Source organism: Shewanella aquimarina, assembly GCF_023349185.1.
Taxonomy (GTDB): Bacteria; Pseudomonadota; Gammaproteobacteria; order Enterobacterales; family Shewanellaceae; genus Shewanella; species Shewanella aquimarina.
Genome location: NZ_JAKIKY010000020.1, coordinates 1 through 56787, shown reverse-complemented (window position 1 = coordinate 56787; position 56787 = coordinate 1). Strand labels below are relative to the sequence as shown.

The 56787-nt window shown below is 53.7% G+C and carries 59 protein-coding genes and 1 riboswitch (1 of these 60 only partly in view); of the genes, 47 read left to right on the top strand and 12 right to left on the bottom strand.

From position 1 onward, the window contains the following. A protein-coding gene (locus L2731_RS19055; RefSeq protein ID WP_239850329.1) for a glycoside-pentoside-hexuronide (GPH):cation symporter crosses the window boundary here: on the bottom strand, positions 1 to 1211 show its 5' portion. It extends 124 nt beyond the left edge of the window; 1211 of the gene's 1335 nt are visible here — the first part of the coding sequence; its start codon is at positions 1209 to 1211; its stop codon lies beyond the left edge, outside the window. Between the two features lie 15 nt (positions 1212 to 1226). Then, on the bottom strand, positions 1227 to 2588 hold the full coding sequence (locus L2731_RS19050) for a GH1 family beta-glucosidase (RefSeq protein WP_249254862.1): 1362 nt from the start codon (positions 2586 to 2588) through the stop codon (positions 1227 to 1229). 213 nt (positions 2589 to 2801) lie between these two features. Between L2731_RS19050 and L2731_RS19045 the strand changes: the two genes are divergently transcribed. The 4 genes from L2731_RS19045 to L2731_RS19030 all read left to right on the top strand — a co-directional run bounded on the left by L2731_RS19045 (position 2802) and on the right by L2731_RS19030 (position 8684). After that, the gene (locus L2731_RS19045; protein WP_239850331.1) at positions 2802 to 4052 is read left to right on the top strand and encodes a sugar MFS transporter; all 1251 of its coding nucleotides are present in this window, start codon (positions 2802 to 2804) and stop codon (positions 4050 to 4052) included. Then, positions 4049 to 6622, top strand: coding sequence for a glycoside hydrolase family 3 protein (locus L2731_RS19040; protein WP_249254861.1), 2574 nt, complete (start codon positions 4049 to 4051; stop codon positions 6620 to 6622). The genes L2731_RS19045 and L2731_RS19040 overlap by 4 nt, the downstream gene beginning before the upstream one ends. Before the next feature lie 38 nt (positions 6623 to 6660). Then, on the top strand, positions 6661 to 7593 hold the full coding sequence (gene mak / locus L2731_RS19035; protein ID WP_249254860.1) for a fructokinase: 933 nt from the start codon (positions 6661 to 6663) through the stop codon (positions 7591 to 7593). A gap of 206 nt (positions 7594 to 7799) precedes the next feature. Further along, entirely contained in the window at positions 7800 to 8684 is an 885-nt protein-coding gene (locus L2731_RS19030; protein ID WP_249254868.1) for a DMT family transporter, read from the top strand. Positions 8685 to 8774: 90 nt separating this feature from the next. On the opposite strand, the gene L2731_RS19025 is transcribed toward L2731_RS19030, so the two are convergent. Continuing rightward, entirely contained in the window at positions 8775 to 9272 is a 498-nt protein-coding gene (locus L2731_RS19025) for a glycine cleavage system transcriptional repressor (protein ID WP_239850334.1), read from the bottom strand. Positions 9273 to 9552: 280 nt separating this feature from the next. On the opposite strand from L2731_RS19025, the gene L2731_RS19020 reads away from it, so the two are divergent. The 4 genes from L2731_RS19020 (at position 9553) to phoU (ending at position 15173) form a co-directional block, all read left to right on the top strand. Continuing rightward, a complete protein-coding gene (locus L2731_RS19020) occupies positions 9553 to 11811 on the top strand; it encodes an ABC transporter permease subunit (RefSeq protein WP_249254859.1) in 2259 nt (752 codons plus the stop codon). 60 nt (positions 11812 to 11871) lie between these two features. Then, positions 11872 to 13524 carry a phosphate ABC transporter permease PstA gene (pstA, locus tag L2731_RS19015; protein WP_249254858.1) on the top strand — a complete coding sequence of 551 codons (1653 nt, stop codon included), beginning with the start codon at positions 11872 to 11874 and terminating at the stop codon, positions 13522 to 13524. A gap of 77 nt (positions 13525 to 13601) precedes the next feature. After that, entirely contained in the window at positions 13602 to 14420 is an 819-nt protein-coding gene (gene pstB, locus L2731_RS19010) for a phosphate ABC transporter ATP-binding protein PstB (protein ID WP_220073711.1), read from the top strand. Between the two features lie 51 nt (positions 14421 to 14471). Beyond that, complete coding sequence (gene phoU, locus L2731_RS19005) at positions 14472 to 15173, top strand: phosphate signaling complex protein PhoU (protein WP_041511503.1); 702 nt, start codon at positions 14472 to 14474, stop codon at positions 15171 to 15173. A gap of 91 nt (positions 15174 to 15264) precedes the next feature. Here the strand turns inward: phoU and L2731_RS19000 are convergent, their stop codons facing one another. The 3 genes from L2731_RS19000 to L2731_RS18990 form a co-directional block, all read right to left on the bottom strand. After that, a complete protein-coding gene (locus tag L2731_RS19000; protein ID WP_249254857.1) occupies positions 15265 to 15579 on the bottom strand; it encodes a hypothetical protein in 315 nt (104 codons plus the stop codon). A gap of 270 nt (positions 15580 to 15849) precedes the next feature. Continuing rightward, positions 15850 to 16626, bottom strand: coding sequence for a nuclear transport factor 2 family protein (locus L2731_RS18995; RefSeq protein ID WP_415837087.1), 777 nt, complete (start codon positions 16624 to 16626; stop codon positions 15850 to 15852). Between the two features lie 181 nt (positions 16627 to 16807). Beyond that, a complete protein-coding gene (locus L2731_RS18990; RefSeq protein WP_249254855.1) occupies positions 16808 to 17689 on the bottom strand; it encodes an AraC family transcriptional regulator in 882 nt (293 codons plus the stop codon). Between the two features lie 291 nt (positions 17690 to 17980). On the opposite strand from L2731_RS18990, the gene L2731_RS18985 reads away from it, so the two are divergent. From L2731_RS18985 to L2731_RS18960, 6 genes are all read left to right on the top strand, one after another. Further along, positions 17981 to 18433, top strand: a complete 453-nt coding sequence (locus L2731_RS18985; protein ID WP_249254854.1) for a hypothetical protein — start codon at positions 17981 to 17983, stop codon at positions 18431 to 18433. Between the two features lie 12 nt (positions 18434 to 18445). Further along, positions 18446 to 18811 carry a hypothetical protein gene (locus tag L2731_RS18980; protein WP_249254853.1) on the top strand — a complete coding sequence of 122 codons (366 nt, stop codon included), beginning with the start codon at positions 18446 to 18448 and terminating at the stop codon, positions 18809 to 18811. Positions 18812 to 18903: 92 nt separating this feature from the next. Further along, positions 18904 to 19296, top strand: coding sequence for a GFA family protein (locus L2731_RS18975; protein WP_249254852.1), 393 nt, complete (start codon positions 18904 to 18906; stop codon positions 19294 to 19296). A 331-nt stretch (positions 19297 to 19627) separates the two neighbouring features. Continuing rightward, positions 19628 to 20590, top strand: coding sequence for a hypothetical protein (locus L2731_RS18970; RefSeq protein WP_249254851.1), 963 nt, complete (start codon positions 19628 to 19630; stop codon positions 20588 to 20590). Positions 20591 to 20703: 113 nt separating this feature from the next. Continuing rightward, positions 20704 to 21297 (top strand): GrpB family protein, encoded by a 594-nt coding sequence (locus tag L2731_RS18965; protein WP_249254850.1) that lies wholly within the window; start codon positions 20704 to 20706, stop codon positions 21295 to 21297. Positions 21298 to 21462: 165 nt separating this feature from the next. After that, positions 21463 to 21828, top strand: a complete 366-nt coding sequence (locus L2731_RS18960) for a YajD family HNH nuclease (protein ID WP_249254849.1) — start codon at positions 21463 to 21465, stop codon at positions 21826 to 21828. A gap of 13 nt (positions 21829 to 21841) precedes the next feature. Here the strand turns inward: L2731_RS18960 and L2731_RS18955 are convergent, their stop codons facing one another. Next, entirely contained in the window at positions 21842 to 22084 is a 243-nt protein-coding gene (locus L2731_RS18955; RefSeq protein ID WP_239850343.1) for a DUF1289 domain-containing protein, read from the bottom strand. Between the two features lie 161 nt (positions 22085 to 22245). Between L2731_RS18955 and L2731_RS18950 the strand changes: the two genes are divergently transcribed. The 6 genes from L2731_RS18950 (at position 22246) to oleD (ending at position 29964) form a co-directional block, all read left to right on the top strand. After that, the gene (locus L2731_RS18950) at positions 22246 to 23409 is read left to right on the top strand and encodes a chemotaxis protein (protein ID WP_249254848.1); all 1164 of its coding nucleotides are present in this window, start codon (positions 22246 to 22248) and stop codon (positions 23407 to 23409) included. A 133-nt stretch (positions 23410 to 23542) separates the two neighbouring features. Further along, positions 23543 to 24790 (top strand): methyltransferase, encoded by a 1248-nt coding sequence (locus L2731_RS18945; RefSeq protein ID WP_249254847.1) that lies wholly within the window; start codon positions 23543 to 23545, stop codon positions 24788 to 24790. A 276-nt stretch (positions 24791 to 25066) separates the two neighbouring features. Further along, positions 25067 to 26116, top strand: coding sequence for a 3-oxoacyl-ACP synthase III (locus tag L2731_RS18940; protein WP_041511492.1), 1050 nt, complete (start codon positions 25067 to 25069; stop codon positions 26114 to 26116). Between the two features lie 90 nt (positions 26117 to 26206). Beyond that, entirely contained in the window at positions 26207 to 27079 is an 873-nt protein-coding gene (locus L2731_RS18935; RefSeq protein ID WP_249254846.1) for an alpha/beta fold hydrolase, read from the top strand. Between the two features lie 59 nt (positions 27080 to 27138). Next, positions 27139 to 28830, top strand: coding sequence for an olefin beta-lactone synthetase (gene oleC / locus L2731_RS18930; RefSeq protein ID WP_249254845.1), 1692 nt, complete (start codon positions 27139 to 27141; stop codon positions 28828 to 28830). 6 nt (positions 28831 to 28836) lie between these two features. Continuing rightward, positions 28837 to 29964 carry a 2-alkyl-3-oxoalkanoate reductase gene (gene oleD, locus L2731_RS18925; RefSeq protein WP_249254844.1) on the top strand — a complete coding sequence of 376 codons (1128 nt, stop codon included), beginning with the start codon at positions 28837 to 28839 and terminating at the stop codon, positions 29962 to 29964. A 102-nt stretch (positions 29965 to 30066) separates the two neighbouring features. Here oleD and L2731_RS18920 read toward each other — a convergent pair whose 3' ends face one another. Beyond that, entirely contained in the window at positions 30067 to 30492 is a 426-nt protein-coding gene (locus L2731_RS18920) for a globin domain-containing protein (RefSeq protein WP_239850348.1), read from the bottom strand. A 177-nt stretch (positions 30493 to 30669) separates the two neighbouring features. Continuing rightward, positions 30670 to 32010 (bottom strand): adenosylmethionine--8-amino-7-oxononanoate transaminase, encoded by a 1341-nt coding sequence (gene bioA / locus L2731_RS18915; protein WP_249254843.1) that lies wholly within the window; start codon positions 32008 to 32010, stop codon positions 30670 to 30672. A 149-nt stretch (positions 32011 to 32159) separates the two neighbouring features. Between bioA and bioB the strand changes: the two genes are divergently transcribed. The 22 genes from bioB (at position 32160) to L2731_RS18805 (ending at position 50145) form a co-directional block, all read left to right on the top strand. Continuing rightward, complete coding sequence (bioB, locus tag L2731_RS18910; protein WP_249254842.1) at positions 32160 to 33212, top strand: biotin synthase BioB; 1053 nt, start codon at positions 32160 to 32162, stop codon at positions 33210 to 33212. 18 nt (positions 33213 to 33230) lie between these two features. Continuing rightward, positions 33231 to 34394, top strand: coding sequence for an 8-amino-7-oxononanoate synthase (locus L2731_RS18905; RefSeq protein WP_249254841.1), 1164 nt, complete (start codon positions 33231 to 33233; stop codon positions 34392 to 34394). 42 nt (positions 34395 to 34436) lie between these two features. After that, a complete protein-coding gene (locus L2731_RS18900; RefSeq protein ID WP_249254840.1) occupies positions 34437 to 35288 on the top strand; it encodes a methyltransferase domain-containing protein in 852 nt (283 codons plus the stop codon). An 11-nt stretch (positions 35289 to 35299) separates the two neighbouring features. Beyond that, positions 35300 to 36013, top strand: a complete 714-nt coding sequence (gene bioD / locus L2731_RS18895) for a dethiobiotin synthase (protein ID WP_249254839.1) — start codon at positions 35300 to 35302, stop codon at positions 36011 to 36013. Between the two features lie 317 nt (positions 36014 to 36330). Next, positions 36331 to 37194, top strand: coding sequence for a protease HtpX (gene htpX / locus L2731_RS18890; protein ID WP_239850353.1), 864 nt, complete (start codon positions 36331 to 36333; stop codon positions 37192 to 37194). 337 nt (positions 37195 to 37531) lie between these two features. Further along, positions 37532 to 37882 (top strand): tetraheme c-type cytochrome CctA, encoded by a 351-nt coding sequence (gene cctA, locus L2731_RS18885; protein WP_041511609.1) that lies wholly within the window; start codon positions 37532 to 37534, stop codon positions 37880 to 37882. 284 nt (positions 37883 to 38166) lie between these two features. Beyond that, positions 38167 to 38697: a curlin gene (locus L2731_RS18880; protein ID WP_249254838.1), complete on the top strand. Its 531-nt coding sequence runs from the start codon at positions 38167 to 38169 to the stop codon at positions 38695 to 38697. A 436-nt stretch (positions 38698 to 39133) separates the two neighbouring features. Continuing rightward, the gene (locus L2731_RS18875) at positions 39134 to 39760 is read left to right on the top strand and encodes a LuxR C-terminal-related transcriptional regulator (protein ID WP_249254837.1); all 627 of its coding nucleotides are present in this window, start codon (positions 39134 to 39136) and stop codon (positions 39758 to 39760) included. Next, on the top strand, positions 39757 to 40224 hold the full coding sequence (locus tag L2731_RS18870; protein ID WP_249254836.1) for a curli production assembly/transport protein CsgE: 468 nt from the start codon (positions 39757 to 39759) through the stop codon (positions 40222 to 40224). Before L2731_RS18875 ends, L2731_RS18870 begins: the two co-directional genes overlap by 4 nt. Positions 40225 to 40239: 15 nt before the next feature. Continuing rightward, entirely contained in the window at positions 40240 to 40659 is a 420-nt protein-coding gene (locus L2731_RS18865; RefSeq protein ID WP_415837085.1) for a curli assembly protein CsgF, read from the top strand. Between the two features lie 2 nt (positions 40660 to 40661). Continuing rightward, the gene (locus L2731_RS18860) at positions 40662 to 41510 is read left to right on the top strand and encodes a CsgG/HfaB family protein (RefSeq protein ID WP_041511482.1); all 849 of its coding nucleotides are present in this window, start codon (positions 40662 to 40664) and stop codon (positions 41508 to 41510) included. A gap of 214 nt (positions 41511 to 41724) precedes the next feature. Next, the gene (locus L2731_RS18855; protein WP_249254835.1) at positions 41725 to 42288 is read left to right on the top strand and encodes a hypothetical protein; all 564 of its coding nucleotides are present in this window, start codon (positions 41725 to 41727) and stop codon (positions 42286 to 42288) included. A 200-nt stretch (positions 42289 to 42488) separates the two neighbouring features. Next, entirely contained in the window at positions 42489 to 42839 is a 351-nt protein-coding gene (gene hinT / locus L2731_RS18850; RefSeq protein ID WP_041511480.1) for a purine nucleoside phosphoramidase, read from the top strand. Between the two features lie 30 nt (positions 42840 to 42869). Further along, positions 42870 to 43367, top strand: a complete 498-nt coding sequence (locus tag L2731_RS18845) for a PaaI family thioesterase (RefSeq protein WP_239850359.1) — start codon at positions 42870 to 42872, stop codon at positions 43365 to 43367. Then, positions 43364 to 43828 (top strand): PaaI family thioesterase, encoded by a 465-nt coding sequence (locus L2731_RS18840; RefSeq protein ID WP_041511478.1) that lies wholly within the window; start codon positions 43364 to 43366, stop codon positions 43826 to 43828. The genes L2731_RS18845 and L2731_RS18840 overlap by 4 nt, the downstream gene beginning before the upstream one ends. 32 nt (positions 43829 to 43860) lie before the next feature. Then, a complete protein-coding gene (locus L2731_RS18835) occupies positions 43861 to 44250 on the top strand; it encodes a YcfL family putative periplasmic lipoprotein (RefSeq protein WP_041511477.1) in 390 nt (129 codons plus the stop codon). A gap of 128 nt (positions 44251 to 44378) precedes the next feature. Further along, a riboswitch (TPP riboswitch) is annotated at positions 44379 to 44500 on the top strand. A gap of 72 nt (positions 44501 to 44572) precedes the next feature. Continuing rightward, entirely contained in the window at positions 44573 to 46714 is a 2142-nt protein-coding gene (locus L2731_RS18830; RefSeq protein ID WP_249254834.1) for a TonB-dependent receptor, read from the top strand. A 62-nt stretch (positions 46715 to 46776) separates the two neighbouring features. Then, positions 46777 to 47037 (top strand): hypothetical protein, encoded by a 261-nt coding sequence (locus L2731_RS18825; RefSeq protein ID WP_041511475.1) that lies wholly within the window; start codon positions 46777 to 46779, stop codon positions 47035 to 47037. A 41-nt stretch (positions 47038 to 47078) separates the two neighbouring features. Continuing rightward, a complete protein-coding gene (pnuC, locus tag L2731_RS18820) occupies positions 47079 to 47726 on the top strand; it encodes a nicotinamide riboside transporter PnuC (RefSeq protein WP_249254833.1) in 648 nt (215 codons plus the stop codon). A 39-nt stretch (positions 47727 to 47765) separates the two neighbouring features. Then, a complete protein-coding gene (locus L2731_RS18815) occupies positions 47766 to 48782 on the top strand; it encodes a phosphotransferase (RefSeq protein WP_249254832.1) in 1017 nt (338 codons plus the stop codon). Positions 48783 to 48910: 128 nt separating this feature from the next. Then, complete coding sequence (locus L2731_RS18810) at positions 48911 to 49501, top strand: HvfX family Cu-binding RiPP maturation protein (protein ID WP_249254831.1); 591 nt, start codon at positions 48911 to 48913, stop codon at positions 49499 to 49501. 95 nt (positions 49502 to 49596) lie between these two features. Next, entirely contained in the window at positions 49597 to 50145 is a 549-nt protein-coding gene (locus tag L2731_RS18805) for an NAD(P)H nitroreductase (protein WP_249254830.1), read from the top strand. 238 nt (positions 50146 to 50383) lie between these two features. On the opposite strand, the gene L2731_RS18800 is transcribed toward L2731_RS18805, so the two are convergent. Then, a complete protein-coding gene (locus L2731_RS18800; protein WP_239850366.1) occupies positions 50384 to 51115 on the bottom strand; it encodes an oxygen-binding di-iron domain-containing protein in 732 nt (243 codons plus the stop codon). A gap of 41 nt (positions 51116 to 51156) precedes the next feature. Continuing rightward, positions 51157 to 51774, bottom strand: a complete 618-nt coding sequence (locus tag L2731_RS18795; protein WP_249254829.1) for a chemotaxis protein — start codon at positions 51772 to 51774, stop codon at positions 51157 to 51159. A gap of 76 nt (positions 51775 to 51850) precedes the next feature. Here L2731_RS18795 and L2731_RS18790 point away from each other — a divergent pair, with 76 nt between their 5' ends. The 5 genes from L2731_RS18790 to L2731_RS18770 all read left to right on the top strand — a co-directional run bounded on the left by L2731_RS18790 (position 51851) and on the right by L2731_RS18770 (position 54793). Further along, complete coding sequence (locus tag L2731_RS18790) at positions 51851 to 52354, top strand: GNAT family N-acetyltransferase (RefSeq protein ID WP_249254828.1); 504 nt, start codon at positions 51851 to 51853, stop codon at positions 52352 to 52354. 217 nt (positions 52355 to 52571) lie between these two features. Then, entirely contained in the window at positions 52572 to 53177 is a 606-nt protein-coding gene (locus L2731_RS18785; protein ID WP_249254827.1) for a GNAT family N-acetyltransferase, read from the top strand. Between the two features lie 190 nt (positions 53178 to 53367). Continuing rightward, positions 53368 to 53820, top strand: coding sequence for a GNAT family N-acetyltransferase (locus L2731_RS18780; protein WP_249254826.1), 453 nt, complete (start codon positions 53368 to 53370; stop codon positions 53818 to 53820). 47 nt (positions 53821 to 53867) lie between these two features. Continuing rightward, on the top strand, positions 53868 to 54266 hold the full coding sequence (locus L2731_RS18775) for a hypothetical protein (protein WP_041511466.1): 399 nt from the start codon (positions 53868 to 53870) through the stop codon (positions 54264 to 54266). Between the two features lie 137 nt (positions 54267 to 54403). Continuing rightward, the gene (locus L2731_RS18770; protein WP_239850371.1) at positions 54404 to 54793 is read left to right on the top strand and encodes a hypothetical protein; all 390 of its coding nucleotides are present in this window, start codon (positions 54404 to 54406) and stop codon (positions 54791 to 54793) included. Between the two features lie 369 nt (positions 54794 to 55162). Here the strand turns inward: L2731_RS18770 and L2731_RS18765 are convergent, their stop codons facing one another. Next, positions 55163 to 55396, bottom strand: coding sequence for a hypothetical protein (locus L2731_RS18765; RefSeq protein ID WP_249254825.1), 234 nt, complete (start codon positions 55394 to 55396; stop codon positions 55163 to 55165). Positions 55397 to 56787: the final 1391 nt, after the last annotated feature.

Here is a 56787-nt window from a genome sequence, read left to right as displayed (position 1 = left end):
CAGAGCAAGATCCCATCCAGGGTCTTCTGGCTTTGCACCGTATCGGCCTCATAACCGTAGGCGGCCAGCAACCAGCCGGCGAGGGCGCCGCCGATGGCCAGTCCCAGCTTGATGAAGAAGATCACCGAGGAGTACACCAGGCCTGTGGTGCGAACGCCTGTCTTGAATTGGCCGTAATCGACCGTGTCGGCCATCTTGGCCCACAGCAGCGGAGTGCCCATGTTGATGGTGAAGTTCCAGGCGATATAGAGCACCAGGGCCAGCAGGTATTGTTCACCCGGGACAAACCAGGCCAGCAGGCACAGGACGGCGGCGATCAGCTGCAGGCCGATATAGGCCTTTACCTTGCAGATCTTGTCGGCGAGCTTCTTTGCCAGCGCCACCCCGACTATGTTGCCTATGACACCGCTGGTGACAAACAGGCTGATCATATCTTCGCGGCCGAGGAAGTATTTGACGTAGTAGATGGCCAGGGTGGACTTAAGCACCAGGCCGGTTAACAGGAAGATGGCCGCCAGCGACAGCACGCGCCACTGATCGTTCGCCCAAAGCGCCTTGGCGGCGGCTTTCATGTTGTCGCTGCCTTCGTCCTTGCTAAAATCCCGCTCCTTGGTGCCGGCAAAGCAGAGCAAGAACATGATGGTGCCCAGTATGCTCATGGCCAGTATGGTGAGTTGGTAACCCTTGGCCTTGTCACCATTGCCGAAAAAATCCACTAGGGGCAGGGTGAGCGAACTCACCATCAGGCCGCCTAACATGGCAAACACGAAGCGGTAGGACTGCACAGATACCCGCTCGGCCGGATTGGTGGTGAGCGCCGCGCCCAAGGCGCAGTAGGGGATGTTGATTGCCGTATAGGCCAGCATCAGCAGGGCATAGGTGACCAGGGCGTAGATCTCCTTGCCACTCTCGTTGAAATCAGGTGTGGTAAAGGCCAGTACGCTGATGGCGGCGAAGGGCAGGGCGCACCACAAGAGGTAGGGGCGATATCGCCCCCAACGGGTATGGGTGCGATCGGCCAGATAACCCATCAGCGGGTCGGTCACCGCATCCATGATACGCACCGCCAGAAACATGGTGCCGACGAAGGCGGCGGAGATACCGAAGATGTCGGTATAAAAAAACGTCAGAAACAGCATGACGGTTTGAAATACGATATTGCTGGCGGTATCGCCAAGCCCGTAGGCGACTTTCTCTCTAATGCTTAACATGGCGACCTCCTATTATTATTCTTGTTGGTCCAGTGTTTGCCTTTGTGCAAGCAGGCCTTGGTAGGCTTTGGCGCTTGATTTAAGGGTACGCTGCTGGGTGAGGTAGTCTACATATACCAGACCGAAGCGTTTACGGTAACCCTCCGCCCATTCGAAATTATCCATCAGGCTCCAGGCAAAATAGCCCTGAACATCCACACCGGCCTCGATGGCCTGGTGTACGGCCAGCAGGTGAGATTGCAGATAGGCCAGCCGCATGGGGTCGTGGACCTCGCCGTCTTGTATCACATCCTCTTCGGCGGCGCCGTTTTCCGTTATGTAGATGGGCGGTAAGGCGAATTCGCTCGACAGATCTTTGAGTAGCTCGGTAAAGGCGCCCGGGCAGATCTCCCAGTCCATGGCGGTGCGGGGCACGTTGTCGATGCGTACATCGTCAAAGCCTAGCTCACCACCGACGCGATAGACGTTGCGGGTGTAGTAGTTGATGCCCAGATAATCCATCTCGGCGGTGATGATATCCATGTCGCCGGGTTGGATCTCGGGTCTCTCCTGTGGGGCGAGCCGATCGATGATCTCTGGGTAACGGCCCTGCATCAGGGGCATCAGATACCAGAGGTTATGGTATTCGTGGGCCTGACGGGCAGCGTAGGCATCCTCTGCTGAATCGCTATGGGGATAGGCCGGGCTGAAGTTGAGCACTATGCCCGCCTTGGCATGGGGCGCGAAGCGTCTAAGCTCGGCCATGGCCAGGCCGTGGGCCAGCAGCAGGTGATGGGCCGCCGTGCGACCTTGGCTGCGGCTCTGGTGACCAGGTGCATGCACGCCGACCTCATATCCCAGGTAGGCGCTGCAGAATGGCTCGTTGAGGGTCGAGTAGGCGTAGACCCGGTTGCCCAGCTCCTGTGCCACCACGCGGCTGTAGTGGGCGAAGGCATGTGCCGTGTCTCGGTTGAGCCAGCCGCCGTTATCTTCCAGATGTTGGGGCAGATCCCAGTGATACAGGGTGACGAACACCTTGATGTTGCGCACCCGCAATGCGTCCAGCAGGGCGATGTAGAAGTCCATGCCTTGGCGGTTGATGCTGCCATCCTGATTGAGTACCCGTCCCCATGAGATCGACAGACGATAGACGTCGACCCCCAGTGAGGCGATCAGCTGTACATCCTCACGCCAGCGATTGATATGGTCGCAGGCGACCTTGCCATCGGAGCCATCGGCGATTTTGCCTGGCGTGGCACAGAAGGTGTCCCAGATATTGGGTAAACGATGCTGATAATTGCCCTCGATCTGAAATGAAGCGGTGGCGACACCAAACAGAAAGTCCTTGTTCATCAGGCGCGAATCTCTCGGCAGGGTAAAAGGTTTTACGTGTGTCATGGTGATCCCGTTCCCAAAATCGTTCCCTGTTGTCGGCCTGTTCTGCCGCGCTGTCGAGGTGCTGCTGCGGCCTCTTGTGGTCAAAACCGGTTGACAAAGGTTAACTCAGTGTTAAAAATGAAAGCGCTTACATTAATCTAGTGGCAGAAGTCACAAAGGTCAATCACTAATGCGAATTACCTTGTCGCAAGCTTAAAAATTAAAGGAGACAAGATGGCTACTGCACCCAGTCCGAGTGTCGTCACATCACAAGCCGGTAACAAAGACCACTTTGGCTTTGCCCTGGCATCGTTAACGACGCTGTTCTTCATGTGGGGCTTTATTACCTGCCTCAACGATATTCTGATCCCGCATCTCAAGGCGGTGTTTAACCTCAACTACGCTCAGGCGATGTTGATCCAGTTCTGTTTCTTCGGCGCCTACTTCCTGGTGTCGGTTCCTGCGGGGGGGCTGGTGAAGCGCCTGGGTTATCAAAAGGGCATAGTGGTGGGGCTGCTGACCGCCGCCCTAGGCTGTGGTCTCTTCTATCCCGCAGCCGTGTCGGCCACCTACGGCCTGTTCTTGGCGGCGCTGTTTGTGTTGGCGAGCGGTATTACCGTGTTGCAGGTGGCCGCCAACCCCTATGTGACGGCGCTAGGACCGGTGGAGACGGCGTCGAGTCGACTCACCCTGACTCAGGCCTTTAACTCCCTGGGCACCACCATAGCGCCGGCCTTCGGCTCCTTGCTCATACTTTCTGTGGCCGCCGGCGCCTCTGCCGAGGCAGAAGCCGAAGCGGTGAAGCTTCCTTACTTGCTGCTGTGCGCCATGTTGGTGGTCCTGGCCCTGGTATTTGCCCTGCTGAAGCTCCCCCATATCGACAGCCAGGAGGAGTCGCAACCGGGTGAAGAGGTCGTGAGTGCCCTAAGCCATCGTCATCTGGTGCTGGGGGCGGTGGGCATCTTTGTCTATGTGGGTGGTGAGGTTGCTATCGGCAGTTTTCTGGTTAACTTCCTTGGTCAGGCGAGTGTGGCGGCCATGGAGGAAGCCGAGGCGGCCCATTACATCGCCTTCTACTGGGGCGGCGCCATGGTCGGACGTTTCATCGGTGCGGCCGTGATGCAGAGAGTGCCTGCGGGTAAGGTCTTGGGCTTCAATGCGGCCATGGCGGCATTGCTGGTGGTGATCGCCATGATGAGCCAGGGCATGCTGGCCATGTGGGCGATTCTGGCCGTCGGCCTGTTTAACTCCATCATGTTCCCGACCATCTTCAGCCTGGCGCTGAAAAACTTAGGCCCGGCCACGGCTCAGGGCAGTGGCATCTTGTGTCTTGCCATCGTCGGTGGCGCCGTGGTGCCTCTGGCTCAGGGACTGATCGCCGACGCCGCCGGACTGTCGATCTCCTTCCTGCTGCCTGTGCTCTGTTATGCCTATATCCTCTTCTATGGCCTTAAGGGATCTGAGCCTGTGGAGGTGAAACAATGAAGCTGCCCGTTTTAGCCCAGCCGGTTTTAGACCTGCCAGTAAGAGGCTTGTCCTATGCGGCGCTGGCGTTGGCCTGGTTATCGGCGGGCGCCCAGGCGAGCGAACGAGAACTTGCTCGAGAAGTGACTCGCTGGCCAGCCAGTGTCTATAAGGTTAGTACCGATCCCGCGCTGGAGGCCAGGGTCGACAGTTTGCTTGCAGGGATGACCCTTGAGCAGAAGGTGGCGCAAGTTATTCAGCCCGAGATCCGCGACTTTAGCGTGGAAGATATGCGTCGTATCGGCTTTGGCTCCTACCTCAACGGTGGGGGCTCGTTTCCCGGCAATAACAGCCGGGCGAGCGCCAGCGACTGGGTGGCCCTGGCCGATGCCATGTATCAAGCGGCGATGGATACCAGCCAAGACGGCGTGGCCATTCCCCCCCTGTGGGGCACAGATGCCGTGCATGGTCACGGCAATGTCTTCGGCGCGACCCTGTTTCCCCACAACATGAGCCTGGGGGCGACTCGCAACCCAGAGCTGATTAAGGCCATAGCCGCCGCAACCGCCAAGGAGGTTCGCGCGACGGGCATAGATTGGGTGTTTGCACCGACTGTGGCCAATGTCGAGAACCTGCGTTGGGGGCGCAGCTATGAAGGCTATGCCAGAGATCCTGCCCTTATCGAGTCCTATGCCGAGGCTTTCGTTGAGGGGATGCAGGGACAGGGCGAGACCTGGCTCAAGGGCGCCCACACGATTGCCACCGCCAAGCATTTCATCGCCGATGGCGGTACCCAAGGGGGAGATGATCGCGGCGATGCCCAGCTCGATGAACAGGCCCTGATCGCCCGCCACGGACAGGGGTATGTTGGCGCGCAGGCCCAAGGGGTTCAGACTGTGATGGCTTCTTTTAACAGCTGGAACGGTGAAAAGCTGCACGGCAGCGAATACCTGCTCACCCAAGTACTAAAGAACCGCATGGGGTTTGACGGCGTGGTGGTCGGCGACTGGCTGGGGCACGCCTTCGTGCCAGGTTGCAGCGGCGAGCGCTGCGCCGCTGCCATCAATGCCGGGGTAGACATATTGATGGCACCGGGAGATAGCTGGCGTAGCCTGTATCCCAACACCATCGCCGATGTGCGCGAAGGCGCGCTGCCCATGGCACGTCTGGACGATGCCGTCAGGCGGATCTTGCGGGTGAAGCTGAGAGCCGGTCTGTTTGATGGCAAGGCGCCATCGGCAAGACCCTTTGCGGCGCAGCAGGCCCTGATCGGTCATCCAGAACACAGGGCACTGGCGCGCCGGGCCGTTGCCGAGTCTTTGGTGCTGCTGAAAAACAACAAGGTTGGCGAGTCGCCCATCTTGCCCATCTCATCAAAGGCTAAGGTGCTGGTGATAGGCGAGGGCGCCGACAACATTGGCCAGCAGGCCGGTGGCTGGAGCATGACCTGGCAGGGCACGGAAGTGACCAATGCCGACTTCCCCGGTGCGACCAGCATCTTTGCCGGCATCGACGCGGCCTTGCAGGCCGGGGGCGGTGAGGCACGCCTCAGTGTCGATGGCAGCATTCCCGATGGCTTCAAGCCGGATCTGGTGGTGGCCGTGTACGGCGAGACGCCTTACGCCGAGGGCAACGGCGATCTGGATAATCTCGAATTTCAACGCGGCGATAAGCAGGCGCTGGCCATGTTGGCCAGCATCAAGGCGCAAGGCTTACCTCTGGTGTCTGTGTTGCTGTCTGGCAGACCTTTATGGGTCAATCCCGAGCTTAATCTTTCAGACGCCTTCGTGGCCGCCTGGTTACCGGGTAGCGAGGGGGCAGGGGTGAGCGATGTGCTGATTGGCGATGCCCAGGGTATGCCAAGACAGGACTTTGTCGGTCGTCTGCCATTTCCTTGGCCGGCCAAGCCAGATGGTGATGGTTTGCCTGATCAAGCGCGCGACGCAACACTGTTCGCCCTGTGGCAGGGGTTCGATTATCGGCAGGATGCTCGTCTTGCGCAACTGGATGAGTCCAGCGGCGATAGCGGCTTAGCCACACGCCTGAGCATATTCGACAAGGCGGTGAAGGCCCCCTGGCATCTGGCCGTGGGTGATGATGGTGCCATGCACAGGGTAGGCGCAGGCATATGGCAGCATGAGGGCTGGGCGGTGAGAAGCATCAACCGGGAGGTGCAGGAAGATGCGCGCCAGTTCAGTTTCGGCGCCGCCGGTTATCTGGCCTTCAGAGACGATTTCCCCATGGATCTGAGGCGCTTCGCCAACCAAGACGCGGTACTGAGTTTCGACATGGCGCTGGAGCACAAGCCAAGCGTTGCCAAGCTTTCTATGGTCTGTGAGGGGCATTGTGGCCGCAGTCTGGATCTTAGCAAGGCGCTGCTGGCCGACGGAAAATGGCATAGCTATCGTGTGCCGCTGGCCTGCTTCGGCTTAGGGGTCAAGGAGCTGTCCAGGGTGTTTAGCCCCATGACGCTGGCGCTGGGTGCCGGAGACAGCATCAAGCTGGCGAATGTGGCGATTGACGAGCAGCAAGGTCTGATACAGCAAGAGGGCCAGCAGGAAAGCCGTGTTATCTCATGCCAGCGCGACTAGGCCTTTACGACAACAAATTAGAGATATTGGAGAGCAGTATGTTTCGCATCGGGATAGATTTGGGCGGCACCAAGATCGAGCTGGTCACCCTTAACAGTGCTGGTGAAGAGGTGTTTCGCCGCCGGGTACCGACCCCCAGAGGCTACAAGGAAACCCTGGATGCCATCGCCGAGTTAGTGCGCGACTCTGAGCGCCATACGGGTCAGGTCGCCAGCATAGGCATAGGTATTCCAGGCGTGGTGTCTTCTGTGAGTGGCCGGGTTAAAAATTCGAATGCCATCTGGCTCAACGGCCAGCCTATGGACAAGGATCTCTCGGCCATGCTGGATCGCGAGGTGCGCATCGCCAATGATGCCAACTGTTTCGCCCTGTCAGAGGCGGTCGATGGTGCGGCGGCGGGCAAGACCGTGGTGTTTGGGGCCATCCTGGGCACGGGCTGCGGCGCCGGAATCGCCATCGCCCAGAAGGTACATGGTGGCGGCAACGGCATCGGCGGCGAGTGGGGCCATAACCCCTTGCCCTGGATGACGGCCGAGGAATTTAATTCCACCCGCTGCTTCTGCGGTAATGCCGACTGCATCGAGACCTTTGTCTCTGGCACCGGGTTCGTGCGGGATTTTCGCGCCCACGGCGGCGAGGCGGCCAGCGGCATAGAGATAGTCCAGCTGATGGAGCGGGGAGATAATCTGGCCGAGGCGGCGTTCGGTCGCTTCATCGATCGTTTGGCCAGGGCGCTGGCCCATGTGATTAACCTACTGGATCCCGATGTGATTGTACTGGGCGGCGGCGTATCGAATATCGATCTGATTTACGAGTTTCTGCCGGCGCTTCTGCCTAGATATGTGCTTGGCGGCGAGTGTGCCACGGCCGTGGTCAAGAATCACCATGGCGCCTCATCGGGTGTGCGCGGTGCGGCCTGGCTCTGGGCGCCCGGCGAGCATGCTGCTCTGCCTGCGCTGACGGAGGTGTGATAGGTCCTATTTTTCTGTCTGTATTGCCTCATGGATGAGGCCCTTTTGTACTTGTGTTTTTGGCGCCCGATCGGTTCGATTGAGGCGTCTTTTTTTATTTTGCATGCCTTAAATGTGATTCAGACGTTGTAAGTTTTTCGGCCGCTGGGCAGAATGACGCTTTGCCTTTGGTGCATGATGATTTGGGGGAGTGAGTGGCCAATTTAATGTTACTGCTGGCGGCGGCCATTTGGGGTTTCGGCTTTGTGGCGCAGCGCCTGGGAATGGAGAGCCTGGAGCCCTTTGCCTTTAATGGCCTGCGCTTCGTGATTGGTGCCCTGAGTCTTTTACCGCTCATCTGGTACCTGCAGCGTCGGGGCAGGCTAAAGGGAGTGAAGGATAGCGGTTTTTTACCAAGGGCGCTGCTCGGTTCATCGGTATGTGGCGGCATCCTCTTCATCGCCGCCTCCTTTCAACAGGTGGGCCTGCTTTATACCACGGCGGCGAATGCCGGGTTTATCACCGGACTCTACATAGTGCTGGTGCCCGTGCTGGGCTTGCTGCTGAAGCACAGTACTGGCAGCAATACCTGGATTGGCTGCGCCGTGGCCGCGGTGGGCCTCTACTTCTTAAGTGTGGGCGAGAATTTTTCAGTCACCTATGGCGACGGTCTGCAACTCATCGGCGCGCTCTTCTGGGCCATGCATATTCTGGCGGTGGACCATTTTACCTCCCGGGTTGCCCCTGTGGTGTTGGCCTGCGGCCAGTTTTTGGTCTGTGCCTTGGCAAGCTTCCTGGTCTCGCTGGTGCTGGAAACCACCACTATGGCAGGCGTTCAGCAGGCTTGGGCGGCGCTGGCCTATGCCGGATTGGTGTCTGTGGGTGTGGCCTATACCCTGCAGGTGCTGGCGCAGAAGCATGCCCATCCCGCTCACGCGGCGATCATTCTGAGCCTGGAGACAGTATTTGCCGCCATCGGCGGTATCCTGTTTCTGGGGGAGAGCCTGTCGGGGAGGGCGCTGTTTGGCTGCGCTTTGATGTTGCTGGGGATGTTAATAAGTCAGTTGCCGCTGCGCTATCTGGTAAAGTCTCGCCACGAGAAGGCAGCATAAAAAAATCAGTATAAAAATCTGTATCAAAAAGTGGCATGAAAAAGCGGCATAAACTGCCGCTTATGATGCCGATCAAGTCTTGCCTAGAGGTTAATCGACAATATCGAGCACCACGTCGTCACCTATGGTGTAGAGGGCCTGAGTGAGGCGCTGCTCGGCGGCCTCATCTTTGACGCTCAGGCTAAAGTTGGCGCGAAACAGGGCGACACCCGTATGGCTGGCGGTCTCATAGTGGGTGGAGAGACGCTCGATATTGGCGCCCAGCTCATTGATCTTATTTGAGATATCATGCACCAGGCCGGGTCTGTCATAGGCGACCAGGGAGTAACGGCGAATGGTCTGCGGCGCCTGGGACTTGCGCGTCTTGGCGTAGGTGAGGGTGAGGCCTTCGATGCATTCCAGGTTTTCAAGCAGGGTGTCCCAGTTGGCGGCGGGGACTTCCAGCAGCAAGATGGCGGCGAAGATGCCGTCGATATGGCGCAGCTCAGAGTCGAGCCAGTTGCCGCCGTGGCGGCTGACGCTGTGGGCTATCTGTTCGACTAATCCCGGTTTATCGGCGACTTGCAGGGTAACTAAATATCGTAACATTTCGCATAGGCTCCATCAGTTGGTTTTGTGCGGTTTCGCCACGCGCCCAGCTCCAGGCACGCTTGATTCAATTTCCTGTAATAACAATAAGAAAAGCGGCTGAAAAAGTTAAACAAGCTCCTATAATGATGACATTTTCTGGTTGTAACATTAGTGTCATCTTTGCGTCATATAATCCCGACTGTCAGAAAAAGGGCTTGCCTCGATTCACTATAGTTAACATAGCAGAAACGACAATCCCAGCGAAAACTCTACTGAACAAAAATTAACGAGGTTCTTAATGGAAACTCAGGTCATTCAACCTGGTTCTACTGCAACAGATTTGTTGATGGGCAAGGGCTCCAGCAAGCGAGCATTTAAGGATAAGCTCACCCAGTTTGGGGTGACGATGGGCGGCACCATGGTCTTCGTGGCGCTCTTGCTGATCTTTTTCTACCTTCTCTATGTTGTAAAGCCGATTTTCGATGGGGCAGATATCACACCAGTGATAAATGTCGAATTGCAGGATGCTAAGGCGCCTGCGCTCATGGTGGGCAGTGACGAGCAGAACGAGATCCTCTATCGCGTGTCGCAAGATGGCGGGGTCAGCTTCTATAGCGCCCTGAGTGCCAACCAGGTCGAGCAGGCGCACATAAACGTGCCCCAGGACGCCGAGATCGTCAGCAGCGTCGCTTCGGTTCCGAGCGAGCAGCGCTTTGCCTTCGGCCTCTCTAACGGTCAGGTGATCATCGGCGGCGTTAACTTTGCCGTGACCTACCCAGATAACAAGCGTCTCATCACCCCAAGCCTGCGTTATCCGCTGGGCGAAACGCCGCTGCAGGTGTCTGAGTCGGGCACGCCGCTCTATCAACTGGCCTTCGCATCGGCCTCTGACAAGCTTAGCTTTGCCTACCATGACGCCAATGGTCGTTGGTTCCTGACCCGCCACAACGGTGAAGAGAACATGATGACCGAAGAGGTGGAGTGGGAAGCGACCACCAGTCAGATCAACGAGGCGCCTGCCCAGGTGGATCAACAGCTGATGACCCCTGACCAGCGCCAGCTACTGCTGCGCTCGGGCAATCGTCTGTATGTTTACGATATCCGCTATGTGGATGAGATCGCCCTGAGCCAGGTGCTCGAACTTGAGCGCGCCAAGACCAAGGTGACAGACGTTGCCCTGCTGGCCGGTGCCAGCTCACTCTTGGTGAGCTATGACAATGGTCAAATCTTCCAGTATTTCCAGGTTAACGGCGAGAAGGGCCGTCAGTACCAGGCGATCCGCGACTTTAAGAACAAGGCGGGCGTTAAGCGCATCGCCGGTGAGTTCTACCGTAAGAGCTTCGCCACCGTGAGCGAGTCTGGCGAGCTGGATCTGCTCTATACCACGAGTCAGCGTAAACTCTTCACCGAAACCTTCGATCTGGCCCACGCCACACAGATGGGCTTTAGCCCGCGCGCCAACGCCCTGGTGGTCGAGGCGGGCAACAAGCTGCATCTGTTTGCGGTGGAAAACAGCCACCCAGAGGTCTCTTGGAGCGCCATGTGGAGCAAGGTGTGGTACGAAGGTTACCCCGAGCCGCAATATGTATGGCAGTCAACCTCTGGCTCAGACGACTTCGAAGCCAAGCTCAGTCTGATGCCGCTGGCGTTCGGCACCATGAAGGCTGCGCTGTACGCCATGCTCTTTGCCACGCCGCTGGCGATTGCCGGCGCCGTCTATACCGCTTATTTCATGTCGCCGAAAGTGCGCGCCGTGGTTAAGCCGACCATTGAGATCATGGAAGCCCTGCCTACGGTTATTCTCGGCTTCCTGGCCGGTCTCTGGCTGGCACCGCTGATTGAGGATCACCTGCCGGGGATCATCATGCTGCTGGTGCTACTGCCTATCAGTATCTTGCTGACGGCACTGGCCTGGTACAAGCTGCCGGGTCGCTGGAAGCAGCGTCTGCCTGAAACTTACCAAGAGCTGATGCTGGTGCCGGTGATCTGTTTCGTGGGCTGGTTTGCCTTCTATATCAGCCCGAGTATCGAAGTGGCCTTCTTCGGCGGCGATACCCGTCTGTTTATCACCAATGAGCTGGGGATCACCTTCGACCAACGTAACGCGCTGGTGGTGGGTATTGCCATGGGCTTTGCGGTGATCCCAACCATCTTCTCTATCGCCGAAGACGCCGTGTTCTCTGTACCGCGTCACCTGTCTAACGGCAGCCTGGCGCTGGGTGCCACCAACTGGCAGACCCTGACCCGCGTGGTGCTGCTGACGGCGAGTCCGGGGATCTTCTCGGCGGTCATGATGGGCCTCGGCCGCGCCGTGGGTGAAACCATGATCGTGCTGATGGCCACGGGTAACACCGCCATTATGGAGTGGAGTGTATTCGAGGGGATGCGTACCCTGGCGGCCAACATCGCCGTGGAGATGCCTGAATCGGCTATCGGCAGCTCGCACTATCGCGTGTTGTTCCTGGCGGCCTTCGTACTGTTTATCTTCACCTTCCTGTTTAACACCATCGCCGAGGTGGTAAGACAGCGTCTGCGTGAACGCTACAGTTCACTCTAAGGGAGGCTGGCATGTTATCGATTTTTAATTTTTCGCCTGTGACGTTAAGAGGCCAATGTAATGGGTAAGTGGTTTAAGTCGGGCTCCCCCTGGATCTGGATGACAGGTGGCGCCGTGAGTATCAGTTTGATTGCCGTGTTGGGCTTGTTGCTGTTGATCGCCTGGCGAGGATTGAGCTACTTCTGGCCGGCGGATATCTACCAGTGGGAAGTGGTGGATCAGCAGAGCAAGCGCTCAACCATTATCGGTGAGATCTACGACAAGGAAGAGGTGCCTGCCGAGCGCCTGATCGCCGCCGGACACAAGTTTAGTGAAGATCCCGGTGAGCTGGTGACCCGCTATCTGATCAAGACGGGTAACCGCGAGTTTGTCGGCCTGGACTTTCGCTGGGTGCTGGAGACCGATATTGTGTCGCGCACCATGCCAAAAGATGTGGCAAAGCTAGAGCGTAGCAAGAACGGTGACTTCTTCGGTTATCCCATCGCCATCATAGAAGACGGTAAGCGCCTGGCGCTGGATGATGTGGAAGTCTCGTTTGAAGAGCATATCGAGCGTGCGGTCGCCCTGAGCGACAAAGCCACCACGCTGCAGAAACGTGAAATTGGCGCGGTTAACTATGCGCTGGAAAACCTGCGCCTTAAGGAGCGTCGCTATGAGCTGGATAACGCCCTGACCGACAGCCGCAAGCTGGAGCTGCAGGCCGAGCGTGACAAGCTGCAGGCCGATTACAAGATATTGGAGAAAGCCTTCTTCGACCTGCGAGCAGAGGCGGGCCGTGATGCGGTGATCGTCCGTGATATGCGCGGCGAAGAGGTGACCCTCAAGCTAGATAGCATTCTAGGTGTGACTTACTCTAATCGTCTGGGCGTCCTGGGTAAGCTGGGTCACTGGTTTAGCGGCGTGGGCAACTTCGTCAGCGCCGACCCCCGCGAAGCCAATACCGAGGGTGGTGTGTTCCCGGCTATTTTCGGTACCGTCTTCATGGTACTGCTGATGGCGGTGATTGTGACCCCGTTTGGCGTGGTCGCGGCTATCTATCTGCATGAATACGCCAAGAAAGGCCCAATCACTAAGATGATCCGCATCGCGGTGATCAACCTGGCGGGTGTCCCCTCGATCGTATACGGCGTATTTGGTCTGGGCTTCTTCGTCTACATGCTGGGTGGTTCTATCGACCAACTCTTCTACCCTGAAGCCCTGCCAGCACCTACCTATGGCTCGCCTGGGGTGATCTGGTCGGCGCTGACCCTGGCTATTTTGACCTTGCCTGTGGTGATCGTCTCGACCGAAGAGGGTCTGAGCCGTATTCCAAGCTCGGTACGTCAAGGCAGTCTGGCGCTGGGGGCGACTAAGGCCGAGACCCTGTGGCGCATCATCATCCCGATGGCGAGCCCGGCGATCATGACGGGGCTTATCCTGGCGGTGGCCCGTGCGGCCGGCGAGGTAGCACCGCTGATGTTGGTGGGTGTGGTGAAGCTGGCGCCGACCCTGCCGATCGATATGAACTTCCCCTTTGTGCACCTTGAGCGCAAGTTCATGCACCTTGGTTTCCATATTTATGATGTGGGCTTCCAGAGCCCCAACGTTGAGGCGGCGCGCCCCTTGGTTTACGCGACCTCCTTCCTGTTAGTGTCTGTGATTGTGAGTCTTAACCTGACCGCCATCGCGGTACGTAATCACCTGCGTGAGAAATATCGCTCGCTGGAACACTAACCTAAAACCCGAATTAATCGCGCCTGGGCTAGGCTAGGGCGCGAATAACCTTTATCCTGAAGTGATTAGGAACAGATATGATTTCGATAGATCAGTCGGTAATGAAAACAGAGACTTTAGACTTAAATAATTTAAGCAGCGAGCAGACCGCACTTGAGATCCGTAACTTAGATTTAAAATATGGCGACAAGCAGGCCCTGTTTGACGTGTCGATGAAGATCCCTAAGAAGAAGGTAACCGCCTTCATCGGCCCCAGTGGTTGTGGTAAGTCAACCTTGCTGCGCTGCATCAACCGCATGAATGATCTGGTGGATAACTGTAATATCGACGGCGAGATCCTGCTGCACGGCCAAAACATCTACGACAAGAAGGTAGATGTGGCATCCTTGCGCCGCAACGTCGGCATGGTGTTCCAGCGTCCAAACCCTTTCCCTAAGTCTATCTATGAGAACGTGGTCTATGGCCTGCGTCTGCAGGGGATCAACAACCGTCGTCAGCTGGATGAAGCCGCCGAGCGCTCGCTACGCGGCGCCGCGATTTGGGATGAAGTGAAAGATCGTCTGCACGACAACGCTTTCGGCCTGTCAGGTGGTCAGCAGCAGCGTCTGGTGATTGCCCGCGCCATCGCCATCGAACCCGAAGTCTTGCTGCTCGATGAGCCAACCTCGGCGCTGGATCCTATCTCGACCCTGACCATCGAAGAGCTGATCACTGAGCTAAAGTCTAAGTATACCGTGGTGATCGTGACCCACAACATGCAACAGGCGGCGCGTGTATCGGACCAGACCGCCTTCATGTACATGGGCGAGTTGGTGGAATATGCCGACACTAACACCATCTTCACCACGCCGAAGAAGAAAAAGACCGAAGATTACATCACGGGTCGTTACGGATAATTGGGCCTGCGCCAGATTTGAATTGCAAAGAATTGATAAGGTTGAATGTCAATGGAAAACATGAACTTAAATAAACATATCTCGGGTCAGTTCAATGCCGAGCTCGATGATATTCGTAACCGTGTACTGGCGATGGGTGGCCTGGTTGAGCGTCAGCTGGAACAGGCGCTGGATGCCCTGGGTAACTTAGATGCCGAGCTGGCGCAGAAGGTGATCGATGGCGACCACAGCGTGAATGGTATGGAGGTCTCTATCGATGAGGAGTGTACCCGTATCATCGCCAAGCGTCAGCCAGCAGCCAGCGACTTGCGTCTGATCATCGCCATCTCCAAGACGATTGCCGACCTTGAGCGTATTGGCGATGCCTGTGTAAAGATTGCTGCGGCGGCGCTGGATAAGCGCCTGAAGAATCAACAGCCATTGCTGGTGAGCATAGAGCACATGGGGCGTCACGCGACCCGTACCTTGCACTCGACCCTGGATGCGCTGGCGCGTATGGACGCCGAGGTGGCCGTCGAGCTGCACAAGGAAGACAGCAAGCTAGATAGCGAGTACGAGGGTATTATCCGTCAGCTGATGACTTACATGATGGAAGATCCCCGCTCTATCCCTGAGGTACTAGACGTACTCTGGGCGGCGCGCGCGGTCGAGCGTGTGGGCGACAGATGTCAGAACATCTGCGAATACATCATCTACTATGTTAAGGGTAAAGATGTGCGCCATACCTCTTATGAAGAGATGAAACAGATCTAAGCTCAGCATCGAGTCTTAATTAAAGAAAAGCAGCCTAAGGGCTGCTTTTTTGTGTCTGGTGATCACCTGTTTTTTTTATCAACTAATTGAGTTAATCGTCATTCAAGCTTACACCGCAGTGGGGGCATTTGCTCATTGGGGTGATTGGAATGGCACCATTACTTTGGCGAGGAATTTTGTTGCATGCAGGGCAACGACTCCAGTAATTGATCCCAAACAGTCCCACGATAAAACCGACAATACCCACCGCTAACACGACGAAGAACCAAGGTTTCACAATGGGTTCGGGGATGAGTGCTAATGAGGCTATTGAGATTATAAATATCAGCAGTCCTGAATAGCCATACTTACGCCTCAGTGTCAGTTGATGTTTATACTGCTGCTTCAGATCACGCTGTTTGTTCATTGTGTCTCACTCTAGACGTTATCTATTCGCTCGGTTTCGCGATAATTGCAGGCTCTCATCTTATCGCAGCTTATCACATAGTATTGATTCTACTATCAATTTAACCGATTTTGTCTAAGCACGTTTGGTCGTTGCTACATCGGGGGAGTGGTGTCGATGACTTACCTTTCGAATATCGCTTCACGGCTTATTCTTGCGGGGATTCATAAGAAGAATAAGGCAATGTCTCTAGATAAGACATTGCCTCGCACTTACTTAATGGTTACCAAATTAAAGGTTACCAAACTTGCCGTTGGTGTTCTTCCACCGAGCCTGTGGCAGAATGGTTTCCATGACATCCCAGTGCTCGACAATCTTGCCGTTCTCGACTCGGAATAAGTCGTAGTAGGAAGTCGGTTTATCGGCGAATGCTCCCTCGCTAACGGCTAATACGAAATTACCCTCACCAAGCACCTTGTGGTTTTTAAAATATTCCATAGTGATCCCTTGCTTGGCCATAGCTTCAATGGCTTGGCCAAGACCCGATAAGCCGTCGGCAATTGCCGTGTTGTGCTGCAGGTAATTATTATCATCGATAAACTGACTTAGCTTGTCATACTCGCCATTCACCAGGACTGTGTTGACAAAATCCGTGACTAGGGCCTTGTTTGCTTCTGTCTTATCTGTGTCTTTGATTTCGGTTGAACCATCAAGTTGGGTTCGATTACTTGGGTTAGGCTTATCGGCTTTAATGTCTAGGTTATCCCAGTGCTCAACTATTTTTCCCTCTTCAAATCTGAAGATGTCGAAGCCTACCTTGGGGCCAAAAAAGTTGTAGTCGGTTTGGGTGAAGACATAATCCCCGTCCTGAAACGCCCTGATGACATTTACTCTTGCACTGCCCTTGGGGAGAGCTTGTAAGAGTTCACCGAATCCCGCTAGACCGTCGGCAACGGCTAGGTTGTGCTGGGTATATTTCTGTGGGTTAACATAGCTAACGGCGTTTTGGTCTCCCGTTTCTATTGAGTTTAGTAATGTAACGGCTTTATCTCGATTCGATATGGTCATGTCAGACTCCACAGCTGATGATGGGATAGAAATAGCAGATAAGGTTAGGGCGCTTGCAAGCAGGCCTACGACGGTTTTACATTTCATTTTTTTACATCCACTCGGTTAGGTTGAGTGAATTCTAAAAAGATGAGGATAAATCGTTAGGTAAATGTGGGAGGGGAAATGGTAAATGTTGAACCTAATTGCTGTTTCTAAATTGGCTTGGGGTCATCAGGGTATGTTTTTTAAAGTATTTTACGAAGTTGCTTGGCTCGTCAAAGCCCAGTGACTCGGAGAGTTGTTGTATTTGATACTTCTCAACGATCAGACGCCGCTTAGCTTCCAAAATAGTATAAGCATCAATAAGTTGTTTGGCCGTTTTGTTGGTGACGAGTTTACATAGCTTATTAAGCGTTTTGTAAGTTGTGCCTAGCAGCTCAGCATAGTCATTTGCATCTCTTGTCTTTGAGTAGTTCTGCTCCAAGAGCGTGATAAAACGATTAAATAGTGCTACCTGATATTGCTTCATGCTCGAATGGTAAATGTCTGGCCTTCCTTCACTCGTCTTGATCAGTAAGGCAGCAAGTAGGGTCTGTAGGTATTTAATGTTGATATGGTAAGCGTGAAACTCACTCTCGATGAGCTGTATCAGATGAGCAAGTTGCTCACGGGTAACCTCATCGACTCGGAAACTGGGGAGCGCCGAAGAGATGAAGTGGGTGGGTGGCAATATCTGAATGCCAGCATTAGATGTGACTCGTTGAATATATTCTTCTGTAAATACAATAAGTTTACCTTGTGGTTTTTGCTTGGTGTCAAACTTGTGCACTTGCCCTTTATTGATAAATACTATGCTGCCTTTCGATACCGGGAATTGATGAAAGTCCACCAAATGTTCGCCCGTACCTTGGGTAATGAGTAACAAGTTGTGAAATGTGATTCGATGGGGGACATTGGCGAACGGCAAGTTACCCGATTCATGTCTACGATAGATGCTGGCAAGATCTATGACCTCAAATCCCACCTCAGGCAGGTGTGACTCTTTAAAGTGAACATCGGGGATCTGAGGCATAGTTAACATGCGGATCTCGCGTAAAAGCAGGTAATTCAACTAAGAAATTTAAACAGTTTTGATATTGCGTACAACTTAAATCTCTCAGCCATGAATGTGAAAGCCCTATCTCGAAGCGCAACAGAGTCTCGATTTCGGTGGCCTTATTAGTGTCTTGCTTTAAGCCTATTTAGTGGAAGTGATAGCGCCATTGTCGTAACTGCTTGATGCGTTTTACTATTTGCGTTAGTGTCCTTAGCCAGTACGGTTTCGAACGAGAGAAAGGCGCCGATGAATAGAGTGATAGGCGTTTAAACGGTTATGGCATGGACCTGTCCTAAATGCGGCTGGAAAGATAAACCTAGTCAGCACAAATATTATGCGTCGAAAGGCTTGGCTCGGCCCAGCTGTGAAATGTGTAATCCCTCATTTAAGCAGAGACTTTCAGGCCTAAGGCGAGACCTTATTATCGGCTCATTTTCAAATACCTATATGGGCTATGGCCCCTTGGCCACCTTGCCCTATATTCCCCTGGTGATGCTGCTACCCGTCGCCGTTCTCTTTTGGGTTCACGGGACTGCGGCCATAGTGTTAAGCCTGCTGCTATTCATCGTTGGCTGGCTTAGCAATGCTTATATCGCCACTAAGGTTGGAGAGCTGATTCGCCATCGCCTGCAGCGAGGTAGGTCGATTTATGACCTTGTGCTTGGCTATTACGCGCCTTTGTTGCTGGTGCTGGTAGCGGCGCTGATATTGGCGCCATTTCTTATTTAACAGGGAGACGTTATGGATATATACGATATTTTTCAAAACTTCAGAATCAACGATTTAGCAAGGGAAGCGGGGCAGGCTAAGTCTCACGCCAGAGCCAATGAGGTAAGCTTGCAGGGCCTTCAAGATCAGATAGATCACCTCTCAATGGTGTGTCTTGCCATGTCTGAGTTACTCGAAGAGATAGGCTTTAACAAGGAGATGCTGGTTGCCAAGATCCAGGAGATCGATCTGCGCGATGGCAAGCTCGATGGAAAATTTACCCCGGCCATTCATTGCGTCGGTTGTGGTAGAAAACTAGCGCCGCGCCATGTTACCTGTCTCTATTGTGGCGCCAAGGTGAAGAGTGACTCGGTGGTGCAATCACAACATGGTCGCTAATTTTTTATTGAGAACAAACGTCTTGGAAAGCTTAAACGATGCGCTAGCAACTTAAGCGCTATCAAGCTAAGCGTTAGCGAGGAGAGAGCACGATGAAACGAGTCGGTAACACCGAGATTTTGCCTGTGCACAAGGCGAGTTGTCATTGTGGGGCGGTGGAGTTGGCCTTGAGTCTACCCAATGGCATACAGAAGCCCAGGCGCTGTGATTGCTCTATCTGTCGCCGCAAGGGGGCTATCGTAGTCTCGGTGACGCTAGACGGATTAAGCGTCGTTAAGGGGCAAGAGCAGCTTAAGCTGTACCAGTTTAATACCCATACCGCGAAGCATTATTTCTGCGGGATTTGCCGCATCTACACCCATCATCAGCGCCGCTCTAACCCGAATGAGTATGGTGTTAATCTAGGCTGTCTCGAAGGGGTTAACCCCTATGATATCGGAGAGGTGGCTGTGAGTGATGGGGTGAATCATCCCTCTGACAGCTAGCTAAGTCTGACAGCTAGCCGGCGCTGCCAAGGTCTCCTTATCCTGCAGTGGCCTCGCCTCGATAGAAGAGATAGCGCCTTTCTTCCAGCAGTTGGCTCGATTATCTAGGCTGGTCCCAGAGCAGGTATCTTATTGGGGGCCAGCTTTGTTGGTCAGACCCATTATTTTTCAGTTAGTTAGCTTTCAATCCCTCTAGGGGAGATCTACACTAGGGCGTCTTTAATTTGGCAGGCAATGTCTGGCTGGTAATGTTTGGCGTTTGGCTGGCTCAGTTAGGACTGTGAGGGCTTTGTGCCTGCGACCGAATATCGATTTATAAGAGGGATTTTGAGTGCTTGGGATATTTAATAAGGGCGAAGGCAATAAGATGAGGGCGGGCCTTGGCCTATTGTTTGTGTTGCTCTTGGGGTTAACCCTTGCCAAGGGGGGCTATCTGTATCTTAAGGATATTGCCCTGACTAAGCCGTTTTTTACTTTTACCAACCCCGCGTGGGGGCTCTGGTTGATACTGCTCTTTGGTGTCCGCCCCAGTGTGAATCTGCTGGTGAGTGTGATAATGCTCTTTTCCCTGCCACTCTATGCGGCGTGTTTGCTCTTTGTTGGTTACTGGCCGGTCGTCACCTATCTCATTGGGGGGCAGGTGCCCAGCCTGTTCGAGCTGAGTAATTGGTTGCTAAGCATAGCTTATGGCCCACTCGCGGCGCAGATGGACTATTTCACCATAGCCAACCGCTTGGCTCAGTTTGCCGATCTGCGTTATTTCATCATGCTGGTTACTCTCTCTGGTGGTCTGGCGATGGCGGTCATCTTACCCATGGCGCATCTTCCCCTTGCCGGGGGACTCGCTAATCGGCGGGGGCTGGATCTCGATGCTGGAGCTGAAACGCCGATTTGGCTTAGCCTGTTCGGGCGACTCCTATTGGGGATTCTTTTTTATAATGTCGCCTATCCCTTGCTGGCCTTCGCCAGCATCTTGCCCCTTGGGCTCAACTATCTGGCGGTATGGACAGTGCTTTTGACGCCTATACTGGGTTTTGGGCTGGCGTTGATTAATTGGCATCGGCCACATGATGAGAAGCTGGGCGCCGGGTTGATTCGCTATTTTTCCCTCGCGCTGTTGGCGTTGCTGGCCGGTTATATCTGGCATAATTTCGACGATCTATTTGGGGCGCTTCTTAAGGTTACACAAGGTGATCTGACCCAGGCGCTGGTATTCCTCTTTCTGTTAACCGGCTTATTTGTTCTATTTATGCTGGCGAGCCTGGTAAGAGCAGGCGAGGGTAGTAAGAGTTAGTGGAGGGCTAACCTTGCAAGGTTAGCGCAAGACTGTCTTGTGATGCGTTAGTCGACTTGTCACTCTTGCATTTGTTTATTAACCCATCAGCCCAATCAAAGAGGAGAGAAGAGATGGCGCGCAGCATAGTGGTGATCGACCATCAGATGAGTTGGCATCAGGTGTTTAAGGTCGAGAAGGCGCAGCTGCTGATGGCGCTGGGGGAGTGTGTCGTTAGCCTTGAGCATATCGGCAGTACCTCGGTGCCTGGGCTGGCGGCCAAGCCGATTATCGATATGCTGCTAGAGGTCGACAGCTTGGCGGCGCTGGATGCACAGGCCGAGCAACTAAGGGCCTTAGGCTATGTCGCCCGTGGTGAAAATGGCATTAGCGGGCGGCGCTACTTTTGCAAAAGCGAAGAAAGTAAAAGCGAAGAAAGTAAAAGCGAAAAAGATATAAGCGAAGAAGGGAAAAGGGATGAATACAAAGCTGGTCCGCAACGCACCCATCATCTGCATGCCTTTCAAAGCGGCAGCCAGCAGCTGATCGCCCACCGCGCCTTTCGTGATTATCTTATCGCCCACTCAGAGTTAGTGAATCAATATGGGCAGTTAAAGCGACAGGCTGCGTTTGAGTGTGACCATGATAGCCGGCGTTATATGGCGCTGAAGGAAGATTTTATGCGCCAAAATCTGGCGCTGGCCATGAAGTGGTATGCTCAAACCTAAGAAAGTTGCGAATAAGTCCTCGTGGCACTCTCTTTTGTAAGCCGATGTAGAGCATTGTTGGTGCCTTGTTCGGTAAAGGATCATCTTGATTCCCTTTTGCGGCGACTATGGGTATATTGCCTGTGAATAGAGTCGCCCAATAGGGGCAAGAACAGAGACGAGCTTATGTCTACCCATCAAGGTCAAAGTAAATTAGATAGAGTGCTGGCCGAGGCCCGCGAGTATAAGGCCAAGCGCGAATCGGGCTACCGTGAACAGGCCCTTAAATTATATCCCTGGATCTGCGGCCGCTGTACCCGCGAATTCACCCATTCCAATCTCAGGGAGCTGACGGTGCATCACAGGGACCACAATCATGACAACAATCCCAGCGATGGCTCCAACTGGGAGCTACTCTGCCTCTATTGCCATGATAACGAACATGCCAAGTATGAAGAGTTGATCCAGTACGGACCGACGAGTGAGACTCAGGTAGAAGCGGCGACCTACAATCCCTTCGCCGATCTCAAGAACATGATGAACAAGAAGTAAGGCTCATGCTTTGCTAATTATCGGCGTCTTGCGCTGCGAGACGCCGCTCCGCCTCTAGCCACTTCTGACGGCTGATGATCTGCTGGTTTTCCCCGGTTTTTCCTTGCTGCTTTCGACGCTTCACATTGGCCCAAATTTCGGCCTGACGTGACTCGTCCGCCTGTCCCCAACCGACTATTTCGTCGATATGGCGATAACAGCCCATACAGATATCTTCATCATTTAGGCCACAACGGGCCACGCAGGGTGATTGCATCTTAGCTTTATATACTCATGTGAAGTGGTGGCGGCATTCTAAAATAGCTAAGGTGAGGGTTCAACCTGGCTGTGATGCTGGTGCACGCTGTTTATTGGTGCTAGCATCTTGTTATTAGTCATTTAAATTCAATTGGTTGTGAATTTTTGCGGGGTGTTGTTATGGGGCTGAAATACAGATCTGTCCTCTTGGTGATCGGCATGTTGAGCTTATCGGCCTGTTCGTTACTGGAAGTTAAACTCGAGAGTGGTATCGAACCCTTGCCACAGGCACAGCTTAACATGCGGGTCTTCAGCCGCGACTTTAGCCACACCTTCTACGCCAAGGTGGAGCAGGGGGCGGATCAGATAGTGCTGGAGAAAGGGGATGATCTGTCTATCAAATCCAATGCCTTGATGTGGAAGATCAACAGCGAACAGGCGTTGCAGCGGGCGATCTTTCAGGCGTCCCCCGTCGCGGCCATGGTGGATACCTGGACGCTGACGGCGCAGATGAGCGCGTTTTTCGACGGCGGTGCGGGCGCATCCCTGTTTGGCGATCAACAAGGGGTCGCCATCGAGGTCAGCAAGGTGCTGCAGGCTGATTTTGAACGTTCCATAAAGGGCTTTGTTGAGCCAGGCGAGTTTAAGAAATACCAGGCGTTTATCTTAGATTATGTGGCCAAGAATCCCATCACGGATCTCAGCTTTGCCCGGCATTCCGCCTTCAACGACTGGCTGGCCTATCGTAACATCAGCGAATTTGAGGCGGTGACAACCTTTGGTACTGTGCCCGAGGTGATGAGTGACGTATCGGATCGCATGGCGATGATCGCCGAGCAGACGCCTAAGATCCTAGGCTGGAAGGCGGAGCTCTACGCCCTGCATGCCAACATCAATCCTGAGACTGTGCAGCAGACACTGCAGAGCATCAGCGATACCTCGGCTAAGTTCCAGCAGTTGATGGCTCAGAGTCCAGAGATGATGCAGACCCTGGCGGTGGATCTGCGTCGTGAGCTGATGCCACTGCTTGCGCAGCTCAGTGAAACCACAGACGATAAGCTGGCTAAGCTCTCTGTTGAGCGTGAGGCGTTAACCCAGATGGTTCAACAGGAGCGTCTGGCGCTGGAGGAGATGGTCAATCGTCAGCGCGTGGCGGCTGCGGCGGATCTCGATGCTATCAGTCAGCACGCGGTCGAGCGCGCGTTTGCCGAGCTGACCAAGACCCTCAAGAGCCTGATCCTCTATCTGGTGCTATTCTTCGTGGTCTGTTTCTTTGCTCCCTTGGGACTTGGCGTCTGGTTGGGTAAGCGCATGGCCTTTAAACAGCGGCCGTCTTCGACATGAGCTGGCTGACCAGAGCGGCGGTCAGGCTGTGATTGCAGAGCAAGCTGGTTTACAATTGGCGTGCGCCGGCGAGGTTTCGCCGGCGTTTCTATTTTGGCCCTATTGGTTAGGGTGAGTGAGCCGGGGGGCCTTAATGTCGTATGCCAAACAGTTTACAGCCTTAGATAGTTTGCTAACGGGCAGTCGCGCGTTGTGGCAGATGAAGGCCTTCGAGGCGAGAGCCTTGCCCTGGCAGGATGAGTTTCCAAGGCTTGCCGAGCTGCTCTGGCAGATCCATGACGATGAAATCGACGGTCTCGATAGCGACAGTGCGGCGCTGCACGCGCGCCTGGCGCCTGCCCTCGAGGCGGATCTGGCCGCTAAAGGATTGAGCTGGCCGCTCCCCTTGCTGGGCGAACTGGCACAAGGGATCAGGCCGACAGACAAAGCCTCCCACGACGCAGGCCTGTCAGAGAGTGAACAAAGTCATTTCAGCGCCCATATCAAGGGGCGTAAGTGGCAGCAAATTGTTGATTTTGCCGCGCGAGTCACCCCGAGGAATGATGAGATCTTGGAGTGGTGTGCTGGTAAGGGACATCTGGGCCGCTTGCTGGCCAAGGCTCAAGCGCGAACCGTGGTGAGCCTAGAGTGGCAGCAGTCGCTGTGTGAGGCCGGCGAGCAGTTTGCCCACCAGTGGCAGTTGCCCCAACGCTTCGTCTGCGGCGATGCCCTGGCTGAGTCTGCCCAAAAACTGCTTAAGCGTGAGCAGCAGGCGGTGGCGCTGCATGCCTGCGGCGAGCTGCATATGAGTCTGCTGCGCGGCGCCGCCAAGGCCAGAACCCGTGACTTGGCAATCGCCCCCTGTTGCTATCATCTGATCCCCTGCAGCCATTATCAGCCGCTGTCAGTTCTCGCTCAGGCGAGTGAGCTCTCGCTCAGCAAACACGATCTTCAGCTTCCCTTGCAGCGATCTGTGATTGCTAACGCCAAGGCAAGGGCGCTTCGCCTTAAAGAGGTGGCCTGGCGATTGGGTTTCGATAGCCTGCAGCGTGATGCCAGCGGCCGAGCTAAGTACCTGCCAATACCCGCAGTGAAACAAAGTCAGTTAAGTGGTAGTTTTCGCGACTTCTGCCAATGGGCGGCGGCGCAAAAGCGGGTGGACTTGCCGGATCTTTGGGATGATGAGGCTTATCTTGCCAGGGGGCTTGAGCGTCAGCGACTGACACGGCGCATCGATCTGGTGGCGCACCTGTTTCGTGAGGCCTTGGAGCTTTGGCTGCTGCTCGATAGAGTCTGTTTCCTAGAGGAACAGGGCTATCAGGTGAGTCTCAGCGCCTTTTGCGATATCGAGGTAACCCCGAGAAACGCATTGATCCAGGCCCATCTGCCTGAGCCCAGTTAGGCGCTCTCCGGCTTCCCTGATCGTTGCATGTCAGAGTCGCTTTTTTGACCATTTAGAGGCGCCTTAAGGCGCTTAACTGGTTTTTTACTCGTTTGCTCTGTGGAAGAAACCCGGCGTGCGCTGTCATAAATTTGCCAACTCGCGCCTAAAAAAAGCCGCCCTATGGCGGTTTTTTATTGAATCATTCGCCGTTTCTTGCTCAAATGGCGGGTTAACACAGAAAGATAAAAATTGGCCGAATAAGTGCCGATATAATGAGCGAAACAGAACGGTTTCATGAAATATTCTCGCGTTTTTATAAATAGTCTGGCCTATGAGCTGGCACCTGAAGTGGTTTCGACTTCAGAGTTAGAGTCTCGATTAGCTCCCCTGTACCAAAAATTCCGGATCCCTATGGGGCAGCTTGCCGCATTAACCGGGATCCACGAGCGTCGCTGGTGGCCTAAGGGGCATAGATTGTCCGACGGCGCATTGGCGGCGGCCCACAAGTCTATCGAGGAGACGGGGATTGATGTGGCCGATCTCGGCGCCGTGGTCTATACCGGCGTCTGCCGCGATCAGCATGAGCCGGCGACCGCCTGTCGTATCGCCGCCGAGCTGGGAGTCTCTAAGGATACCGCCATCTATGACATCAGCAACGCCTGTCTGGGTGTGTTGTCGGGTATTTTAGATATCGCCAACCGTATCGAGCTGGGTCAGATCAAGGCCGGCCTGGTGGTCTCCTGTGAATCGGCGCGCCATATCGTGGACATCACCATAGACAACATGCTGGCCGAGCCGACCATGCAGAACTATGCCCAGTCGCTGGCGACCCTGACCGGTGGCTCCGGCGCCGTGGCCGTACTGCTCACCGATGGCAGCCTGCCGCTGAAGAGTGAGCGTCAGCATCAGCTGCTCGGCGCGAGTCATCTTTCGGCGCCCGAACATCATAATCTCTGCCAATGGGGATTACAGGAAGCCGGTACCCAGCTGTACCGCGAGTTTATGCGTACCGACGGTGTCGCCCTGCTTAAAGAAGGGGTCGAGCTGGCCCGTCATACCTGGGCACATTTCCTCGAGCAGCGTAACTGGCTGGTGGAGCAGGTCGACAAGGTGATCTGTCATCAGGTCGGCGCCTCCAACCGCAAACAGGTGCTGAGCGCGCTTAATATCCCTCAGGAGAAAGAGTTCCCCACCTATCAGCTCCTTGGCAACATGGGCACTGTCTCGTTGCCCGTGACGGCCGCCATGGCCCACGATCAAGGATTTCTGCGTAAGGGCGATCAGGTCAGTTTCCTCGGCATAGGCAGTGGACTCAACTGCATGATGCTCGGGCTCAAGTGGTAATCGGCTCGTCTACTCATTCTGGATAGCACAGCATAGGGGCGACGCCGAGCGGCGTCGCCCACTCAAGGCATAATCATAACAGGTACCCCCATGCTCGATTCGTTATTTCCTTTTAAACGCAATTACTTAGACCGTAATGGTCACAAGTTGCAATATGTGAATGAGGGCCAGGGTGAGCCCGTGGTCATGGTGCATGGCAACCCGAGTTGGTCTTTCTATTATCGTAATCTGGTGAAGGCACTAAGCCCGAATCATCAGTGTATCGTGCCGGATCATATCGGCTGTGGCCTGTCGGATAAGCCAGACGATGCCGGTTATGACTACACCCTTAAGAATCGCATCGACGATCTCGAAGCCTTGCTCGACCACCTCGAGGTGAAAGAGAAGATCACCCTGATCGTTCACGACTGGGGCGGCATGATCGGCATGGGCTATGCGGCCCGTTATCCCGAGCGGATCAAGAAGATCGTGGTGCTTAATACCGGCGCCTTTCATCTGCCGGAGGCCAAGCCGTTTCCCTGGGCACTGTGGATCTGCCGCAATACGCTTTTGGGCACGGTACTGGTGCGTGGCTTTAATGCCTTCTCCTCTATCGCTTCCTATGTGGGCGTCAAGCGCGCGCCTATGTCTAAGGCGATACGCGAGGCCTATGTGGCGCCATTTAACTCCTGGGCGAACCGCATCTCGACCCTGCGTTTCGTACAAGACATTCCCCTTAAGCCGGGCGATCGCAACTATGAGTTGGTGAGCGAGATCAGTGAAAAACTGAGCCAATTTAACCAGCTGCCTATGATGATCTGTTGGGGTCTCAAGGATTTTGTGTTCGATAAACACTTCCTCGATGAGTGGAAGCATCGTTTCCCCAAGGCTGAGGTGCATGAGTTTGCCGACTGTGGTCACTATATCCTGGAAGATGCCAGCGATGAGGTAGTGGCTCAGGTTCAGCAGTTTATGGCGCGCTAACGCACTAAAGCATTAACGCACAAAAGCACTAAAGCACTAACGCATTAAGGGGGAGGCGAATGTCTGAGACAGAGCAAGTTGGCGCTAATTTGTGTCGTCATCTCAACCGGGCGGCCAAAGAAGCCCCCTATGAGCTGGCGGTGGCGGTGCAGAAGGCCAGAGGCGTTTTCAGTAAACAACTTGACTATCAAGAGCTGAATTTTGCCGAGCTCGATGCCATGAGCGACACGCTGGCCCACGGCCTTTACGCCTATGGCATCAAACGCGGTGCCAAGGCGGTGTTGATGGTCACCCCAAGCCTTGAGTTTTTTGCCTTAACTTTTGCCCTGTTTAAGGCGGGGATAGTGCCGATCCTGGTGGATCCCGGCATGGGAGTGAAAAACCTTAAGCAGTGTTTTGAAGAGGCGGCGCCCGATGCCTTTATCGGCATTCCCAAGGCGCATCTGGCCCGGCGTCTGTTTGGCTGGGGCAAGTCCAGCCTGACTCACCTGGTGACCGTCGGTGGCAGCAAGCTGTGGGGCGGTGCGAGTCTGGAGCAGCTTAAGCAACTGGGGCAAGGCAAGGGGCCTTTCGCCATGGCTAGGCTCGATGATGACGAGATGTGCGCCATCTTGTTTACCAGTGGCAGCACGGGCACCCCTAAGGGCGTTGTCTATTCCCATCGCATGTTCGAGGCGCAGATAACTGCCCTCAAGCATGATTATCGAATCGCTCCAGGCGAGCGCGATCTGGCAACCTTCCCGCTGTTTTCCCTGTTCGGCCCGGCACTTGGCATGGCCTCGATTGTGCCTGAGATGGACGCCAGCAAGCCTATCACCGCCAATCCCGACTATATTTTCGCGGCCATCGAGCGCTATCAATGCACTAACATGTTCGTCAATCCGGCGCTTATCGAGCGTTTGGGACAGGCGGGCACAAGCAGACAGCCTAAGGTGCAGCTTAGTAGCCTTAAGCGGGTGATCTCGGCAGGCGCCCCGGCGACCATAGCGTCCATCAAGCGTTTCAGTGAGATGCTCAAGCGTGACGTGCCCGTGCTTAACTCCTACGGGGCCACCGAGTCGCTGCCGCTGAGCATGATCGCCAGCCATGAGTTGTTTGATACCACAGATATCACAGATAACGGCGGCGGGATCTGCGTCGGTAAGCCGATAGCGGGTGTCGAGATACAGATAATCGCTATCGATGAGGCCGAGATCCCTAACTGGTCGGCGGATCTCTGTCTGCCAAACGAGCAGATAGGCGAGATAGTGGTTAAAGGCCCCATGGTCAGCCCTAGTTATTATCGCCGTGATAAGGCCACGTCCCAGGCAAAGATTTTTGATGCCCAGGGTCAGCACTATCACCGCATGGGAGATCTTGGGTATCTCGATAATCAAGGAAGGCTGTGGATGTGTGGCCGTAAGGCCCACAGAGTGGATTGCTTAGTCGATGGCCAGCAGCGCCGCTATTTCTCCATCCCCTGCGAGCGTATTTATAACACCCACAGCGATATCAAGCGTTCCGCTCTGGTGGGAATAGACGTTAAAGGTGAGATGCAACCGCTCATCTGCCTCGAACTCAAGCAGGGGCTGAGCTGCAGCAACGCCGCGGCGCTCTACAACGAGCTTAGGCTGCTGGGTGAGGCCCACAGTCAGACCCAGGGGATCACCCGCTTTCTTATCCACCCGGGTTTCCCCGTCGATATCCGTCACAACGCCAAGATCTTCAGAGAGAAGCTGGCGGTGTGGGCGCAGTCCACCTACAAGGAGTGATAGGGAGTGAGCATCACTAAGTTTGCCAATAACAAGGATAACCTCAAGCAGCACCCAGAGGAGGTTGAGGCGCTGGCTCAACTGGCCAGGGTGAGCCGTCACGCCTTTGTGACCGGCGCCGGTGGGTTTCTGGGCAAGGCGATCTGCCAACGTCTTTGCGCTGCCGGTATCAAGGTGACAGGTTTCGCCCGGGGGCATTATCCCGAGCTAGAGGCCATGGGCGTTAACATGGTGAGTGGTGATATCTGCGATCTTGATGCGGTAACCCATGCCATGGCGGGATGCGATCTGGTGTTCCATGTGGCCTCTAAGGCGGGGGTATGGGGCAGCAGGGAAAGCTATTTTGCGCCTAACGTACAAGGCTGCGATAACCTGCTCAAGGCCAGTATCGTCCAAGGTGTCGACAGTTTCGTCTATACCAGTACGCCGAGTGTGACCTTTGCCGGCGAAGATGAGTCGGGTATCGATGAGCACGCGCCCTATGCCAGCCGTTTCCTTAACTATTACGGCGAGTCTAAGGCGATCGCCGAGCAGAGGGTGACGGCGGCCAATGCCACACCACTTGCGAGCGGAAAATCGTCTAGCCGAGACATGCTCAATACTGTGTCACTCAGGCCACACCTTATCTGGGGGCCGGAAGATCCCCACCTGGTACCCAGGGTGATCGCCCGCGCCCGTGCCGGCAAGCTCAAGCTGGTGGGTAAGGCGGATAAACTGGTGGATACCATCTATGTGGGCAACGCCGCCTATGCCCATATTCTGGCGGCCTTGACCCTCAAACTGCGCCCGCAGCAGTGCGCCGGCAAGTGTTACTTCTTGAGTAACGATGAGCCGATCACCATGGCGGCCATGCTCAACAAGATCTTGGCCTGCGCCGATCTTGCACCTGTCGATAAGCGGGTGCCCGCCAGCATCGCGTATCTGGCCGGGGCACTGTTAGAAGGGGTCTATGGTCTGCTGGGTAAGCGGGAAGAACCTATCATGACCCGCTTCGTGGCCAGACAACTCTCGACCAGTCACTATTTCGATATTTCGGCAGCCAAGTCGGATTTAGGTTACCGACCACTGGTGTCTATCGATGAGGGGATGGTTTCTCTGCGTCATTGGCTATCTTCGACTGACAACAGTCACTAGTGTCGCCATTGGGCCTAAGTCTGTTTGGGGCTAAGTCTGCTTGGGCCTGGCTTGTGTCTGGGATTGTGTCTGGTTTTGTGCCAGATCTTGTATCTGTGCTGCTTAAGGGGCTGGCGCCTCTTCCATGGCGGCGATCATTACCTTGGCAATTTCATCGTAATAGCTGGACCAGGCCTGCTCTATGGCCGGATTACACGCATCTCTCAGGCAATCTTGAATCGATAGCATCAGGGCCGAGCGCACCACATCAAACTGCGCCGGTGTGACGCCGTAACCCCTATGTTTTCGCCCCAGCACCACCAGGCGGGGTTTTATCTCCTCGAACTGAAATACCTTGGTTGCTGCGGTGGAGATCAATTCATTGAAGTGATATTCAAATACCGGTCGTTCGCTCTTGAACATGGGGCGGATCAAGGGGGCCATGGCAAACAGGCAATCGTAGAAGATGGCGGCAAAATTACTGCTTTGCCGATCGATCTCCGCATAGGATTTCTGGATTAATCTTTTTTGCTCATCGGTGAGAGGCATGGCATACCCTGTCGGCTCAGATCATCTTTTACACTGCAACTTGGCCCCGCTTGAGCGAGGACAGTGCAGGCAAACTAACTATAGCCTATGCAGGTGCCTAGGCTGTAGTTGAGGGTCATTGACCTAGGCTCACACCTGAGGGTTTACATCTATGGGCTTACACCTTTGGGCTTAGGGCTATCCGTGGCTGATAAAGCCCGAGTTCGTGTCTGAGTCTTCAGTTTTTTGCTTAGCCGCAATGGCGGCGACTTCGAGCATCGCCTGGGTGAGTTGGCTGAGCTGCGCCGCGCTGATGGTGTAGGGCGGCATGATGTATATGTAGTTTGAGAAGGGACGAACCCATACGCCGCGATCTACAAACGCCTGTTGTAGCGCCGCGGTATTCACGCTTTGCTGCATTTCAATCACACCGACGGCGCCTAAACAGCGCACCGCCTTTACCCCTGCTATTGTACTGGCCGGGGCCAACTCTTGTTTCATCTGTTGCTCGATGGCGGCGACCTGCTCGGGCCATTGGTTTTGATTGATCAGATCCATACTGGCACTGGCGGCCGCGCAGGCCAGCGGATTACCCATGAAGGTGGGGCCATGCATGAAGACGCCAGAGGGCGAGTCGCTGATCCCCAGGGCCACCTCGTCGCTACATAATGTGGCGGCCAGGGAGATATAGCCGCCGGTGAGCGCCTTACCCAGGCAGAGAATATCGGCCTCTATGTCCGCGTGTTGGTAGGCAAACAGCTTGCCGGTGCGGCCAAAGCCGGTGGCTATTTCATCTAAGATCAACAACACCTTGAAACGATCGCACAGTTCTCGCAACCCTTTCAGGTAGTCGGCGCTGTAGAAATGCATGGCGCCTGCGCCTTGCATGATCGGCTCGATAATTACCGCCGCTATCGTCTGATGATTTGCCTCCAGTAACGCCTCCATCGCCTCGAGACCGCCCTCCCTTAACGCCTCACCGAAAGGAGTCTTGGGCGCCGGGGCAAACAGCTGTTGGGTCACCGCCTCACCAAACATGGTGTGCATGCCGCCTTCGGGATCACACACGCTCATGGCGGCGAAGGTGTCGCCGTGATAACCATGCTTTACCGTGAGTATCCGTTGTTTATTGGGATTGCTGCGTCCCTGCCAATACTGCAGCGCCATCTTCATCGCCACCTCTACGGCGATCGAGCCTGAATCGGCTAGAAACACCTTGGTGAGATTGTCGCTAGTCATGGCAATCAGTTTCTTGCTGACCGCGACGGCGGCGGGGTGGGTAATACCACCGAACATGACATGGCTGAGGGTGGAGAGCTGCTTCTGCATCGCCTCCAGGATATAGGGGTGGCCGTAACCGTGTACGCAGGCCCACCAGGAGCTGGTGCCATCGATTAAGCGTCTGCCGTCTTCCAGGATCAACTCACAGCCCTCGGCCGCCACCACCCCATAGGCCGGAAGGGCATGGGTCATCGAGGTGTAGGGATGCCAGATATGTTGTCGGTCGAATTGAAAGTCGATCTGTGGACTTACAGACATAGAAACTCCTGGTTGATTTTTAACCGGTAGTAAACCGGTTTAACTGGTTGGCGTTGACAGATTAAGGCCTCAGGGTATGCTAAGCAAGATAAATGTCGCCGGAAATCAAGCATTCCGGCAAAAAAGAGCAACTTGAAGGTTGGTAATCAATGTCCGAATTAGCCTTACGTCACGATTGGCAACGTGATGAAATTGAAGCGCTTTTTGCGCTACCTATGAATGACCTGCTGTTTAAGGCCCATAGCATTCATCGCCAGCATTTCGACCCAAATGAGGTGCAGATCTCGCGTCTTTTGTCGATTAAGACGGGTGCCTGTCCAGAGGATTGTAAATATTGTCCTCAGAGCGCCCGCTACGATACCGGCCTTGAGAAAGAGCGACTGATCGAGATTGAGAAAGTGCTCACCGAGGCGCGTGCCGCTAAGGCCGCCGGTGCTTCACGCTTCTGCATGGGCGCCGCCTGGCGTAATCCCCATGAGCGCGACATGCCTTATTTGAAAGACATGGTCAGTGAAGTAAAAGCCATGGGCATGGAGACCTGCATGACCCTGGGGATGCTCAGCGAATCTCAGGCTCAGGAGCTGGCAGAAGCCGGACTCGACTATTACAACCATAACCTGGATACCTCGCCGGAATATTATGGCGACATCATTACCACGCGTACCTATCAGGACAGACTCAATACCCTGGATAACGTGCGCGCCGCCGGCATGAAGGTGTGCTCGGGCGGTATCGTCGGCATGGGTGAGCAGGCCAGCGATCGCGCCGGGCTGTTACAGCAGCTGGCCAACATGGCCAAGCATCCCGAGTCTGTGCCCATCAACATGTTGGTGAAGGTTGCCGGTACCCCATTTGAAAACCTGGACGATCTGGATCCGCTGGAATTTGTGCGCACCATCGCCGTGGCGCGTATCCTGATGCCGCTATCTCGGGTTCGCCTGTCGGCGGGACGCGAGAAGATGACAGATGAGCTGCAGGCCATGTGTTTCTTTGCCGGCGCGAACTCCATCTTCTATGGCTGTAAGTTGTTGACCACGAGTAACCCGGAAGAAAATGAAGACATGACGCTGTTTAAGCGCCTGGGTCTTCATCCCGAGCAGGGGCAGGCGGGCACGGTGGAAGAGGAAAAGGCGGTATTTACCAAGGCGCAGGCCGCTAAAGACAAGGCCTCTAAGCCATTCTACGATGCGGCGGCCCTCTAATTTAAGGTGAGTAAGCCCATGACCCGGCCGCAGCAGACGCTAGCGCAGAAAATTGAGCAGAAGATGCAGCGCGCGGCGCAAAGCGGGCTGCTCAGGCGTCGTCAGCAGTTGGAGCAGAGTCCCGATTGCGTCAATCGTCTGGTGCATCAAGGCAGCATCAAGCATAACTTTGCTAGCAATGATTATTTAGGCCTGAGTCAATCGGGTGAGTTGATCGAGGCATTAGCCGAGGGAGCGAAGTGCTATGGCGTAGGCAGCGGCGCATCGCCCTTGGTGACAGGCTATAGCGAGGCTCACGCCAAGCTCGAACAGGCACTGTGTGATGCCACAGGCCATGAGGCCGCCTTGCTCTTTAGTAGCGGTTTTAGCGCCAACAGCGCCCTGATGAAGACGCTGCTGGACAAAGAGAGCGTGGTGGTGGCCGATAAGCTGATCCATGCCTCCTTGATCGACGGCTTACGTGAAAGCGGCGCGCTGCTCAAGCGATTTGTCCATAACGATATTGCTGGCGCGAAGCGGCTGACAGAAAAGCACCAGCCTCAGGCGATAGTCACCGAGAGCATCTTCAGTATGGATGGCGATCTGGCGCCCATAGATGAGCTTTATGGGGTGGCGAAAGACAATGGCGCCTGGTTAGTTGTCGATGATGCCCACGGTTTCGGTGTCTTGCCACTGGGCGGGCACAAGAGGGTCGATGCCAGTTGCTGCGATATTCAAATTGTCACTTTTGGTAAGGCGCTGGGCTGCCAAGGCGCGGCGATTCTTGGCTCGCGAGCCTGTATCGATTTTCTGGTGGCTCATGCCAGGGACTATATCTATTCCACCGCCTTGTCACCGGCCAGTGCCTATGTGGCGCTAAAGGCCGTTAATTTGGTGACTCGAGACGGTCAGCGCAGAGACAAGCTGGCTCAGGTGATCCTGGCATTTCAACAGGCCGCCAAGGCGAGGGGAATTGAGCTGCTCGGCAGCCAGACGCCCATTCAACCATTGGTGGTGGGGGATATCGACAAGCTTGCTAAGATCGATCTAGCGTTAAAGGCCGCCGGGTTCTGGGTGGGGGCCATCAGGCCGCCGACCGTGCCGCAAGGCAGTGCCAGGCTGAGGATCACCCTGAACGTGCATCATACCCAGGCCGACATCGACGCTCTGGCCGAGCAGTTGCAGCGAGTCTTGCAGGGCTAAGCCCGCAGAGGCGTATAATTTTTTCAGAGGAAGTCTGATTCTGTGTGTAGTGAATTAGCCAAAGATGTGCCTACGAATATGCCAAGCCAAGTGTCTAAGGCGCCGGATAAAGAGGGGACTAGCGTGGTTAGCCCTGTATCTACGGCCGACGTTGACAAGATAGCGGGGCAGTTCTCTCAGGCGGCCCGGCACTATCAGGAACATGACAAGGTACAGCGCCTCAGCGCGCAGCGGCTCAGGGCAAGCATGTCTCCTGTTGGCCGCCTGTTAGATATCGGTTGTGGTCCAGGTACAGATTTTTCAACCTCGCCTCAATTGACTCAGGTAATAGGGCTGGATATTGCGCCGGGGATGTTGACGCAGATGCAATCTAGCTTTCCCGCCTATCAGGCGCTGTGCGGCGATGCCCAGGCGTTGCCCCTATCCGATGCCAGCATAGATACCCTCTACTCAAACCTTGCCCTGCAGTGGTGCAGCGATATCAAGACGGCCATAGGTGAGCTTGCCAGGGTGCTTAAGCCTGGCGGTCAATGCCATCTCGCCATCGTCGTCGATGGCAGCCTGGCGGAGCTCGATGCCCTTGGGTTAAGGGTCAATGCCTTCGAGGCCGCCCAGACGGTTCTCTATGGGTTTAGCGATAACCAGTGGCAAATTGAACACCAAACGGTAGAGGCGCTGCGGGTGCATTTCGACGATCTTAAGACGCTGCTTTATTCCATCAAAGGGGTCGGGGCCTCTACGGCGACGGGGGTTAATGACCAGCCATCAGTCAGGCTGCGCGGTCGCCGGGATTGGCAGTCACTGTGTGAGCGCGTCGAGGCAATGCGTCAGCCAGAGGGACTTCCCTTGACCTATCAAATCTTATTTATTCATGCGAGCCGTAAGGCGAGTTAAGGAAAGGGTTCATGCGTTATTTCATCGCCGGCACAGATACCGACAGTGGTAAGACGCTGGTGGCTTCCTCACTCCTCTATCTAGCGAGTAAGCAGGGTAGCACCTTGGGGGTTAAGCCCATCGCTTCGGGTTGCGAGCAGACGTCTGAGGGACTGAGAAACAGCGACGCCCTGGCATTGATGGCTCAGTCCAATGTGAAGCTTGCCTATGAAAGAGTGAACCCCTTTGCTTTTAAGCCTGCCATCGCGCCGCATATCGCCGCCAAGCAGGTAGGCGTGACCCTTAATGCCGATCTGGTCACGGCTCACCTTAAGACGCTGCCATTTGATCAGGTAGATTTCGCCTTGGTTGAGGGGGCGGGTGGCTGGCGGCTGCCGCTTAACCATGCGCTTCGCGTTCAGGGTAAGCTTAATCCACAAGCCTTTCTTTCCACTGTGGCAATCGATCTGCAGCTGCCGGTGATCTTGGTGGTCGGGGTTAAGCTGGGTTGCCTCAACCACGCACTGCTGACTCAAGAGGCAATTCAGGCCGATGGGGTAAAGATAGCTGGCTGGGTAGCAAACTGCGTCGATCCCGATATGCAGGTGACTGACGAGAACCTCTTGGCGCTTACTGCCTTGATGGACGCCCCATGCCTAGGTGTCATCCCACATCTTACTGAATGTTCTAGCCAAAACGCCGCGCAATACTTAGATCTTACCAAGCTGGCGCCCGGTCAAGGTTAGCCAACGCTAGCTGACATAGTGCCTGTTGAGTGGAGGCTTGATGATTAACAAAGCGCCATTTCTTGGTTGCTGGGGTAATTATTAATAAAGATTAACGGCTTATCCCATCAAAGCCGATAAATTTAAGATTGGCTTAATATAGGGCTTCTAGACTCCACGCAAAGGTCTACACTTTTTGGCGTGGCTGCACATTCAATCGTACCCACCAAAAAAATTTTTACGTTCAACCCTTGAACTCTGACTTATCGGACATATTATGTCGTTAAGAGAGGCTGATGACACATAGGGTGTCTCATACAGGGCTTATAGGAGCTTACATGAAGCGTATTTTCTTATTGATCGCGACAAACATGGCAATCTTGCTGGTCGCTTCAATTGTGATGTCTATTTTAGGGGTTAACACCTCGACCATGGGCGGACTATTGGTCTTTGCCGCCATCTTCGGTTTCGGCGGCGCCTTTATCAGCTTAGCGATCTCTAAGTGGATGGCGAAGAAGACCATGGGCTGTGAAGTGATCACCACACCACGGGACAACATGGAGCGCTGGTTGGTCGATACCGTTGCACGTCAGGCTGAGCAGGCGGGCATCAAGATGCCTGAGGTGGCCATTTATCAGTCACCCGAGCTGAACGCTTTTGCCACAGGCCCTAGCAAGGACAACTCGCTGGTTGCCGTGAGTAGCGGACTGCTCTACGGCATGACCCAGGACGAGATCGAGGGTGTATTGGCCCACGAGGTGAGCCACGTAGCCAACGGTGACATGGTGACCCTGACCCTGATCCAGGGCGTGGTCAATACCTTTGTTATCTTCGCCGCGCGTGTGGTTGCGAGCATTATCGACAACTTCGTTGCCAGCAATGACGAAGAGGGCGAAGGCTTGGGTATGTTTGCCTACATGGCCGTGGTCTTCGTGATGGATATGCTGTTTGGTATCCTGGCCTCAATGATCGTCGCTTACTTCTCACGTGTGCGTGAGTTCAAGGCCGATGCCGGTGGGGCGCAGCTTGCCGGTAAACACAAGATGATTGCGGCGCTGGACAGATTGCGTCAAGGCCCCGAAACCGGAGCCATGCCTGCACAGATGGCCGCCTTCGGTATCAATGGTAAGAAGTCGATGGCCGAGCTGATGATGAGCCATCCACCACTGGAAAAGCGTATCGAAGCATTACGCGCACAGTAATTAAGTTTTAATGACGAAAACGGGAGCCCAGGCTCCCGTTTTTTTTGTCTCATTTTTGCAGCCAGCTTTTGGGCTGAGCAATGGCCGGGAAAAATGTCCATATGCATAGCCTGAGTGTGACGCAGATCATACTTATATGTGAGTATGAGGCTTGTGGCATAGATATTTGATTAAGTGCACATTTTTGGCGAGTGGCTACTGTTAGTATGCCCGCAAGAGAAATTTGCCTATTTGCAAAACCTTAGCTATTTTAAGCTGAGTTGTGCAATCTAGGAACAAGGCAGGATGGGACATAATAACTAACCCCACAACGCCAAACATAAGAGAGGAAATTATCGTGAGCAATAAAATTCTAAGTGCGTTATTCGGTGCTGGTTTAGCGGCGCTTGCATTGTCACCAGCTGCAATGGCAGAGCCACAAGAACTTGCAGAGATGCATGCTGAGATGGAAGGCTGTGAAGCGTGTCACGCAGACGGTGAACCATCAGCCGATGGTGCTCACGAGTTTGAGCAGTGTCAGAGCTGTCACGGTACACTGGCCGAGATGGACAAGGTGCACCAGCCACACGACGGTAACCTGATGTGTGCCGACTGTCACGCACCACACGATTCTAACGTGGGTGATAAGCCTGCATGTGACAGCTGCCACGACGATGGCCGCACAGCAGATTCCGTGCTGAATAAGTAAGATCCTTGTAAGATAATCGACAAACACCGGCAGCTGCCGGTGTTTTTGTATGTGTCGCTGGCAGAGCCTGTCTGCCTCTTTTCCGTCTATACGAATGCCAACTCGGTAAGATAAAACTCATCTTTCCCTCACCAAACATTAGTAGAAAAGTATTACTCCTCTTCATTGAATAGATATTTTGTCTAGCCTGACTTAATACTCTTTGTGGACGTAAGTCCTTTGTCTTAGCTAGATAATCTTGGCCAGAAAAACAGATAGGTGCGCCAAGGAAGGAAACAAATTTGATGCAAGCAGTCTTTAAGGTCGGGCAATTTGCCTGGCGCTGGGCATTCTGCCAGTTGTTCTTGTTAGGGGCGCTTTTTGGCGGCCAGCCTGTATGGGCCGATGATCTCAGTAGCCTAGATGAGTTAGCCCATGGTGATAACGCCAGTATCATGCAGCTTGGGGATGCACTACAGGCTGATATTACGCAGAGTGGCGGCGCAAACCGTGCGCTCATCACGCAATCGGGCGTGGCGAACAGCGCAGGCGTGCAACAGCAGGGGATTCACAACCAGGCTTATTTGCTGCAGCAAGGAGAGGCGATAGAAGCCAGCCTGTTGCAGGTGGGGGTGAACAATAGCCTGATAGCCAGTCAGCTTGGAGCTAGCCTATCTTTGGTGGTGGAGCAGCGAGGCAGTGATAACCAGGCCTATGTGCAACAGAGTGGTTATGACAATGAGGTCAGTATTTACCAAAACGGTTCGGGTCATGGGGTGATAGTGACACAGTGGGGCAATGCACAAAGGGCAAGTGTGACTCAGGGTTATCGTTAGGGACGGTGCAAACAAGTCGTCGCACAGCTCTGGCTTTGATAGCTGCGACAGTTCAAGGCATTCAACTGAGGGCATGCCGAGGCCTGCTGAAGTTGAATAACGCCGAAATGGTGTTGCTATCAAAGCCCAGCAGGGCGAGGCTTACAGCGGTATTTGCTGCGTTACAGTTCTTGCGAAGGACTAGGGCCATTCGCTGCAAACTGTGCCTTGCATCTATCCACTTTAAGCACACGCAGAGCAAGCACGGGACTTATTCGCACCTTCCTTAGCAGTAAGGCGGTGAAAGATAGGGTGAAGGGATCTCGCCTAGAACAGATAATCTGGTAGAGCTTGATAAAAATGGCGCAATTAAGATGTTATTTTTAATTCTATAGTTGTTATTATATGTGTCGGTTTAATGGAATACGCTTATAACTAGCGACATGGAGTGAGCAGGATGTTCAAAGTGATAAATTGGGTAGTGGTATCGCGATCGCAGTTGTTGATTGATCTGTTGGAGACGCGTTGGCCCCAGGAGTTTCTGGTTAAACTGGCTAAGGTCACCCCAGAGAGTGTTGAAGTGACCATGAGTGAAGGGAATTACTCTTTGGTTGTTATCGATCTCGCCACCATAGATGTGCAGCGCGCCTACCAGGTGCAAAAGCAGATCGAGAAGCGCCACAGCGCCCGAGTGGTATTCTTACACTATCCGAAACAGATAGACGCAAGATTTCTAATTTCCCCCATTACCGCCGCCGTCTTCTATGGTGATGCATCCTTAGAGCAGATAGGCAAGGCCTTAGCCAATGTGCTGCGTGGCCAGACGGTGATCCCCCATACTTTGGTATCGGCTTCTGCGGATCAGGAGCAGCTGGACGGCGCCGACAACCTGACGATTCGCGAGCGCGAGGTACTGCAGGCCTTGCTGACAGGCAGTACTAACGTGGATATCGCCAATCAGTTGTTTGTCAGCGAGAGCACCATCAAGACACATCTCTATCGGGTGTTTAGAAAAATTGGTGTCTCAAGCCGTGGACAGGCGATTGCCTGGGCACAGACTCATCTGCATGAGGTGCAGCAGTGAAATATGTTGGCCGCTTACTCTTGTTAGCGGCCTTCTCGGGCCCTGTTTATTGTCAGGGGCCTGATGTCGACGAGGGCAGTAAAATGGCCGCGCAGAGTACCAGTGACACGCCGCCCAGGCTGGAGTCTGATCTCATCGATGGCTTGATCCTCAACCGGGCGATGACTCGTGTCGGTCACAGATTTTATCGTGAATTTGTCGCCGCCTATCGCGATATCGGCGGCATGACTGAGCACGGTGGACTGAGTATTGTCGAGTTGGCTACTGCGCGTAGTGGCAGCAAGATCAGTGTGTTACACAATCGCAAACCTATCTTTGTGACTGTGGTGTCACCGGCGGGTCGGCAGTTGGATAAGCTGGCGGAGCAGGTGGCCAGGCGTGTCGACAGTATATTGAAGCAAAACAAGAAACAGGCTAGCTGGGCTCAGTGGTTGGATCCCGATTTAGCGCCTGATGAATTTTAATAGGGACATTAAACCATGAATCGAGCTAAGTCTCGTCTGTCGATGGCTATGCTATTGACGGCCGCGTTCAGCCTGAGCAGTCAGGCGACACAACTTATCTATACCCCAGTTAATCCCAATTTCGGTGGCAGCTATCTTAACGGCTCCTACCTGCTGGCTAACGCCTCGGCGCAAAACGATCACAAGGGGGGCTCAGGGTATACGCCTCCCAGTGCACTCGAGCGTATGGCCAGCTCACTGGAGTCTCGCCTGATGAGCCAGCTCTTTAATGATGCGGCCAATGGCGGCGAGGGGTACCTCAAGACAACCGACTTTGAGATCCAGGTGGTCAACGAAGATGGCATGCTGCTGGTGCATATCACAGACCTATTAACCGGTGAGACCACGGTTATCGAGGTGGGTGGGCTGAGCGATAGTTCGAGTGTAGGTGGCTAACGATGAAACCTTTGTTGATTGCCGCTGGCCTGCTACTACTCTCTGCCTGTTCCACCACCAGTGACCTCGAACAGGTGCAAGCCTCCTCAAGTCTGATGCCGAAGGGCGAGAGTTACTATGATCTCATTAACCTGCCTGCGCCCCAGGGGGTAATGCTTGCCGCCGTGTATGACTTTCGTGATCAGACCGGTCAATATAAGCCCATCCCTTCCAGTAACTTCTCTACCGCCGTGCCCCAGAGTGGCACCGCGTTTCTGGCCCAGGCCTTGAATGATTCTAGCTGGTTTATTCCCGTCGAGCGTGAAGGATTACAGAATCTACTGACCGAGCGCAAAATCGTCAGGGCAGGCCTAAATGGAGAGGCCAACAAGTTGCCACAGCTTAATTCGGCGCAGATTTTGATGGAAGGCGGTATCGTTGCCTATGACACTAACGTCAGAACCGGCGGCGCCGGCGCCCGCTATTTAGGCATAGGTGCGGCAACCCAATTTCGTGTCGATACCGTAACGGTTAATCTCAGGGCGGTGGATATTCGCACCGGACGCTTGCTCAGTAGCGTGACGACGACAAAGTCAATCCTATCGAAAGAGATCACCGCCGGTGTGTTTAAGTTTATCGATGCACAAGAGCTATTGGAGTCTGAGCTTGGCTATACCTCTAACGAGCCGGTGAGTCTGTGTGTGGCATCGGCCATAGAGAGCGCGGTGGTACATATGATCGCCGACGGTATCTGGAAGGGTGCATGGAATTTAGCCGATCAATCCAGTGGCCTAAGCAGTCCCGTGTTACAAAAATATTGGTTGGAAGCCCATTCCGAAGCCAGAGTACGCGCAAAGATCAATCAGGGATGAGGCGGACTGTCGAGATGGTTCATACTTTTGTATTGTCATTATGATACTGTATAGCGCTTTAGTATTACCGGTCTAAATCGGTAGTAACTATTTTGCTACTTTGACCCAACATTGCATAACTATATATTTTTATTGTTTTTTGGCTCGTTTCGGTTTCACATTTACCCTCTCTGAGGTAGAATCCGTCAAGTTTTTGACTTGCTGAATAGGTACGATGAAGAAGTTAGCATTGCTGTTAGTGTTAGCGCCACTTTACGCACATGGATTGGCGCCTTTTGGGCTTGATTGGGGAGAGGATGTCAGCCGGTATGGCGAGGTCAAACGCCAGGGAGATGAGCTCAGGGTAGAAACCCATGCTTTACCTAAATCTTTATCTTTAGCCAATGACTATGTGCTCTATGCCGATAAGCAACACGGGCTACTAAAGGTCACCATGACTAGCAAAATCTATGGCTTATATGATGATTATAATCAGGATTTTAATTTTATTAAGCAATCTCTGATGGATAGTGGTTATCAAACTACAGAGTTTATCTCTAGTGAGATGAGTTCATATAAATGCGTATTACAGGGAAGCTGCTCGGGTAAGCGCTGGTATGGCTTTGTGGGCGATGGCACTAATGTGGCGCTGGAACAGTTGGCCAAGACGCGCCAAGATGCCTTTATCAAGTTAACCTTCAAGGCGCCTAAGTTGCTGCAGATAGAGGCCGAGCGTGAAAATCTTAAGCAACTTAAACAGCAAGATCAGATGAACAGCGATAGATTAGCATTCGATTAAATAGCACTTAACATTAAATCTTGGCCAGTGTCGCTGCGATGAGTAATAAGGCCCACCTGTTCATCTGGTGGGCTTTTTTGATCTCTGTGCTAAAAATCATCACTCGTTAACCGAGTTAACTCCTTTATTTATATGAAGGATCACAAATTGGTCATTTGTGAGTATACTGACAGGAATAACGTCACATCGAGGATAGTGCAATGGCCGAAGAGACCATTTTCAGTAAAATTATTAGACGCGAAATTCCCGCCGATATCCTATATCAAGATGAGTTGGTTACGGCCTTTCGCGACATTCAACCTAAGGCGCCAACCCATATTCTCATCATCCCTAACCATCTTATTCCGACGGTTAACGATGTGAAGGCATCTGACGAGAAGGCATTAGGGCGCATGATGACGGTGGCGGCTAAGCTGGCTGATGAGGCGGGGATCGCCGAAGACGGTTATCGTCTCATCATGAACTGTAATAAGCATGGCGGCCAGGAAGTCTTCCATATTCATATGCACCTATTAGGCGGCGATTTTATGGGACCGCTGGTGTCGCGTTAATCCTGACTTACTTCTGGACTGTGTTGAGCAATGAAGACAAATCCTGATTTTTTCCCGCTGACGGACTTGGCCACACGCTTTGTCGGCCAGCTAGTGCAGTGCCGCCGACTCGGACTCAGTGTGCTTGAAGCCAGCGAACAGCACGTGTTGATCGAGCTTCCCTATAGCAGCGAGCTGATCGGTTACCCCGATACCGGTGTGATACACGGCGGGGTGATCACCACCTTGATGGACACCGCCTGTGGTACGGCGGTGGTGTGCAATATTTTCGATAAGTACAAGTCACTTGAGTTATCGCCAACGCTGGATCTGAGAGTCGATTACATGAAACCGGCCGAGCCAAATAAGAGCGTTTACGGTTTTGCGGAGTGTTATAAGCTCTCTTCGAGCGTGGCCTTTACTCGCGCCATCGCCTATCAGGATTCTATCGATGACCCTATCGCCCATGCGGTGGGCTCTTTCATGCGCATCAGCCCAGAGATGGTGGGTGATGCCTTCAGACAGGCCTTGATGGGAGAAGGGGAATGACCATGGTTTCGCCAGAGGCTAATCAGGCACTAAACGTTAAAGATATCGTCAAGAAGGCCACCGAGCTCAACGATTTCGGTCACCTGTTGGCACACGTACCTTATGCAAAGTTTATCGGCATGCAGGTGGCACGCTTTGGCGACGAGCTGGTGTTTCAGCTACCCAAGAAAGATGAGAATATTGGTAATCCAACCCTGCCGGCCATTCATGGCGGGGTGATCGCCGGTTTCATGGAGATGTCGGCGATCGTACAGTTGATGGTATTTATGCAGACCACTAAGGTACCCAAAATTGTCGACTTCTCTATCGATTACCTGCGAGCCGGCCATCATAGAGACAGTTTTGCCGAGTGCAAGATCACTCGCCAAGGGCGACGTGTGGCCAACGTGAACATCAACTGCTGGCAAACCAACCGTAAGGCGTTGATCGCCACGGCACGAGCCCATTTTCTGATAGAGTAACCGAGTCAATGGTTGGCGTTAGGAGGGTAAAGATGAACAAGGGATTAGTGTTAGGCTGCATGTTATTGGGACTGGCAGCCTGTGCGCCGCATACCGGCGGCATCATGACCAGCTCTACCGGCGAGGTGAGGGTGGACAACGGCTCCTTCCACTCGGATGTGGATGTCAGTGGGGTGACGACCCAGGCCGAGGCCGGTTTCTTGCGGGCCCGCGCTACAGTTATCAGCAAGGCGGCCACAGATCTCCATCTGCAATATAAGTTTACCTGGTACGATATCAATGGTGCGACGGTGGAAGATGAGGGCGTGAGCTGGAAGGCGCTTAAGCTCCATGGCAAGCAGCAGATGCAGGTAACGGCCCTGTCGCCTAATGCCACTGCGGTGCGCTGCGAACTCTATGTGCGTGAGGCCATTTCCAATTAAAAATTGCTTTCAGCAATGAGTCGAGCGAATGATTTGATGAAAACGTCAGCAATGCTGGCGTTTTTTTATGGGTCAGGCGCAAATTTTGCGTTAAATATGTCAACTCTTTGTATGAGTCATGTATAATCGGCCTCGCCAAGGGGTGTTAACGCCAAGCCATAGGCTTTGTGATTGACTGAGATGTCCGCTGGACGAACCCTTAGAACCTGATCCGGCTAATACCGGCGTAGGAATGGGCCACATCACTAGATTCAACGCGATCTGTCTGTGCATTCTTTCTCGCTTTCTTAAGTGCCGGATCTCAATATTAATTTGAGGTCCCATGTTTACATTAAAATCTTATTCACCCATCGCCCTTGCCGTCGCTGCGGCGTTAACTCACACCAGCCTGATGGCGAGCGATACGCCGCCGACTAATGACGAGATGGAAGTGATCGTCGTCACCTCTGATTTTCGCCAATCCAGCCTGGACAAGGTGCCATCGAGCATCAGCGTTATCGACCAACAGCAGATAGAAGACGAGGGCGCCCAGCACTTCGAAGACGTACTCAACGGTATTGCCAACTTCAACTGGTCTGGCGGCAGCTCACGGGCAAAATACTTCCAGATCCGCGGCGTCGGCGAGCAGGAGGAGTATCAGGGGGCGCCTAACTCCTCCGTGGGCTATATCATAGACGACATAGATCTGTCTGGTATTGGGATGATCTCCAGTATGTACGATCTGCAGCAGGTCGAGGTGTTGCGTGGTCCTCAGGGGACTCGCTATGGTGCCAACGCCCTGGCGGGACTCATCTATCTTAAGAGTAACGATCCCACCTCGGTATTCGAACATGGCGCCGAGGTGCAACTGGGTGATGATAACCTGCGCACCTTTAGCGGTTTCAGCTCTGGCCCATTGAGTGATTCGGGTAAGCTCTTGTACCGCGTATCGCTGCAGCAACATGAGCAGAACGGCTATCGCGACAACCTTTACCTGGGCCGAGATGACACCAATGGCCGTGACGAGTTTACCGGCCGCATCAAGTTGCGCTGGTATGCCACAGACGATCTGGTGGCGGATCTCAGCCTGATGCACGCCGATTTTAACAACGGCTATGATGCCTGGACACTGGACAACAACGGTTTCGATACCCTTACCGATGAGCCTGGCGTCGATAAGCAGCGCACCACGGGTGGCTCTTTAAAGCTGACCTATTCGGGCGCCGACAGCTTCGAGCTGGTCTCATTAAGTTCAATGGCTCAGAGTGATACTCACCACGGCTACGACGGCGACTGGGCAAATCCTGCATATTGGGCTGCCCGCAGCTGTGAGGGTGAGCCCTGCCAGTATGACTACACCTGGAACAAGCTGGGCGACAGAACCACCCTGTCTCAGGAGTTTCGTCTAAGCTCCACCGAGGCGGGACGTATCTTAGGCGGTAGCACAGACTGGTTGGTGGGTGTCTATGGCCTGAGACTCACAGAAGACAATGACACCACCGAGGTCTACAACGGCTGGGAAGACAACCTCATGGCCGAGTATGAGGCGACTAACCTGGCCGTTTTCGCCCAGTTAGACAGCGACCTGGGCCATGGCTATGCGCTCTCTGTCGGTGCGCGTCTCGAGCGCCGCGAGAGTGACTACAGCGACTCTGCCAACGATGCCTTCGCGCCGTCTGAGAGCATGTGGGGTGGCCATATTGCCCTGAGCAAGACGCTGAGCCCAGAGCATCAGGCCTATGCGCGTATCGCCCGCGGCTATAAGGCAGGTGGTTTCAACATGTCGCTGCCGACTTCTTTGAGCGATAAGAAGGAGTTCCAGGCAGAGACTCTGTACAACTATGAGCTTGGACTCAAGTCCGAGTGGCTCAATGGCGACGCCACCACGCATTTCTCGCTGTTTTACATGGACAGACGCGATCAGCAGGTCTCAGCCTCGCAGCAAAACCCGGATGAACCACAGAAGTTTATCCTCTATATCGAAAACGCCGGTAGCTCCCACAACTATGGTGCCGAGCTGGAAGCTAACTGGTATGCCACTGATAACCTTAAGCTATACGGCACGCTGGGCTGGTTAGAGACCGCCTATGGCGATTACGCCTACCAGGATAAGTATGGTGGACTGGTGGATCTCAGTGGCCGCGAACTGGCTCACTCGCCTAACCTTACCTATAGCGCGGGGGCGACCTATCGCAGCGATCTGGGGTGGTTCGCCAACCTGACCACAAGTGGCAAGAGTGAGTTCTACTACTCAGACAGCAACGATTCTAAGTCAGAGCCCTATACTATCTTCAATGCCCGTGTTGGTTATGAGACAGAGACCTGGTCGGCTTACCTTTGGGGTCGCAACCTGTTTGACGAGCAGTATGGCGTGCGCGGCTTCTATTTCGGTAACGAGCCAGATAACGGCTGGGCCGACAAGCAATATATCCGCTACGGCGATCCTCGCCAGCTAGGCGTTACGCTTAACGTCAAGTTTATGTAATCGCCTGTATAGTTGCTTATTACGACAGGGGCGGGCAGGGCTCGCCCCATTAAGGAGTTAAGATGAAATTAACGGCTGAAATCAGCATGTATCCCCTCAAGGATAACTATATCGATCCCATCAAATGGTTTATCGGCAGGGTAGATGGTTACCCCAACATAGAGCGCCGTACCAATGCCATGGCCACTCAGGTGTGTGGTGAGTATGGCGAGGTAATGCAGATGTTGGCCACCGAGATGGAGGCCGCCCACCAGAAGTGGGGCAAGGCGGTGTTCGTGGTCAAGTTTATCGGCGGTGAGCTGGACCTGTCCCATCAGGAATAAGGCCAAAAGGCGAATAAGGCAACGGGAGCGACACTCATCCTATGATAGATTTCTGGTCCGCTTTGGTCAGCACCCTGACCCAGGCTTTCGAGCAGGCCAACGCCATGACGGCCTGGGAGGCCGTTGCCGTGGTCTTGGCACTGGCCTACCTGGCGCTGGCGATGCGCGGCAACATCTGGTGCTGGGCGGCGGCGTTTGTCAGCACCGCCATCTATACCTTGCTGTTTTGGGAGGTCTCCCTGCTGATGGAGTCGCTGCTCAACGTCTACTACATGGCGATGGCTGGCTACGGCTTCTGGCTGTGGCGCTATGGCGGCGGTGAAGACCATGGTGTCGAGGTTGTGAGCTGGTCGCTGGGACGGCATATCTATCTGATTGTCGCGACCAGTGTGGTTTCCCTGGTGGTCGGCCACCTAATGGCGAGCTACACTCAGGCTTCGTACCCATATCTGGACGCCGCAACCAGCTGCTTTGCCGTGATGACTACCTATCTGGTGGCGCGCAAGGTGCTGGAGAACTGGCTCTATTGGGTGGTTATCGATTTTGTGTCCATCTACCTCTATCTCAACAAGGGACTGATGCTCACCTCTATGCTGTTCATCTTGTATGTAGGCATGGCGATAGGGGGTTATTTCCTATGGCGTACCAGCATGCAGCAGCCGAGTCAGGGTGACTACTCCTATGACTAGGGCGAGTCTTGCCGTACTGTTCGTCGAGGCTGAGATCTGATGTCAGGCGATAGTCGGCGTGATGGTTTGCGTGAAAGCCTGCCTGAGGCGGTTAAGACGCAGCTGGCCAGCCTTGGCTGCCCACTCGATGCGACCACACATATACAGGCGCTCTCGCGGGGGCTGAGCAACCAAAATTATCATCTGAGCAATGCCGGCAAGCAGCTGGTGCTGCGGGTCAACAGTCAGGCGAGTAGCCAGATCAGTGCCCGGGATCATGAGGTGGCGAACTGGCGTCTGGCACAGCGGCAAGGCATAGCTCCCGAGCTGGTATATGTGTCGCCTGACAACCGCTTCTATCTGAGTCGTTTCATCGACACAGAGGAAGATTGGAGCCGCCTGATGACGGCCAATCCCGCTCATCCGCTGCAGGATGAAGCCGTTACCCGAACCGATGCCGAGGTGTTGCTGCTGGAGCTGCTTCGCGGCCTGAGTTATCTGCCCGTGCCAGAGAACCCCATCTCTGTGAGCGAGCAGTGGCGGCGCTACTTTCAACGGTTAGCCAGCGTAGCCGAAGGTTGCCGAACTCCTGCGCCATATCGCGATCAATGGCAGCAGAGGTGGCTTGAGCTTAAGGCCCATCGAGTGCGCGTCGATGCCGTCCTTGCAGAGCTGGATGCCTGTGAGCTGGCACCGCAATACAGCCACCGCGATCTCAACCCCCATAATCTCTTGATGAGTCAGGGGCGGCTCTGGTGTATCGATTACGAATATGCCTGTAGCTCGCATCCCTTGGTGGATCTCGCCAGCGTGCTGGCGACCCATAGGCTCTCCACTGAGCAGCGCCATAAGTTGATTTTGGGCTACCTCGAGGGGCATCCCAAGCTAAACCACAAGGCGCAGGCGGCTATTCCGGCGGCGCTGGCACTCTATTGGTATTTTGCCGCCTGTTGGGCGCTGTTGATGGCCAGTCAGGGCGGGACAGAGGCGGGCGAGAGTGCACCAGATGCGAGTCTGCCTCACAGCGTGAGCGACTATCTGCAATGCTTCGACGACTTCATGGTGCTCATCGTCTGACTCTTCTATCTCCCCATCTCCCCATCTTCCTAAATCCTCTTACGCTTGTCTTTATGCAGTCTTGCTGAAATTAAATTGTTCAGCTAAGGGTCTATTAGGTAATGACAAAATAATGAGAGAGTGAGGTTATGCAGAAACTGTACGCTAAATTTACCCAGGGGAGCGCCCAGCTTGATGGTGTGGCGGCCCTGGCATTGAGGCTTTATCTGGCGCCCGTACTGATGCAAGCGGGTTACAACAAGTTGTCCCACTTTAGCGATACGGCAGCCTGGTTCGGCAATGCCGAGTGGGGATTAGGTCTGCCCATGCCCGAGGTGATGGTGGCCTTGGCGGCTGGCAGCGAGTTTGTCGGCGGGATCTTGTTGATCCTGGGCTTAGCCACCCGATTGATCTCAATTCCCTTGATGGTCACCATGGCGGTGGCGGCCTTTAGCGTGCATTGGAAAAATGGCTGGTTGGCCATCGCCGATCCTAGCTCTTGGCTGGCCAACGAGCAGGTAATGGCGTCTGCCGAAAAACTCGCGGCGGCCAAGTCGCTGTTGCAGGAGTATGGAAATTATGACTGGCTGACCTCCTCGGGTAACTTTGTGATCCTTAACAACGGCATCGAGTTTGCCGTGACCTATCTGTTCATGCTGTTTGCCTTGTTGATCATAGGTGGTGGACGTTATACCAGCCTGGACTATTGGATTGCCCGCAAGTATCTGCCAAAGGCTTAAGCAAACGCGGTAGAGTGTAAATCCCACTGTTTTGGTGGGATTTTTTTTACCAATTTGTTACCCTCGTAGTCGGTATTAATGACAGGATAATCTTTGTGGATGCGATCGAACTTCTGTTGACTCGGCAGTCTTGCCCCAGATTAGTCGCCCCGGCTCCCGATGAGGCGCAATTAACCCAGATCTTAAACGCCGCGGTGCGAGTGCCGGACCATGCCGGCCTTACGCCGTGGGAATTTATCGTCGCCGAGGGTGATGGTTTAACCCGCCTGGCGGATCATTTTGTGAAGGCCATGGAGCAAGATGGTGGCGACGAGGCGGCAGTCGCTAAGGCGGCCAACATGCCGATGCGCGCCCCTATGGTGGTGACTGTGGTGGCTAAGGTCAGCGATCATCCTAAGGTGCCGGCGCTCGAGCAACATATTGCCGCGGGCTGTGCCTGTATGGCAATGCAGCAGGCGGCCTTCGCCCTGGGGTTAGGTGGCATCTGGCGCACCGGCCCCTTGGCCTTTAATCGTTATCTGTACCGGGAACTAGGCCTGGGCGAGCAAGATCAGATAGTGGGCTTCCTCTATCTGGGCACGCCCGCGGTGAAGGCGCCGTTAAAGCCGCAAAAATCTGCTGGTTCGGCGGTGCGTTACCTCTGATAAGAGGGATAGCCCTAGTTTTAGGAAGCGATAGAGATTGTGAAGCCTGGCCAGGGACTTTCGACTTTGGTCGGGTTTACAGGGCGGTAAAAACTGGCAAAGTGGTCAGGAGCCTGCATCCTACCTATGCAAGGTTTTCACCCTAAGTGATTGTGTTGCCCGCTTGCTGCGGGCATTTTTTTGTCTGTGGGAAGAGGTAGCTAAGACGCTAACGCTAGCCCCCAGCATAAACTCTTTTTTATACCCCCACACCCACATTGAGGCTCTCGAACCAGTCGAGGAACTGCTTTACCTGGGGACCGCGGAAGATCCTGCCGTGCTGAGGGCAGAGGTATTGAATATCCAGCTTACGCACCCGCTTTATCCAGTCATTCTTGGCACGATTTGATGGCATCCACCTCTGATGAAAGTAGGCCATCTTGGCGCAGTGTTGCTCGAAATCATCCACATAAATATCAGCCTGGGGATCCTCCAGCGCCGCGCCAATATCGCCGCTCATCAAGACCTTAGTCACTGGGTCATACACATGAAAGTTACCCGAGGCATGCAGGTAGTGGGCGGGAATAAACTGCAACTCGACTTGATCTAGGCTCACGCTGCCGCCGTTGTCGGCGATAGGCTCGTAGCTGATGTTATTCATGCCGAAGTGGCGGATAAATCCCTCCCATAGCCAGGGAGAGTATAGCTTGGCCTTGGGCAGGGTTTGGTCCCACAGGCCGAGTGATGAGATGATGTCCGGGTCCTGATGAGAGGCAAACAGATGGGTTAGCTGGCTGAGGGGGATATGCTTGACGATATTGGCCAGCATGGCCGCAAACAGCTCTATGCCACCGGGATCCATCAACAGGGCATGATGGCTGCTCACCACCATGTATTGGTTGGTGTCGATGATCTTATCGGGTTTTTCGGGGTCGCGACCGAAGTAGAGCCATTTGTGGGTGGGGGTTTCTATGATTAGCTCACTCTTCATGGTGCGACTCCTTGTCGTTAGCTTTTCGGTATAAAGGGGGATCAGGGGGCTGTGTTGCCAAAAAGGGTAATGGCATGGTCGACCCGGCGGCGGATCAACTGGGCCACATCATCCACCCGGTTTGCCACGTCGTTGAATATGGTCTGGTTGGCGGTGTCGACCCGGCAGGCCTCGATGCGGCAGATGGAGGCCAGTATATTGGCGGTGCGCAGGTTACGTTTCAGCTCAAACAGCTGGTTTTCCATCTTGTCGATGAGACGATCAAACTCCTGCTGTAACTTGCTGTGATGGGCTTGGGTGGCGGCTACGGCCGGGTTGATGGTATCGCCGTAAGGCGCGCCATTGGCCTTGAATTTCGCCTGCTGAAAATGATTGAGTGCGACTGCCGCCCTGGCGGTCTCTGTGGCGAGACGACTGGCCTGGTGAGCCAGTTGATTGATGTCGGTGGCCGCCTTCATGGTGTAGGAGGCCAGATCGTCGATGAAGCCGGTTAGCGCCTTGAAACCGAGCGCCGCATTGCCCACCCGCGCCGAGGCTGCCTGGGCATTGCTGGCGGTGAGATTTATCTGTTTGCAGTAGCTAAGTGTCTGATTGAGCTCGGCGGCGACCACTGCCGCAATGACATGATATTGACTGATTTTCGGCGCGTGTTGTGTCATTAGAACCACTTCCTATGTAGAACCAATCACAGTATAGTCGAGATCACCCAATGCGAAAGTAACCTAGGAGAATGAATTGCTTACCCTAGAAACAGAGCGTCTCATTTTGCGTGAAATGACGGTAAAAGATGCCCCCTTTATGCTCACCCTGCTCAACAGTCAGGGCTTTGTCGACAACATAGGTGATCGCGGCGTGCGCACCCTGGCCCAGGCGGAAAACCACCTCATCGAGGGGCCGATCAACAGCTATCAGGAACATGGCTATGGCATGTACTGCATCGAACTCAGGCAAAGTGGCGAGCCAGTCGGCGTGGCTGGCCTGGTGAATCGCGAGCAGCTGCCCGGTATCGACCTTGGTTATGCCCTGTTGCCCGAGTTTCTGGGAAAGGGCTACGCGGTCGAGGCCAGCCGCGCCGTGCTAGCCCACGCCAAGGCGCTCAGACTCAGCAGCCTGCTGGCCATAGTGAAAGAACGCAATGGTCCCTCACGGGCGCTGCTTGAGAAGCTCGGCTTCCAATGTCAGGAACTTATCGCCTGGGGCGAGGGCGACGAAGTATTACTTTACAAGATAACACTTTAATTAAATTGGCTATTTTGATAGCGTGTGTATTAGCAATCTCGTGATCTAGCTTGTAAACAAACTCGGAAACTATCTGGTCACCGTCTTGAAAAAAGCGGTCTTGTAAAAAGCAGTCTTGTAAAAAGGTCATCTCGAGTAAACAAGGCCACAGGCTAAACAGGCAATTTCATCTATCGGTCATATGGCTTTGTTATAACAAACCCATTGGAGCATCAACATGAGTCAGGACGCATTGAGAGGCTGTTTAAGTGGTGAGCGTGTAGTGTTAGAGCCGCTGCAGGAGGAGCATATTCCCGCCCTGTCCATCGCGGTCAGCGACGGCGAGCTGTGGAACCTCTGGTACACCTCGGCGCCGCATCCCGATGAGATGAAGACCTATGTCGAGCAGGCCCTGGCCAGCGAGCAACGTGGTGAGGCCTTGGCCTTTGCCGTCAGAGACAGACACTCGGGGGAGATTGTCGGCTGTACCCGCCTGATGTCATGGGATCAGACCCACAGACGCATAGAGATAGGCCATACCTGGTATGCCAAGGGGGCGCAGCGCACTGGGGTAAACAGCGAGTGTAAACTCCTGCTGCTCACCTATGCCTTCGAGACCTTAGACGTGATTGCGGTAGAGTTTCGCACCCACTGGCACAATCAACGATCCCGCGAGGCGATCACCCGCCTGGGCGCCAAGCAAGATGGCGTGCTGCGAAATCATCGCATTCTGAAAGACGGCACCATACGCGATACCGTGGTTTACTCTATCATCGCCTCAGAGTGGCCGACCGTGAAACAGAACCTTAAGTTTCGAATGCGCCAGTATCAAGAACAGCAATAATACCAATCACAGTAAATATGTGATCAGAAATAGCGCAGGAAAAACGCTTGAGAACAAAGCAGGATTTTTAGATAAGTAGTTATTCTACAATTAAAAATACTAATACAGTTATCGAGCGTTTTAACAAGCTAGAATGATCAATTGTTTATTACGATTGGTATAAGTTAACTTTACATATCAGGGAGGATAAATGTCGGGAGAATTACGCAGGGCAAGCTTGGAAGATGCCGCCGTAGTCGCGAGTCTGTTTGACGAATATCGCCAGTTTTATGGACAGGCGAGCGATATAGACCTGGCCAGCAAGTTTATCAACGCCAGATTGGCTCGCAAGGATGCGGTGATCTTCTTGATGTTGGATGCCCAGGGCAATGGACTGGGTTTTTGTCAGCTCTATCCCAGTTTCAGTTCTATCCATGCCCGCGCCAATCTTATCTTGAGCGACCTCTATGTCACCCAGCATGCCCGCTGTGTCGGAGTAGGGCGACGATTGATGAACACCGCCATCGATTATGCCAAGGCCAAGGGCATCGCCTCTATTTTCTTAGAAACCCATAAAGACAACCATCAGGCTCAGGCGCTGTATGAGTCACTGGGCTTTAAGGTCGAGCAAGAATTTTTAAGCTATAACCTTGATATTCAGTGACATCTAAAGTAGAAATGATTCAAACTCATTGCTCAAGGACAGTATTGATGCGCAAGACTCTCACACTTTCGCTGTTAGCCCTCATGGCCAATAGCGCAGCCGCTGCTCCCTCAGAAGCCGAATTGGCCTTCAACAAAGAGGTGCTGGAGTGCGCCGCCTATTATCAAATCGCTTCAGAGACCATCGCCGGCATGAATGCGCCGCAGATGAAGCCAGTGGGTGAAAGGCTTAAGCAATCTGGTCAGGATGCCGTCACCCTGGCGAAAAAGTATCAGGATGCCGACAAGGTCGAGCAGCAGCTTGCGGCGACCATCGCCGATCAAAGAGCCAGCCTGCCGAGCAATAACAATCTTGGTAGTCTCATGGGCCGCTACAAAGGGCCTTGCCAGAAACTGATGGCCAATCCGCAGCAGCGTCTGGATTATTGGATCATGGCAACCATGTAAACTCGTCTGAGTGGCCGATTAATTTTTCGAAAAAGAGTGCGCTGGTGCACTCTTTTTTGATCGAGCATGAAACAAGGATTCGACTAGACTGGTCTAGGTAAGAGTGATCTTTACTCGCTCGTTTTCATGGAGACTCGATGAACATCTATTTTCTCATCGCCGGCATCATCGCCATCTTGACCTGTATCGGCCATTTTACCTTAGGTAAGACCCGTTTCTTAACCCCTATGCTTGAGGCCGATTTCGACCCCATCGCCAAATCTGTCATGCACTGCGTGTTTCACTATATCTCGGTCTTTCTGGTGCTGTCGGCGCTGGTGCTGCTGGCCTGTTCCTTTGCCATGGTGTCTAGCATGCAAAGCTATGGCTTGCTGCTCTTTATCGCGCTGAACTTTGTATTGTTTGCCATCTGGCAGATCTACATAGGGTATTTTGCTGAGATGAAGGGGGCGTTTCGTTCTATGTTTCAGTGGATCTTCTTCGCCCTAGTGAGTGCCTTTACCCTGGCGGGTATCTTGCTTAATTAATCAAAGGGCTAATCTAGCGCTAAATCTAACGTTAAACCTAGCGCTAAATTTAACGCTAGGCCAGGGGCGAATCTAGGGTGATTCCAGGGTGAAGCAAGGATAGCGCTAGGATGCCAGGGAAGGGGATACAGGCTTAGTGTTGTGTGAATCTAACTCTCGCAATAAAGCTGAATCTCACGATAAATCTAAGTCTCACGATAAAGCTAAGTCTCAGGATAATAAAATTCACGAATCTAAAGCTCTCGAAGCTAAAGCTCTCAAAGCTAAAGCGAGTAAATCGAAATCTCGTGAACCTAAAGCTCATGAATCTAAAGCTCGTGAACATAAAGCTCATGCTAATAGCTTATCGATTCAAATTAGGCCTGAAGGTTATTCGCCCAGTGGCGCACTCGCTTCGTAGCAGCTGTTCGTGGCCTGGCAATCATTGTCCTGGCTGCTGAGGTAAGTGGTGTTCAGTGCTGGCTCATCATCTTTAAAGCTGGCCCACTCGCTCTTGATGGTCGACAGCCAGCCATCTTCCTCTGCGCCCAAGTAATTGGAGACGTCGACAAAGGTCAGCCAGAAGGCATAGGCCACGATTGAATAAATTGTAAAACGAAACATGATTTTCACCCTAGCGTCACTAAATTAGAAACGCACTATACGCCGCTTTTTTGAAGAAATAAACTGTCAATGTTTTGCCGCGAAAACCACCTGCCAAAACTTCATCAAGCCGATGTTTATAAAGCAATAAATTTTATTTAGCTTTGTCTGATGTTGGTAAAAATGACGCCGTCATTTTATTAGCAAAAAGCCTGTTTTTTGACTCTTCGTGGGGAAAGTTTGGAGAGTTGGCATTGTTTTTGACTAGCGGCTTGGTGGCTGAGATGGGATTTTTAGGTGGTGATTTAGTGAGCGATTTCGGCGCTCATTTTGTTAGTTGTTAGTCCAGCGTATGCCTGTATTCGTGTCTACATAGTGGAGTTGAAGGTCGTAACTTCAGGGTTATTTAACGCCTGTTCGGCGCGGGGAGGTTTCTCAGTTGATTTTCTGTTGAAGCGTTTACCAGCATTCGTGTCTACATAGTGTTGTCGAAGATCGCACCTTCAGGGCAACCTAACGCCTGCCCGGCGTGGGGAGGTTTGTCAGTAGATTTTCAGTTGAAGCGTTTACCAGCATTCGTGTCTACATAGTGGTGTCGAAGGTCGCACCTTTAGGGCAACCTAACGCCTGCCCGGCGTGGGGAGATTTGTCAGTAGATTTTCAGTTGAAGCGTTTACCAGCATTCGTGTCTACATAGTGGTGTCGAAGGTCGCACCCTTAGGGCAACCTAACGCCTGCCCGGCGGGGGATGTGTAAGCACTCTTTTGGCACGCTGTGAATAGATCCTTATACGCTTCACGGCGGCGTCCATGCCGCCGAGAGCCAAAAGAGTGCTTACACTGGGGGTTAACCGTTTCTTCGATTTAGCGTCATTAGGTTGGCATTGAGACAAGCGATTATTTTTTGATAAAAAACAGGCGAATATGTGACATAACATGTTGATAGCCATTAACAAAATAGATTAAAGTATCACCACTTAAGGACAGAGCTAGGCCAAATCGAATCAAACATCGACTATGCCATTCAGGGAAGGAAAGCCAACCACCATGCGCCAACTGACGCCCTCAAAATTTTACTCTGACCCAATTTATTTTCATGCTTGGCCTCCTACCTTACAAGGTAGCTTACCTTGCAAGGTCTCACTAATAAGTTGTTAGCTCTCTGAGTTGTATATTTCGAGGAATCTATGGCTGAAGAAATTGATTACTACTTGAATAAAAAACCGGGTAAGACGTATATGAGCCGCAGGCTTGTAATATCCGGGGAACGAAGGTTAAGGCATGCCTCAAAAGTTATAGATTCTGTAGTGGCATAGTGAATTTGGCCACCTGAATAGACGAAGTGATAGACTCACTTCTGGAAAAAAGGTGGTAGAAATGAAGAACACAAGACCGACATTCAGTGCAGAGTTC

Bases quoted from the DNA above. Each gene is read 5' to 3' on its own strand.
- L2731_RS18765 (WP_249254825.1), bottom strand. From the start codon at position 55,396: ATGTTTCGTTTTACAATTTATTCAATCGTGGCCTATGCCTTCTGGCTG.
- L2731_RS19045 (WP_239850331.1), top strand. From the start codon at position 2,802: ATGGCTACTGCACCCAGTCCGAGTGTCGTCACATCACAAGCCGGTAAC.
- L2731_RS18880 (WP_249254838.1), top strand. From the start codon at position 38,167: ATGCAAGCAGTCTTTAAGGTCGGGCAATTTGCCTGGCGCTGGGCATTC.
- pnuC (WP_249254833.1), top strand. From the start codon at position 47,079: ATGATAGATTTCTGGTCCGCTTTGGTCAGCACCCTGACCCAGGCTTTC.
- L2731_RS18770 (WP_239850371.1), top strand. From the start codon at position 54,404: ATGAACATCTATTTTCTCATCGCCGGCATCATCGCCATCTTGACCTGT.
- L2731_RS18960 (WP_249254849.1), top strand. From the start codon at position 21,463: ATGTCTACCCATCAAGGTCAAAGTAAATTAGATAGAGTGCTGGCCGAG.
- L2731_RS18990 (WP_249254855.1), bottom strand. From the start codon at position 17,689: ATGTTAACTATGCCTCAGATCCCCGATGTTCACTTTAAAGAGTCACAC.
- bioA (WP_249254843.1), bottom strand. From the start codon at position 32,010: ATGTCTGTAAGTCCACAGATCGACTTTCAATTCGACCGACAACATATC.
- L2731_RS18810 (WP_249254831.1), top strand. From the start codon at position 48,911: ATGCAGAAACTGTACGCTAAATTTACCCAGGGGAGCGCCCAGCTTGAT.
- oleC (WP_249254845.1), top strand. From the start codon at position 27,139: ATGTCTGAGACAGAGCAAGTTGGCGCTAATTTGTGTCGTCATCTCAAC.
- pstA (WP_249254858.1), top strand. From the start codon at position 11,872: ATGGGTAAGTGGTTTAAGTCGGGCTCCCCCTGGATCTGGATGACAGGT.
- L2731_RS18995 (WP_415837087.1), bottom strand. From the start codon at position 16,626: ATGACCATATCGAATCGAGATAAAGCCGTTACATTACTAAACTCAATA.
- L2731_RS18950 (WP_249254848.1), top strand. From the start codon at position 22,246: ATGGGGCTGAAATACAGATCTGTCCTCTTGGTGATCGGCATGTTGAGC.
- phoU (WP_041511503.1), top strand. From the start codon at position 14,472: ATGGAAAACATGAACTTAAATAAACATATCTCGGGTCAGTTCAATGCC.
- L2731_RS18940 (WP_041511492.1), top strand. From the start codon at position 25,067: ATGAAATATTCTCGCGTTTTTATAAATAGTCTGGCCTATGAGCTGGCA.
- L2731_RS18975 (WP_249254852.1), top strand. From the start codon at position 18,904: ATGAAACGAGTCGGTAACACCGAGATTTTGCCTGTGCACAAGGCGAGT.
- L2731_RS18980 (WP_249254853.1), top strand. From the start codon at position 18,446: ATGGATATATACGATATTTTTCAAAACTTCAGAATCAACGATTTAGCA.
- pstB (WP_220073711.1), top strand. From the start codon at position 13,602: ATGATTTCGATAGATCAGTCGGTAATGAAAACAGAGACTTTAGACTTA.
- L2731_RS18860 (WP_041511482.1), top strand. From the start codon at position 40,662: ATGAAACCTTTGTTGATTGCCGCTGGCCTGCTACTACTCTCTGCCTGT.
- L2731_RS18905 (WP_249254841.1), top strand. From the start codon at position 33,231: ATGACCCGGCCGCAGCAGACGCTAGCGCAGAAAATTGAGCAGAAGATG.
- L2731_RS18825 (WP_041511475.1), top strand. From the start codon at position 46,777: ATGAAATTAACGGCTGAAATCAGCATGTATCCCCTCAAGGATAACTAT.
- L2731_RS18800 (WP_239850366.1), bottom strand. From the start codon at position 51,115: ATGAAGAGTGAGCTAATCATAGAAACCCCCACCCACAAATGGCTCTAC.
- L2731_RS18855 (WP_249254835.1), top strand. From the start codon at position 41,725: ATGAAGAAGTTAGCATTGCTGTTAGTGTTAGCGCCACTTTACGCACAT.
- L2731_RS18835 (WP_041511477.1), top strand. From the start codon at position 43,861: ATGAACAAGGGATTAGTGTTAGGCTGCATGTTATTGGGACTGGCAGCC.
- htpX (WP_239850353.1), top strand. From the start codon at position 36,331: ATGAAGCGTATTTTCTTATTGATCGCGACAAACATGGCAATCTTGCTG.
- L2731_RS19025 (WP_239850334.1), bottom strand. From the start codon at position 9,272: ATGTTACGATATTTAGTTACCCTGCAAGTCGCCGATAAACCGGGATTA.
- mak (WP_249254860.1), top strand. From the start codon at position 6,661: ATGTTTCGCATCGGGATAGATTTGGGCGGCACCAAGATCGAGCTGGTC.
- L2731_RS19050 (WP_249254862.1), bottom strand. From the start codon at position 2,588: ATGACACACGTAAAACCTTTTACCCTGCCGAGAGATTCGCGCCTGATG.
- L2731_RS18920 (WP_239850348.1), bottom strand. From the start codon at position 30,492: ATGCCTCTCACCGATGAGCAAAAAAGATTAATCCAGAAATCCTATGCG.
- bioB (WP_249254842.1), top strand. From the start codon at position 32,160: ATGTCCGAATTAGCCTTACGTCACGATTGGCAACGTGATGAAATTGAA.
- L2731_RS18815 (WP_249254832.1), top strand. From the start codon at position 47,766: ATGTCAGGCGATAGTCGGCGTGATGGTTTGCGTGAAAGCCTGCCTGAG.
- L2731_RS18830 (WP_249254834.1), top strand. From the start codon at position 44,573: ATGTTTACATTAAAATCTTATTCACCCATCGCCCTTGCCGTCGCTGCG.
- hinT (WP_041511480.1), top strand. From the start codon at position 42,489: ATGGCCGAAGAGACCATTTTCAGTAAAATTATTAGACGCGAAATTCCC.
- L2731_RS18965 (WP_249254850.1), top strand. From the start codon at position 20,704: ATGGCGCGCAGCATAGTGGTGATCGACCATCAGATGAGTTGGCATCAG.
- L2731_RS19030 (WP_249254868.1), top strand. From the start codon at position 7,800: ATGTTACTGCTGGCGGCGGCCATTTGGGGTTTCGGCTTTGTGGCGCAG.
- L2731_RS18795 (WP_249254829.1), bottom strand. From the start codon at position 51,774: ATGACACAACACGCGCCGAAAATCAGTCAATATCATGTCATTGCGGCA.
- L2731_RS18840 (WP_041511478.1), top strand. From the start codon at position 43,364: ATGACCATGGTTTCGCCAGAGGCTAATCAGGCACTAAACGTTAAAGAT.
- L2731_RS18785 (WP_249254827.1), top strand. From the start codon at position 52,572: ATGAGTCAGGACGCATTGAGAGGCTGTTTAAGTGGTGAGCGTGTAGTG.
- L2731_RS19020 (WP_249254859.1), top strand. From the start codon at position 9,553: ATGGAAACTCAGGTCATTCAACCTGGTTCTACTGCAACAGATTTGTTG.
- L2731_RS18955 (WP_239850343.1), bottom strand. From the start codon at position 22,084: ATGCAATCACCCTGCGTGGCCCGTTGTGGCCTAAATGATGAAGATATC.
- L2731_RS18875 (WP_249254837.1), top strand. From the start codon at position 39,134: ATGTTCAAAGTGATAAATTGGGTAGTGGTATCGCGATCGCAGTTGTTG.
- L2731_RS18780 (WP_249254826.1), top strand. From the start codon at position 53,368: ATGTCGGGAGAATTACGCAGGGCAAGCTTGGAAGATGCCGCCGTAGTC.
- L2731_RS18945 (WP_249254847.1), top strand. From the start codon at position 23,543: ATGTCGTATGCCAAACAGTTTACAGCCTTAGATAGTTTGCTAACGGGC.
- L2731_RS19040 (WP_249254861.1), top strand. From the start codon at position 4,049: ATGAAGCTGCCCGTTTTAGCCCAGCCGGTTTTAGACCTGCCAGTAAGA.
- L2731_RS18775 (WP_041511466.1), top strand. From the start codon at position 53,868: ATGCGCAAGACTCTCACACTTTCGCTGTTAGCCCTCATGGCCAATAGC.
- L2731_RS18845 (WP_239850359.1), top strand. From the start codon at position 42,870: ATGAAGACAAATCCTGATTTTTTCCCGCTGACGGACTTGGCCACACGC.
- L2731_RS19000 (WP_249254857.1), bottom strand. From the start codon at position 15,579: ATGAACAAACAGCGTGATCTGAAGCAGCAGTATAAACATCAACTGACA.
- L2731_RS18865 (WP_415837085.1), top strand. From the start codon at position 40,240: ATGAATCGAGCTAAGTCTCGTCTGTCGATGGCTATGCTATTGACGGCC.
- L2731_RS18935 (WP_249254846.1), top strand. From the start codon at position 26,207: ATGCTCGATTCGTTATTTCCTTTTAAACGCAATTACTTAGACCGTAAT.
- L2731_RS18985 (WP_249254854.1), top strand. From the start codon at position 17,981: ATGGCATGGACCTGTCCTAAATGCGGCTGGAAAGATAAACCTAGTCAG.
- bioD (WP_249254839.1), top strand. From the start codon at position 35,300: ATGCGTTATTTCATCGCCGGCACAGATACCGACAGTGGTAAGACGCTG.